54 protein-coding genes (2 of these 54 running past the window's edge) are annotated in these 56,851 nt (G+C 69.6%); 43 read left to right on the top strand and 11 right to left on the bottom strand.

Annotation, left to right across the window (positions count from 1 at the left end; translation table 11 throughout):
• Window positions 1-561 carry the 3' portion of an NAD(P)/FAD-dependent oxidoreductase gene (locus ACW14X_RS05155; protein ID WP_457164926.1) on the top strand. Its footprint begins 828 nt before the window's first position, so 561 of the gene's 1,389 nt are visible here — the last part of the coding sequence; its start codon lies off the left edge, out of view; the stop codon is at window positions 559-561.
• Between the two features lie 626 nt (window positions 562-1,187).
• On the opposite strand, the gene ACW14X_RS05150 is transcribed toward ACW14X_RS05155, so the two are convergent.
• The gene (locus ACW14X_RS05150; protein WP_457164925.1) at window positions 1,188-2,459 is read right to left on the bottom strand and encodes a DUF222 domain-containing protein; all 1,272 of its coding nucleotides are present in this window, start codon (window positions 2,457-2,459) and stop codon (window positions 1,188-1,190) included.
• Window positions 2,460-2,867: 408 nt separating this feature from the next.
• Window positions 2,868-3,047: a hypothetical protein gene (locus ACW14X_RS05145; protein ID WP_457164924.1), complete on the bottom strand. Its 180-nt coding sequence runs from the start codon at window positions 3,045-3,047 to the stop codon at window positions 2,868-2,870.
• Between the two features lie 17 nt (window positions 3,048-3,064).
• On the opposite strand from ACW14X_RS05145, the gene ACW14X_RS05140 reads away from it, so the two are divergent.
• Window positions 3,065-3,679 (top strand): hypothetical protein, encoded by a 615-nt coding sequence (locus tag ACW14X_RS05140; RefSeq protein ID WP_160024452.1) that lies wholly within the window; start codon window positions 3,065-3,067, stop codon window positions 3,677-3,679.
• On the opposite strand, the gene ACW14X_RS05135 is transcribed toward ACW14X_RS05140, so the two are convergent.
• Window positions 3,650-4,294 (bottom strand): TetR/AcrR family transcriptional regulator, encoded by a 645-nt coding sequence (locus ACW14X_RS05135; RefSeq protein WP_457164923.1) that lies wholly within the window; start codon window positions 4,292-4,294, stop codon window positions 3,650-3,652. The two genes, ACW14X_RS05140 and ACW14X_RS05135, sit on opposite strands and share 30 nt — an antisense overlap.
• An 82-nt stretch (window positions 4,295-4,376) precedes the next feature.
• Here ACW14X_RS05135 and ACW14X_RS05130 point away from each other — a divergent pair, with 82 nt between their 5' ends.
• A complete protein-coding gene (locus tag ACW14X_RS05130; RefSeq protein ID WP_457164922.1) occupies window positions 4,377-5,786 on the top strand; it encodes an amidase in 1,410 nt (469 codons plus the stop codon).
• Window positions 5,787-5,792: 6 nt separating this feature from the next.
• Here ACW14X_RS05130 and ACW14X_RS05125 read toward each other — a convergent pair whose 3' ends face one another.
• Window positions 5,793-7,181, bottom strand: coding sequence for an aspartate aminotransferase family protein (locus ACW14X_RS05125; protein WP_350844155.1), 1,389 nt, complete (start codon window positions 7,179-7,181; stop codon window positions 5,793-5,795).
• A gap of 117 nt (window positions 7,182-7,298) precedes the next feature.
• On the opposite strand from ACW14X_RS05125, the gene ACW14X_RS05120 reads away from it, so the two are divergent.
• From ACW14X_RS05120 to ispG, 5 genes are all read left to right on the top strand, one after another.
• Window positions 7,299-8,741 (top strand): gamma-aminobutyraldehyde dehydrogenase, encoded by a 1,443-nt coding sequence (locus tag ACW14X_RS05120; protein WP_457164921.1) that lies wholly within the window; start codon window positions 7,299-7,301, stop codon window positions 8,739-8,741.
• Window positions 8,742-8,884: 143 nt separating this feature from the next.
• The gene (locus ACW14X_RS05115; protein ID WP_457164920.1) at window positions 8,885-10,921 is read left to right on the top strand and encodes an acyltransferase family protein; all 2,037 of its coding nucleotides are present in this window, start codon (window positions 8,885-8,887) and stop codon (window positions 10,919-10,921) included.
• 220 nt (window positions 10,922-11,141) lie between these two features.
• A complete protein-coding gene (gene dxr, locus ACW14X_RS05110) occupies window positions 11,142-12,251 on the top strand; it encodes a 1-deoxy-D-xylulose-5-phosphate reductoisomerase (protein ID WP_457164919.1) in 1,110 nt (369 codons plus the stop codon).
• On the top strand, window positions 12,248-13,606 hold the full coding sequence (locus ACW14X_RS05105) for a M50 family metallopeptidase (protein WP_350844147.1): 1,359 nt from the start codon (window positions 12,248-12,250) through the stop codon (window positions 13,604-13,606). Before dxr ends, ACW14X_RS05105 begins: the two co-directional genes overlap by 4 nt.
• A 22-nt stretch (window positions 13,607-13,628) precedes the next feature.
• A complete protein-coding gene (gene ispG / locus ACW14X_RS05100) occupies window positions 13,629-14,795 on the top strand; it encodes a flavodoxin-dependent (E)-4-hydroxy-3-methylbut-2-enyl-diphosphate synthase (RefSeq protein WP_350844145.1) in 1,167 nt (388 codons plus the stop codon).
• A gap of 205 nt (window positions 14,796-15,000) precedes the next feature.
• Here the strand turns inward: ispG and ACW14X_RS05095 are convergent, their stop codons facing one another.
• Together ACW14X_RS05095 and ACW14X_RS05090 are read right to left on the bottom strand one after the other, a co-directional pair.
• Window positions 15,001-15,414 (bottom strand): hypothetical protein, encoded by a 414-nt coding sequence (locus ACW14X_RS05095; protein ID WP_457164918.1) that lies wholly within the window; start codon window positions 15,412-15,414, stop codon window positions 15,001-15,003.
• On the bottom strand, window positions 15,411-15,566 hold the full coding sequence (locus ACW14X_RS05090) for a hypothetical protein (protein ID WP_160024439.1): 156 nt from the start codon (window positions 15,564-15,566) through the stop codon (window positions 15,411-15,413). Before ACW14X_RS05090 ends, ACW14X_RS05095 begins: the two co-directional genes overlap by 4 nt.
• Before the next feature lie 222 nt (window positions 15,567-15,788).
• Here ACW14X_RS05090 and ACW14X_RS05085 point away from each other — a divergent pair, with 222 nt between their 5' ends.
• The 4 genes from ACW14X_RS05085 (at window position 15,789) to ACW14X_RS05070 (ending at window position 20,233) form a co-directional block, all read left to right on the top strand.
• Complete coding sequence (locus tag ACW14X_RS05085) at window positions 15,789-17,792, top strand: hypothetical protein (RefSeq protein ID WP_457164917.1); 2,004 nt, start codon at window positions 15,789-15,791, stop codon at window positions 17,790-17,792.
• A complete protein-coding gene (locus ACW14X_RS05080; RefSeq protein ID WP_160024437.1) occupies window positions 17,776-18,555 on the top strand; it encodes an SDR family oxidoreductase in 780 nt (259 codons plus the stop codon). Before ACW14X_RS05085 ends, ACW14X_RS05080 begins: the two co-directional genes overlap by 17 nt.
• Window positions 18,556-18,671: 116 nt before the next feature.
• A complete protein-coding gene (locus ACW14X_RS05075) occupies window positions 18,672-19,331 on the top strand; it encodes a hypothetical protein (RefSeq protein WP_457164916.1) in 660 nt (219 codons plus the stop codon).
• 56 nt (window positions 19,332-19,387) lie between these two features.
• Window positions 19,388-20,233 carry a GNAT family N-acetyltransferase gene (locus tag ACW14X_RS05070; protein ID WP_160024435.1) on the top strand — a complete coding sequence of 282 codons (846 nt, stop codon included), beginning with the start codon at window positions 19,388-19,390 and terminating at the stop codon, window positions 20,231-20,233.
• A 3-nt stretch (window positions 20,234-20,236) separates the two neighbouring features.
• Here ACW14X_RS05070 and ACW14X_RS05065 read toward each other — a convergent pair whose 3' ends face one another.
• Window positions 20,237-21,175 (bottom strand): hypothetical protein, encoded by a 939-nt coding sequence (locus ACW14X_RS05065; RefSeq protein ID WP_457164915.1) that lies wholly within the window; start codon window positions 21,173-21,175, stop codon window positions 20,237-20,239.
• A gap of 159 nt (window positions 21,176-21,334) precedes the next feature.
• Between ACW14X_RS05065 and ACW14X_RS05060 the strand changes: the two genes are divergently transcribed.
• The 3 genes from ACW14X_RS05060 to ACW14X_RS05050 all read left to right on the top strand — a co-directional run bounded on the left by ACW14X_RS05060 (window position 21,335) and on the right by ACW14X_RS05050 (window position 25,208).
• The gene (locus ACW14X_RS05060) at window positions 21,335-23,095 is read left to right on the top strand and encodes a proline--tRNA ligase (protein WP_457164914.1); all 1,761 of its coding nucleotides are present in this window, start codon (window positions 21,335-21,337) and stop codon (window positions 23,093-23,095) included.
• Window positions 23,096-23,212: 117 nt separating this feature from the next.
• On the top strand, window positions 23,213-24,457 hold the full coding sequence (locus tag ACW14X_RS05055; RefSeq protein ID WP_457164913.1) for an acetyl-CoA hydrolase/transferase C-terminal domain-containing protein: 1,245 nt from the start codon (window positions 23,213-23,215) through the stop codon (window positions 24,455-24,457).
• Between the two features lie 46 nt (window positions 24,458-24,503).
• Entirely contained in the window at window positions 24,504-25,208 is a 705-nt protein-coding gene (locus ACW14X_RS05050; protein WP_400468003.1) for an HAD family hydrolase, read from the top strand.
• A gap of 215 nt (window positions 25,209-25,423) precedes the next feature.
• Here the strand turns inward: ACW14X_RS05050 and ACW14X_RS05045 are convergent, their stop codons facing one another.
• Window positions 25,424-25,855 carry a DUF4439 domain-containing protein gene (locus tag ACW14X_RS05045; RefSeq protein ID WP_160024430.1) on the bottom strand — a complete coding sequence of 144 codons (432 nt, stop codon included), beginning with the start codon at window positions 25,853-25,855 and terminating at the stop codon, window positions 25,424-25,426.
• Window positions 25,852-26,289 carry a hypothetical protein gene (locus ACW14X_RS05040; protein WP_160024429.1) on the bottom strand — a complete coding sequence of 146 codons (438 nt, stop codon included), beginning with the start codon at window positions 26,287-26,289 and terminating at the stop codon, window positions 25,852-25,854. Before ACW14X_RS05040 ends, ACW14X_RS05045 begins: the two co-directional genes overlap by 4 nt.
• Window positions 26,290-26,456: 167 nt before the next feature.
• Here ACW14X_RS05040 and rimP point away from each other — a divergent pair, with 167 nt between their 5' ends.
• The 17 genes from rimP to ACW14X_RS04955 all read left to right on the top strand — a co-directional run bounded on the left by rimP (window position 26,457) and on the right by ACW14X_RS04955 (window position 46,161).
• On the top strand, window positions 26,457-26,939 hold the full coding sequence (gene rimP, locus ACW14X_RS05035) for a ribosome maturation factor RimP (protein WP_457164912.1): 483 nt from the start codon (window positions 26,457-26,459) through the stop codon (window positions 26,937-26,939).
• A gap of 3 nt (window positions 26,940-26,942) precedes the next feature.
• Window positions 26,943-27,920 carry a transcription termination factor NusA gene (gene nusA / locus ACW14X_RS05030; protein ID WP_160024427.1) on the top strand — a complete coding sequence of 326 codons (978 nt, stop codon included), beginning with the start codon at window positions 26,943-26,945 and terminating at the stop codon, window positions 27,918-27,920.
• A gap of 27 nt (window positions 27,921-27,947) precedes the next feature.
• Complete coding sequence (locus tag ACW14X_RS05025; RefSeq protein WP_457164911.1) at window positions 27,948-28,781, top strand: alpha/beta fold hydrolase; 834 nt, start codon at window positions 27,948-27,950, stop codon at window positions 28,779-28,781.
• Window positions 28,782-28,875: 94 nt separating this feature from the next.
• The gene (locus ACW14X_RS05020; RefSeq protein WP_350844117.1) at window positions 28,876-29,238 is read left to right on the top strand and encodes a YlxR family protein; all 363 of its coding nucleotides are present in this window, start codon (window positions 28,876-28,878) and stop codon (window positions 29,236-29,238) included.
• A 93-nt stretch (window positions 29,239-29,331) separates the two neighbouring features.
• Window positions 29,332-32,265, top strand: coding sequence for a translation initiation factor IF-2 (gene infB / locus ACW14X_RS05015; protein ID WP_160024424.1), 2,934 nt, complete (start codon window positions 29,332-29,334; stop codon window positions 32,263-32,265).
• Window positions 32,266-32,349: 84 nt separating this feature from the next.
• Window positions 32,350-32,802: a 30S ribosome-binding factor RbfA gene (rbfA, locus tag ACW14X_RS05010; RefSeq protein ID WP_160024423.1), complete on the top strand. Its 453-nt coding sequence runs from the start codon at window positions 32,350-32,352 to the stop codon at window positions 32,800-32,802.
• On the top strand, window positions 32,799-33,674 hold the full coding sequence (truB, locus tag ACW14X_RS05005) for a tRNA pseudouridine(55) synthase TruB (protein WP_160024422.1): 876 nt from the start codon (window positions 32,799-32,801) through the stop codon (window positions 33,672-33,674). Before rbfA ends, truB begins: the two co-directional genes overlap by 4 nt.
• Window positions 33,675-33,730: 56 nt before the next feature.
• Complete coding sequence (locus tag ACW14X_RS05000; protein ID WP_350844113.1) at window positions 33,731-34,759, top strand: hypothetical protein; 1,029 nt, start codon at window positions 33,731-33,733, stop codon at window positions 34,757-34,759.
• Window positions 34,760-34,785: 26 nt separating this feature from the next.
• A complete protein-coding gene (locus ACW14X_RS04995; protein ID WP_160029005.1) occupies window positions 34,786-35,718 on the top strand; it encodes a bifunctional riboflavin kinase/FAD synthetase in 933 nt (310 codons plus the stop codon).
• Window positions 35,719-35,766: 48 nt separating this feature from the next.
• On the top strand, window positions 35,767-36,654 hold the full coding sequence (locus ACW14X_RS04990) for a hypothetical protein (RefSeq protein ID WP_457164910.1): 888 nt from the start codon (window positions 35,767-35,769) through the stop codon (window positions 36,652-36,654).
• A gap of 116 nt (window positions 36,655-36,770) precedes the next feature.
• Window positions 36,771-37,097, top strand: a complete 327-nt coding sequence (locus ACW14X_RS04985) for a PadR family transcriptional regulator (RefSeq protein WP_045548854.1) — start codon at window positions 36,771-36,773, stop codon at window positions 37,095-37,097.
• Complete coding sequence (locus ACW14X_RS04980; RefSeq protein WP_457164909.1) at window positions 37,094-38,257, top strand: hypothetical protein; 1,164 nt, start codon at window positions 37,094-37,096, stop codon at window positions 38,255-38,257. The genes ACW14X_RS04985 and ACW14X_RS04980 overlap by 4 nt, the downstream gene beginning before the upstream one ends.
• 299 nt (window positions 38,258-38,556) lie before the next feature.
• The gene (rpsO, locus tag ACW14X_RS04975) at window positions 38,557-38,832 is read left to right on the top strand and encodes a 30S ribosomal protein S15 (protein ID WP_008363208.1); all 276 of its coding nucleotides are present in this window, start codon (window positions 38,557-38,559) and stop codon (window positions 38,830-38,832) included.
• A gap of 138 nt (window positions 38,833-38,970) precedes the next feature.
• Complete coding sequence (locus tag ACW14X_RS04970) at window positions 38,971-41,058, top strand: MMPL family transporter (protein WP_160024418.1); 2,088 nt, start codon at window positions 38,971-38,973, stop codon at window positions 41,056-41,058.
• Between the two features lie 23 nt (window positions 41,059-41,081).
• A complete protein-coding gene (locus ACW14X_RS04965; protein WP_457164908.1) occupies window positions 41,082-42,266 on the top strand; it encodes a molybdopterin-dependent oxidoreductase in 1,185 nt (394 codons plus the stop codon).
• Window positions 42,267-42,532: 266 nt separating this feature from the next.
• Window positions 42,533-44,794 carry a polyribonucleotide nucleotidyltransferase gene (locus ACW14X_RS04960; RefSeq protein WP_160024416.1) on the top strand — a complete coding sequence of 754 codons (2,262 nt, stop codon included), beginning with the start codon at window positions 42,533-42,535 and terminating at the stop codon, window positions 44,792-44,794.
• Window positions 44,791-46,161 carry a M16 family metallopeptidase gene (locus ACW14X_RS04955; RefSeq protein WP_457164907.1) on the top strand — a complete coding sequence of 457 codons (1,371 nt, stop codon included), beginning with the start codon at window positions 44,791-44,793 and terminating at the stop codon, window positions 46,159-46,161. The genes ACW14X_RS04960 and ACW14X_RS04955 overlap by 4 nt, the downstream gene beginning before the upstream one ends.
• Window positions 46,162-46,206: 45 nt before the next feature.
• On the opposite strand, the gene ACW14X_RS04950 is transcribed toward ACW14X_RS04955, so the two are convergent.
• Window positions 46,207-46,674: a class I SAM-dependent methyltransferase gene (locus tag ACW14X_RS04950; protein WP_336738557.1), complete on the bottom strand. Its 468-nt coding sequence runs from the start codon at window positions 46,672-46,674 to the stop codon at window positions 46,207-46,209.
• A 179-nt stretch (window positions 46,675-46,853) separates the two neighbouring features.
• Between ACW14X_RS04950 and dapB the strand changes: the two genes are divergently transcribed.
• Window positions 46,854-47,597, top strand: coding sequence for a 4-hydroxy-tetrahydrodipicolinate reductase (dapB, locus tag ACW14X_RS04945; protein WP_457164906.1), 744 nt, complete (start codon window positions 46,854-46,856; stop codon window positions 47,595-47,597).
• 106 nt (window positions 47,598-47,703) lie between these two features.
• Here the strand turns inward: dapB and ACW14X_RS04940 are convergent, their stop codons facing one another.
• Window positions 47,704-48,288: a DUF3043 domain-containing protein gene (locus ACW14X_RS04940; RefSeq protein ID WP_160024413.1), complete on the bottom strand. Its 585-nt coding sequence runs from the start codon at window positions 48,286-48,288 to the stop codon at window positions 47,704-47,706.
• A 187-nt stretch (window positions 48,289-48,475) separates the two neighbouring features.
• Here ACW14X_RS04940 and ACW14X_RS04935 point away from each other — a divergent pair, with 187 nt between their 5' ends.
• From ACW14X_RS04935 to ACW14X_RS04890, 10 genes are all read left to right on the top strand, one after another.
• Window positions 48,476-49,258: a PspA/IM30 family protein gene (locus ACW14X_RS04935; RefSeq protein ID WP_201451065.1), complete on the top strand. Its 783-nt coding sequence runs from the start codon at window positions 48,476-48,478 to the stop codon at window positions 49,256-49,258.
• Complete coding sequence (pspAA, locus tag ACW14X_RS04930) at window positions 49,255-49,533, top strand: PspA-associated protein PspAA (RefSeq protein ID WP_350843654.1); 279 nt, start codon at window positions 49,255-49,257, stop codon at window positions 49,531-49,533. The genes ACW14X_RS04935 and pspAA overlap by 4 nt, the downstream gene beginning before the upstream one ends.
• A 6-nt stretch (window positions 49,534-49,539) precedes the next feature.
• The gene (gene htpX / locus ACW14X_RS04925) at window positions 49,540-50,448 is read left to right on the top strand and encodes a zinc metalloprotease HtpX (protein ID WP_350843656.1); all 909 of its coding nucleotides are present in this window, start codon (window positions 49,540-49,542) and stop codon (window positions 50,446-50,448) included.
• A gap of 10 nt (window positions 50,449-50,458) precedes the next feature.
• Entirely contained in the window at window positions 50,459-51,058 is a 600-nt protein-coding gene (gene pspAB, locus ACW14X_RS04920; protein ID WP_400468020.1) for a PspA-associated protein PspAB, read from the top strand.
• Between the two features lies 1 nt (window position 51,059).
• Window positions 51,060-51,845: a class I SAM-dependent methyltransferase gene (locus ACW14X_RS04915; RefSeq protein ID WP_457164905.1), complete on the top strand. Its 786-nt coding sequence runs from the start codon at window positions 51,060-51,062 to the stop codon at window positions 51,843-51,845.
• 60 nt (window positions 51,846-51,905) lie between these two features.
• Window positions 51,906-52,631 (top strand): response regulator transcription factor, encoded by a 726-nt coding sequence (locus ACW14X_RS04910; protein ID WP_457164904.1) that lies wholly within the window; start codon window positions 51,906-51,908, stop codon window positions 52,629-52,631.
• The gene (locus tag ACW14X_RS04905) at window positions 52,628-54,055 is read left to right on the top strand and encodes a sensor histidine kinase (protein WP_457164903.1); all 1,428 of its coding nucleotides are present in this window, start codon (window positions 52,628-52,630) and stop codon (window positions 54,053-54,055) included. The genes ACW14X_RS04910 and ACW14X_RS04905 overlap by 4 nt, the downstream gene beginning before the upstream one ends.
• 109 nt (window positions 54,056-54,164) lie before the next feature.
• The gene (locus ACW14X_RS04900; protein WP_350843664.1) at window positions 54,165-54,932 is read left to right on the top strand and encodes an ABC transporter ATP-binding protein; all 768 of its coding nucleotides are present in this window, start codon (window positions 54,165-54,167) and stop codon (window positions 54,930-54,932) included.
• Window positions 54,932-56,281, top strand: a complete 1,350-nt coding sequence (locus ACW14X_RS04895) for an FtsX-like permease family protein (RefSeq protein ID WP_350718923.1) — start codon at window positions 54,932-54,934, stop codon at window positions 56,279-56,281. Before ACW14X_RS04900 ends, ACW14X_RS04895 begins: the two co-directional genes overlap by 1 nt.
• Window positions 56,282-56,298: 17 nt before the next feature.
• A protein-coding gene (locus ACW14X_RS04890) for a histidine kinase (RefSeq protein WP_457164902.1) crosses the window boundary here: on the top strand, window positions 56,299-56,851 show its 5' portion. The gene runs 680 nt beyond the window's last position; 553 of the gene's 1,233 nt are visible here — the first part of the coding sequence; it begins with the start codon at window positions 56,299-56,301; its stop codon lies beyond the right edge, outside the window.

Here is a 56,851-nt window from a genome sequence, read left to right as displayed (position 1 = left end):
GCCATCGGCTGGGCGAACCGGCAAGGCGTCAGCGACTCCGCCAACCACTTCCACTACTACCGCCTGACCAGGGACAACCGGATCCTGTGGGGCGGCTACGACGCGATCTACCACTTCGGCTCGAAGATCTCACCGGAGCTGGAGACCGGCGCCACCCACGACAAGCTCGCGGGCCACTTCTTCGAGACCTTCCCGCAGCTCGAAGGCCTCCGCTTCACCCACCGCTGGGCCGGCATCATCGACACCTGCACCCGCTTCTCGGCATTCTTCGGCAAGGCGTTCGCCGGCCGCGTCGCCTACGCCCTCGGCTACACCGGTCTGGGCGTCGGAGCCACCCGCTTCGGCGCCCAGGTCATGCTCGACCTCCTCAGCGGCGAGCAGACGGAACGTACGTCGCTCGAGATGGTGCGCTCCAAGCCGCTGCCGTTCCCTCCCGAGCCGGCGCGGTATGCGGGCATCTCGATGATGGTCCGCTCGCTCGGGAAGGCTGATGCCAACGGGGGTCGTCGCGACCTGTTCCTGCGGACGATGGATCGGCTGGGGCTCGGGTTCGACTCTTGAGGCTGGCTTCTTGGCGGGCGCTGCGGGCTGGTCGTTCTTCTTAGAGTTGGGGCCGCCGACCCGTTATGGATGGTGTTCTCGCCAGATCCCGGAGTCAAGGACGGCCTGCGGCCGCCGGCTTCGCCGGTCGCCTGCGGCGATCCTTGACACCGGGCTCCGTCGAGAATTTTGGCTGGCTATCGGGTCGGCGGCGGGGTGTGGCGCGGATTCCATGGGTTGGGTCCGGGCTTGGGATCTCGGGCCGGTGACTCCTGGTGGTGGAGGGTTTCCTCGTGCTTTTACAAGACGATGACACCTTGTGAACGCTTCACAAGGTGGCTAGGAGCATGGGTGGCGACGACCGGGCAGGGTGGACGCTGCTGCCTCAACTGGCTACTGGCCATGCCTGTTTCAGGCGGGTCGCCTCGGCGGGCGAGCAGGGTCATCAGGTGGCGATTGATGCGCCGCGGACTCGCAGCGCCGCCAACTGCACGCCGTCCGGATCAGCCCTGCCCGGCGCGGAGCATCGGCAGGTTGGCCACCCGGCAGGAGTGGCACGACAGGACGGTGGGTGAGGACGCAGTTCAGCGATCGCCCGTCGTGGGATCGGACGAGTACGGGCACGGCGGCGCAGGCCAGCCCGGGGATCAGCCTGTTCGGGTGCGCCGAGTGAACCGGATCCGCCCATCCGGGAGCCGCTCATAGGCATAGTCGGGATCGTGGATCCGGCGATGATCACTCGCACACAACAAGACCATGTTCGCCAGATTCGTGAGGCCGCCTTCAGACCACGGTTTCAGGTGATGGGCCTCGGTCCACGCCGCGGGCGCGTCGCAATCTTCGGCCTGGCAACACTTGTCCCGTAGCCGGAGCGCTCGGTGTTGGACCGGATACGCCAACCTCGCGGTGCGGCCGAAGTCGAGGATCTCGGAGTCGGTACCCAACACCACCGGGACGAGGTCGGCGTTGCAGGCCATCCGGCGGGCCTCCGCGGCGGTGATCTTCGCTCCGTCGAAGCCCAGGGCTGCGGTGCCGAGGTCGTTGCGGAGGTCCTCGAGGCTCATGGTGATGAACACCGTGGTCCCGTGCCCACCGTGCCGGGGGAGTTGGTCGACGTCGTAGGTCTCGACCACGCGAGCAAAGGCTTGGCCGAGCAGCCGGTCGTAGGGGGCTTTGCGGCCTTTGTCCTGGGCGGAGAGCTTCCTCGGCTGGGCCAACGAGTCCAACAACGTGCGGAGCCGCACCCCGATCGCACGCGAGACCCTCGCGTGGATGTCGATGGTGCCGTCCCCGTTGTCACGGGAGGAGAAGAAGGCACGCCGTTGGGCGTGCTCTTCCTCTCGCTGCAACGCCTTCGCTTCGGCGGCCTCGAACCGCTCCGGGTCGATCTCAGCGAGGATCCGGCGGCCGACGATCTTCAACTCGTTCGCCGTCAACCGGGTCGCATGCTCGACCAGCAGCTTCTCGGCCAGGATCAGGTCCTCACCGCTGGCGGCGGGATCGGCCTCGATGGCATCGAGGGCGCCTGTGATCACCCGGGCCTTGTCCTGGGACACCACACCCTCGGCCAGGCCCGCGGCCACGAGGTCGTACTTCGCGACTGCCGCCGCGAGCTTCACCTGGGAACGAGCCACGCCCTTGTCGACCAGCAGTTCGGTCCGCATCCACCCCGAGGCGTCTTTCGCACCCGTCTCCTCAGCAATGTCACCAGACGTCGCGAGCACCCGCAGTTTCAACGCGGCCTGCTGGGCTTGGAGCTTCTCCAGCCGCTCGAGGAGGTCTTTCTTCTGGTCCGTGCGCCAGTAGGCGGGGTCGGTCGTCAACAGGTCTTGGAGGGCGGTCTCGATGGCGGCCAGGGCAGCGTCGATCGCATCACCAGGGTTGGTGCCCCAGTGGTCGATCGAGCGGCCGAGACTCATCGCCGTTCCTCTCCTCGGAGGCGTGCTGTGATGTGTCCAATTCTACGCCTTCACACGCCCTGGAGCCACCTATTTCCCCAGGTCAAGCACCATTTTCGCGGTGAGCGAACGACCTCGTATCTGTGGATGGTAAGTGGCCCGAAGGGCCACCCTGGCGTCCCATCAACCTCACCCGTCCCAAGCAAGATTCCGCTGCGCCACACCCGGGCCGCCGCCCCGATAGCCAGCCAAGTTTTTTCTCGATCTGGTCCGGAGTCCAGGACCGCCGAAGGCGGCCGGCGAAGCCGGCGCCCGAAGGGCGTCCTTGACGCCGGTCCAGATCGAGAAGACCCTCAAAGAACGGGTCGGCGGCCCACGCCAACCACAAGAAACAGTCAGCGACAGAGCCCAACCAGAAGAAGCAAAACCCTAAGCCGCCGGATGCTCGTACGCCGCCGCAACCCGCTCGCGGAGCTTCCCGTGGATCTCCTCCGGCGTGCGCTGCGTACGCTGGCGGTGGTTGCGCGCAATGATGACGCCTGTCGCGGTGACACCGGCCAGTCCGGCGAGACCGACGATCTTCCACACGCGTGCACTGCCGAAACTCATAGGACCCCCTGCTCACGATGTCTGATGACACCACTATCTCCCTTGCCGACGCCGTGGACCAGACCCGGACCGGTGATCTGTGGCTCTTCCGCGGGCGTTCGGTCGCCGACCGGGCGATCCGGATGCTCAGCAACGCCCCGGTCAACCATGTCGGGATGGCGGTGGTGCTCGACGACCTGCCGCCGCTGATGTGGCACGCCGAGCTCGGCAAGGGGCTGCTCGATCTCTATACCGGCACCCACCACCGTGGCGTACAGCTCCATGATCTGCGTGCCGCGGTCGAGCAGTGGGCGGGGCGCTATGAGCAGCAGGTCTGGCTGCGCCAGCTGACCGCCGACATCGACCGTCAGCGCGAGGACGCGCTGCTCCGGACGATCGCCCGGCTGGACGGCACCCCGTTCCCCTCGACCGCCGCGCTGGCCGGACGCTGGGCGCGGGGGAGAGTGCGCTCGAAGGCAGGCCTCGAGCAGGTCTTCTGTGCCGAGGTCGTCGCCGCGACCTACCAGGAGATGGGCCTGCTCGACGACGAGCGCCCGACCAACTACTACGACCCGGGTCGATTCTGGTCCGGCGACCACCTGACCCTGCAGGACGGCGCGGTCCTAGGTAGTGAGGTACGCGTCGTCGGCTGAACCACGGCCCGCGAGGCGGAGGGCGACGGAGACCTCGCCGCTCTCGACCAGGGTGCCGATGACGAGCGCACGGAGCCCGCGAAGCAGCGCGTCGGGGTCGACCAGGTCGGGTGCCGCGAGGGCGTGCAGCAGGTACCCGTGCACGAGGGCGAGCACGGAGCCGGGGTCGGTCCGGGTCGCGCCCGCCACGGTCGCCGCGCGGTCCGCGACGGCACGACCGGCGGCGAGCGCCTCGGCCACCACCGGGCGGAACTGCGGTTCGCGGGCGGCGTGGAGCAACCCTTCGAGGAAGGCGAGCGAGTCGGTCGGCGGGGACATCAGCGCCGCGGCGAACGCCTCGGCCATCGCGTCGGTGCCGGACTCCGTCGCGGCGAGCTCGTCGGCGAGCGTACGCAGCCGGGCGACGTCCTCGGCGACGCCCGCGCGCATCGCTTCGGCCGCCAGGTCCGTGATCGAGTCGAAGAAGTAGCCGACGGTGGCCAGCGGTAGCCCGGCGCGCTCGGTCACGGCCCGATGGGTGACCCCGGCGATGCCCTTCTCGGCGGCCACCTCGATCGTGGCGCGGACGAGGGCGTCGCGTCGCTGCCTGGCGCTGTCACCGTGCCGTCGCTTCATGCGCAGAGTGTTTCACGCGAGCCGACAAGAAGTCTGGAAGATCTTCTAGACATTTGCGAGCCGATCCAGCACGCTGTCCGACATGACCGCACCGGCCCGCGTCCACGCCTTCACCGATGACGCCCTCGGAAACCACGACGCCGTCGAGCTCGCCCGCCTCATCCGGGCGGGAGAGCTGAGCGCGGCCGAGGTCGAGGCGGCGGCCGTCACCCGGCTGCGACATGTGGCCCCGGGGCTGCACGCGATGGCGTACGAGGCCTATGACGCGCCGCGTCGTGCGGACGCCGACACCGGCCTGCTCCATGGCGTGCCGACCCTGCTCAAGGACAACACCGACCTGCTCGGGATGCCGACCAACCACGGGTCGGAGGCGTTCCGGGCGCGGCCGGCCACACACGACGGGCGATACGCGACGCAGTTCCTCAGCGCTGGGATGACCGTGCTGGGCAAGAGCCGGATGCCCGAGTTCGGGCTGAACGCCACCACCGAGTTCCGAAGCGGGCCGCCGACGCCCAACCCCTGGAACACGCGCCACTCCGTCGGGGCATCCTCCGGCGGGGCGGCAGCGCTGGTCGCCGCCGGAGCCGTGCCGATCGCGCACGCCAACGACGGCGGCGGGTCGATCCGGATCCCGGCCGCGGCCGCCGGACTCGTCGGGCTCAAGCCGAGCAGGGGAAGGCACATCGACGGCGAGACGGCCCGCACCCTCCCGATCAACATGGTCAGCGAAGGGGTGGTGACCAGGACGGTACGCGACACCGCGACCTTCCACGCCGCGCTCGAGCGGCACTGGCGCAACCCGGCGCTGCCGCCCCTCGGGCTCGTCGAGGGCCCCGCGCGGCGGCGCCTCCGGGTCGCGATGATCATCGAGTCGGTGACCGATGCCGTCGTGGACACGCCGACGAAGGCGGCCGTGGAGCGCACCGCGACCCTGCTGGAGGAGCAGGGCCACAGCGTCGAGCCGGTCCCGATCCCCGTCGACGCGCGCTTCGGCGACGACTTCCTCAGCTACTGGGGTCTGCTCGCCTTCCTCGCCGGCAACCTCGGCCGCCTGACCATCGACCGGACGCTCGACCAAGGCCGCCTCGACGGCCTCACCGACGGCCTGCGTCGCGCCTTCGCCTCCGGCGGCTGGCGCCGTACGCCGGCCGCGCTGCTCCGCCTGCGGGGTGCGGCGGCGGCCTACGCCAAGGTCTTCGACCATCACGACGTGGTCCTGTGCCCGGTCGTCGCCGGCGTCACCCCGCCGCTGGGTCATCTGTCCCCGAACGTGCCGTTCGAGGACCTCGTCGACCGGCTCCGTCGTCACGTCGCGTTCACGCCGCTGCAGAACATCACCGGTGCGCCGGCGATCTCGCTGCCGATGGGGCTCAGCGAGGAGGCGCTGCCGATCGGCGTCCAGCTCTCCGCGGCGTACGGCGACGAGCGGACGCTCCTCGAGCTCGCCTACGCCCTCGAGGAGCAGTCGCCGTGGCCACGCATCCAGCAGTGAGCACGGTCAGAGCATCGTCGAGGCCTTCTCCAGCACCCGGCGCAGGATCTGCTCCATCTCGTCGAACTCGGCCTGGCCCACGGTGAGGGGCGGGGAGAGCTGGATGACCGGCTCGCCGCGGTCGTCGGCGCGGCAGTAGAGGCCCTCGGACCACAGCGCCTTGGAGACGTACCCGTAGAGGATCCGCTCGCACTCCTCCTCGGTGAAGGTCTCCTTGGTCGCGCGGTCCTTGACCAGCTCGATGCCGTAGAAGTAGCCGGTGCCGCGTACGTCGCCTACGACCGGCAGGTCCTTCAGCTTCTCCAGGGTGGAGCGGAATGCGGCCTCGTTGCGGCGTACGTTGCCGAGCAGGTCCTCGGCCTCGAAGAGGTCGAGGTTGGCCATCGCCACCGCGGTGGAGACGGGGTGACCGCCGAAGGTGTAGCCGTGGTAGAAGGTCTCCTCGCCCTCGAGGAAGGGCGCCATCAGCCGGTCGGAGATGATCGTCGCGCCCAGCGGCGCGTATCCCGAGGTCAGCCCCTTGGCGGAGGTGATCATGTCGGGCACGTAGCCGAACCGCTCGCAGCCGAACATCGTGCCCAGCCGCCCGTAGGCGCAGATGACCTCGTCGGAGACGAGCAGCACGTCGTACTCGTCGCAGATCTCCCGCACCCGCTGGAAGTAGCCCGGGGGAGGCGGGAAGCAGCCGCCCGAGTTCTGCACCGGCTCCAGGAAGACCGCGGCCACGGTGTCGGGGCCCTCGGCACGGATCACGACCTCGATCTGGTCGGCGCACCAGCGTCCGAACGCCTCCGGGTCGCTCCCGTCCATCAGCCCACCGGTGATCTCCGAGGCCCGGTAGATGTTGGTGTTCGGCACCCGGAAGGTCGAGGGGACCAGCGGCTCGAACGGCGCCTTGATGTCGGCCAGACCGGTGATCGACAGCGCCCCGTGCGTGGTGCCGTGGTAGGCGATGTTGCGCCCGATCACCTTGTGCTTGCCGGGCTTCCCGCGCAGCTTGAAGTAGTTCTTGGCCAGCTTCCACGCGGTCTCGACGGCCTCGGAGCCGGAGTTGGTGAAGAAGACCCGGTTCAGGTCGCCGGGGGCGAGTGAGGCCAGCCGTGCGGCCAGCTCGATCGCCGGCTGGTGCGCGTAGGACCACAGCGGGTGGAAGGCCAGCTGCTTGGCCTGCTCCGCGCCCGCGTCGGCGAGCTCCGCGCGGCCGTGGCCGACCTGGGAGACGAAGAGCCCCGCGAGACCGTCGAGGTAGCGGTTGCCCTCGATGTCGTAGATGTAGGCGCCCTCACCCCTGGCGATGATCGGCACGTCGGCCTCTGCGTAGCTCGAATGCCGCGTGAAGTGCATCCAGAGATGGTCCTTGGCGTCGCGCTGCAGCTGCTCGTGGTTGCCGGTCATGACCCAATGGTCACCCACCGCCTCTCGCTTTCGCAAGCGAATCAGTAGCAAAGCAGGAATTCCCCTTCGGATTCAGTTGTGACATCCCTGTTACGAGAAGGAGTTAGTCTCTACCGCATGGCTGACCAGACCTTCAGGAACGTGATCGGCGGCGAGCTGCGCGAAGCCGCCGACGCCGCGACGTACGACGTCGTCGACCCCGCCACCGGCGAGGTCTACGCGCAGGCGGCGATGTCGGGGGAGACCGACGTCGACCAGGCGTACGCCGCGGCCGCATCGGCCTTCGAGACCTGGGGCGAGACCACACCCCAGGAGCGCAGCCTGGCTCTGCTCCGGATCGCCGACGCGATGGAGGTCCGGGCCGAGGAGCTGACCTCCGTGGAGGTCAAGGACACCGGCAAGCCGTTCCAGCTGACCCTGGAGGAGGAGCTGCCGCCGACGATCGACCACTTCCGCTTCTTCGCGGGCGCCGCGCGGACCCTGGAGGGGAAGAGTGCCGGCGAGTACCTCCAGGACCACACCTCCTGGATCCGTCGCGAGCCGATCGGTGTGATCGGGCAGGTCACGCCGTGGAACTACCCGCTCGCGATGATGTCGTGGAAGATCGCCCCGGCCCTCGCCGCCGGCAACACGGTCGTCCTCAAGCCCTCCGACACCACCCCGGCCAGCTCGGCGCTGCTGGCCGAGATCGCCCAGGAGTTCCTGCCGCCGGGCGTGCTCAACCTCGTCACCGGCGACCGCGACACCGGCCGCGCGCTGATCCGGCACAAGACGCCCCAGATGGTCGCCATCACCGGCTCGGTGCGTGCCGGCATGGAGGTCGCCGCGACCGCGGCGCAGGACGTCAAGCGGGTCCACCTCGAGCTCGGCGGCAAGGCGCCGGTCATCGTCTTCGACGACGCCGACATCGACAAGGCGGTCGCCGGCATCGCCGCGGCGGGCTACTTCAACGCCGGCCAGGACTGCACGGCCGCGACCCGGGTGCTGGTGCAGGAAGGCATCCACGACGAGTTCGTCGCGGCACTCGCCGAGGCGGCCCGCAACACGACCGTCGGGCTCCCCGGCGACAACACCGACGTCGGCGCGCTCAACAACCCCGGCCAGCTCGCCCGGGTCGCGGGCATGGTCGACCGCCTCCCGGACCACGCCACGATCGCGGCCGGTGGCGCGCCGGCACGGGTCGAGGGCGGTGAGAACGGCTACTTCTACCAGCCCACGGTCCTGGCCGGGCTCCGTCAGGACGACGAGCAGATCCAGCAGGAGATCTTCGGTCCGGTGATCACCGTGCAGCGGTTCGCCGACGAGGCCGAGGCGCTCAGATATGCCAACGACGTCGACTACGGCCTCGGGTCGAGCGTGTGGACCACGGACCACGCCACCGCCCTGCGGGTCAGCAAGCGCCTCGACTTCGGCGTGGTGTGGATCAACACCCACATCCCCTACATCTCCGAGATGCCCCACGGCGGCTTCAAGCACTCCGGCTACGGCAAGGACCTCTCCGTCTACGGGTTCGAGGACTACACCCGGATCAAGCACGTCATGTCCTTCATCGGCGAGTAATCCGCTAGACAAACGTGTGGGCGTGCGACCCTCGATGTGCGGGCCGGTGGCGTCCGTGAAAGCATCGAGCGCCGTTTCGCGTACCTCCGCGACTCGGACCCAGCAATGGAAGCAGCCGAACCCCCACACGAGGTGCACCCCACATGTCAGCCAAGCAGTGGCGGACAGATGTCCAAGGTCTCCGGGCCGTTGCCGTAGGCCTGGTCGTCGCTGCCCACGCGGGCATCCCGCACACCGAGGGCGGGTTCGTCGGCGTCGACGTCTTCTTCGTCCTCTCCGGCTTCCTGATCACCACCCTGTTGCTGCGCGAGGCTGACACATCGGGAACGGTCAGCATCCCGCAGTTCTACGCGCGCCGCGCCCGCCGGATCCTGCCGGCAGCCACTCTCGTGATCCTGGTCGTCCTGGCGTACGCCGCCTGGCAGCTGCCCACCACGAGGCTCACCGACGCGGCCACTGACGGCACCTGGGCGGCGTTCTTCCTGGCCAACGTGCACTTCGCGGCCGAGGGGGTGCAGTACTTCCAGCCCAGCGAGCCCTCGCCCTTCCAGCACTACTGGTCGCTCTCGGTGGAGGAGCAGTTCTACCTCGTCTGGCCGGTGCTGGCGCTCCTGCTCATCCCGCGGCTCGGACGCAAGGGCTTCACCGTCGTCGCCGCGGTGATCGCGGTCGCGAGCCTGGCCTGGTCGATCTACGCCACCGGCGAGAACCCGACCGCCGCCTACTTCTCCACCCCGGCGCGCGCCTACGAGCTCGCCGCCGGCGCGCTGCTGGCCTGCTGGGGCGGCCGGCTCAAGGGCGCCGCGAGCATCGCCGCCGGCCTCGGCGGAGCCGCGGCGATCCTGGTCGCCACCGTCGTGTTCAGCGAGGCCACCCCGTTCCCCGGCTGGCAGGCGCTGGTGCCCACCCTCGGCACGGTCGCGCTGCTCGCCTCCGGCGCCAACGCCCCGACCGCGAAGCTGCTCGCGATCCGCCCGCTGCGGTATGTCGGCGACATCTCCTACTCCCTCTACCTGTGGCACTGGCCGCTGATCGTTCTCGCGCCGGAATTCCTCCACCTCGGCAATGCCGCGCTCGAGATGACGGTCGCGGTCGCTGCGGCGCTGCTCCTCTCCGCCCTGAGCCACCGCTTCATCGAGCTCCCGTTCCAGCGCAAGCAGGTGCCCATGTTGTCCCACGGGCTGCGCTCGTTGGCCCTGTGGCCGGCGGCGCTCGTGCTGGCGGTCGGCAGCGGCTGGCTGACGACCGGCTATGCCGCGTACGCCGAGAAGGAGCGGGCCGACGAGGCGCAGGCGTGGTTCGCGGCCAACGAGGTCCCCGACACCGCTGCCGAGACCGGCGGCCCGCCGCAGGTGCAGCGCGAGCTCCGCGCCGCCCTCGACATCGCCGACCGCGGTGGCCCGATCCCGCCGGCCGTGCTCGGCGAGGAGATCACCGAGGACCGGTGGCAGAAGTCGTACGGCGACTGCTACGCCAACTACGGAGACACCCGCGGCGCCGACTGCACCCTCGGCGACACCGACGCGAAGAAGACCGTCGCCGTCGTCGGCGACTCCCACGCCGGCATGTGGCTGTCCGCCTTCGACGACCTCGGCAAGGAGAACGGCTTCCGGGTCGTGCCGGTCGTGAAGGTCGGCTGCGCCCCCTATCCGGTCCAGCACCGCGGCAAGAAGATGACCCAGGCCGAGTGCGACGACTTCCGCGACTGGTCCGCGGACCGCCTCGAGCGCCTCGACCCCGACACGATCGTCTCGACGGCTCGCGGTCAGCTCTTCATGCCGAAGACGTACGACGGGATGGACCGTGACGAGCAGTGGTCGCGCGCGGTGCGCAGCACCGTGAAGGCCTATCGGGAGATCTCCCGCAAGGTGGTCGTCCTCGGCGACGTGCCCAAGGTCGACCAGAACCCCGCCGACTGCATCAGCGCCCCCGAGGCCGACCAGAGCTCCTGCCTCAGCGACCCGGACTCGCGGGAGACCAGCAGCAACGAGCTCACCGAGGCGGCCCTGAAGGGCACCAAGGCCGCGTACGTCGACACCCAGCGATTCGTGTGCGCTGATGACCGTTGCCCGCTGGTGGTGGGGGAGAAGGTCACCTACTACGACGACTCGCACCTGACCGAGTCCTGGGTCCGCCACGTCACGCCGCGGCTCGGCGTCATCCTGGCGCCGCTGATCTAGCTGGCCCTGGTCTGACGGGGATTTAACTGGGACGCCCGTTTTGGGATTTGCCTTTACGTGCATCTTTGTGGCTTAATTGTGACCAGACGTTGCAAAACGTTTCATGCACAGCCCTGGACCCGTGGGGGAGTCCGGGGCTGCTGCTATTTCACCGGCGTTTTTCCGGTCCGCAGCGGCCGCCGCTTGGCGCCTTCTCAGCCTCTGCTGGGAAGATGGGTGGGTGAATGAGCAGCGACCACGCGACGTGGTGATCCTCGGCTCGACCGGGTCCATCGGCACCCAGGCCCTCGACCTGGTGCGGGACAACCCGGACCGGTTCCGGGTCGTGGCGTTGACCGCGGGCGGGGCCAACAAGGAGCTGTTCGAGGCGCAGGTGGCCGAGTTCGCGCCCAAGGTCTCCGGGCTGGGGGAGGATGCCTCGGTCGAGGCCGCCGCCCTGCCCGCCGACGTGGTGCTCAACGGGATCACCGGCGCCGTCGGCCTGCGCCCGACGCTGGCCGCGCTGGAGGCGGGCAACACGCTCGCCCTGGCCAACAAGGAGTCGCTGATCATCGGCGGTCCGCTGGTCAAGCGGGTCGCTGGGGAGGGGCAGATCGTCCCGGTCGACTCCGAGCACTCCGCGATCGCCCAGTCGCTGCGCGCCGGCCGCGCCGAGGAGGTGCGCAAGCTGGTGCTGACCGCGTCCGGCGGCCCGTTCCGCGGCCGTTCCCGCGACGAGCTCGCCCAGGTCACCCCGGCGCAGGCGCTCAAGCACCCCAACTTCGCGATGGGGCGGGTGATCACGACCAACTCCGCCACCCTGGTCAACAAGGGTCTGGAGGTCATCGAGGCCCATCTGCTCTTCGACGTGCCCTTCGACCGGATCGAGGTCGTCGTCCACCCGCAGCAGTACATCCACTCGATGGTCGAGTTCACCGACGGCGCGGTGGTCGCCCAGCTCGGGCTGCCGACGATGTTGGTGCCGATCTCGATGGGGATGGCATGGCCCGATCGGGTGCCGGACGCCGAGACGCCGATCGACTGGACCAAGGCCGCCGACTGGCGCTTCGAGCCGCTCGACGGCTCCGCCTTTCCTGCCGTACGCCTCGCCCGCGAGGCCGGCACCCGCGGCGGCACCCACCCCGCGGTCTACAACGCCGCCAACGAGGTCTGCGTGGATGCCTTCCACGAGGGCCGGATCCCGTTCACCGGCATCGTGGACACGATTGCGGAGGTGATGGCGAGGCATCACGGCGTACGCTCTGAAAGCACCCTCACCATCGAGGACGTGCTCGCCGCCGACGCCTGGGCGCGCGAGGAGACCACTCGGATCCTGGAGACCCGTCCATGAGCTACTTGCTCTACACGCTGGCCGTGATCGGCTTCATTCTCGCGATCCTGGTCTCGATCGGGCTCCACGAGCTCGGCCACATGATCCCGGCGAAGGCGTTCGGCGGGAAGGTGACCCAGTACTTCATCGGCTTCGGGCCGACGGTGTGGTCCAAGCAGGTCGGCGAGACGGAGTACGGCCTCAAGGCGATCCCGCTCGGTGGGTACGTCAAGATCGTCGGGATGCTGCCGCCCGGTGCCGACCAGCTGGGGGAGCGCACCGAGGACGGCGCGCTCAAGGTGCGCAAGTCCAACACCGGCATGTTCACCCAGCTGATCAGCGACGCGCGCTCGGCCGAGTGGGAGCTGATCCGTCCCGAGGACGAGCCGCGGCTGTTCTACAAGATGTCGTGGTGGAAGAAGGTCATCGTGATGGCCGGCGGGCCCACGGTGAACATCGCGATCGCGTTCTTCGTGCTCTGGGGCGTCTTCGGGATCTACGGGGTCCGCGAGAACGTCGTCGACAAGGGTCATCCGGTGGTCTCGAGCCTGCAGGAGTGCCTGCTGAGCTGGGAGGACCAGGGCCGCGAGTGCCGCGCCAGCGACAAGCCGACCCCGGCCGCCGACGCAGGTCTGAAGCCCGGCGACGAGCTGATCTCGTTCAACGGCACCGAGCTGACCTCGTGGGCGGTCGCCCAGGAGCTGATCCGCGACAACATGGACCGCGAGGCCACCATCGTCATCGAGCGCGACGGCGAACAGATGACGCTGCACACCCAGACCGTTGTGCAGGAGCGGGTCAAGGACCTCGACGACACCAGCGCCGACCCGGAGACCGCGAAGGTCGGCTTCTTCGGGATGTCGCCCGAGTCGCACGTGGTCACGACCAAGGAGGGGCCGGTCTACGCGCTCAAGGAGATGGGTGTGATGGCCGAGAACGCCGTCCACTCGCTGCTGAGGCTGCCGGTCAAGGTCTGGCACGTCGCGCTCGCGATCGTCGGTGTCGAGGAGCGCTCGGCCGACAGCCCGGTCAGCATCGTCGGCGGTGGCCGCATCGCCGGTGAGATCGCGGCCCACGAGGGCCTCGACGTCGGCGAGAAGGTCGCCAGCTTCGCGTTCCTGGTCGGTGGGTTCAACCTGTTCATCGGCATCTTCAACTTCGTCCCGCTGCTGCCCCTCGACGGCGGTCACATCGCGACGGCGCTGTGGGAGGGCATCCGTCGTGCCTTCGCCAAGGTCTTCCGGCGGCCCGAACCGGGACATGCCGACCCGGCGAAGCTGCTGCCGGTGGCGTACGTCGTGGCCTCGGCACTCCTGGTGATGGGTGTTGTCCTGATCGTCGCCGACCTCGTCGTCCCACTTCATCTCCAAGCCTGACCCGCCCGTAAGATTGGTAGACATGACGTCGATCCCCACGCCGACAGACATCGGTATGCCGGAGGCACCCGCCCCGGTGCTCGCTCCTCGCCGCAAGACCCGCCAGATCAAGGTCGGGTCGGTGGGCGTCGGCAGCGAGAGCCCCATCTCCGTGCAGTCGATGACGACCACGCTCACCTCCGACGTCAACTCCACGCTGCAGCAGATCGCCGAGCTCACCGCGTCGGGCTGCGACATCGTCCGGGTGGCCTGCCCGAGCCAGGACGACGCCGACGCGCTGCCCGCGATCGCGAAGAAGTCGCAGATCCCGGTCATCGCCGACATCCACTTCCAGCCGAAGTACGTCTTCGCCGCCATCGAGGCCGGCTGCGCCGCGGTCCGGGTCAACCCGGGCAACATCCGCAAGTTCGACGACCAGGTCAAGGAGATCGCCGCGGCCGCCAAGGACCACGGCACCTCGATCCGGATCGGCGTCAACGCGGGCTCGCTCGACAAGCGATTGCTGGAGAAGTACGGCAAGGCCACCCCCGAGGCGCTGGTCGAGTCGGCCATCTGGGAGGCCTCGCTCTTCGAGGAGCACGGCTTCCAGGACTTCAAGATCTCGGTCAAGCACAACGACCCGGTCGTGATGGTGCGGGCCTACGAGCTGCTCGCCGAGGCCGGTGACTGGCCGCTCCACCTCGGTGTCACCGAGGCCGGTCCGGCCTTCCAGGGCACGATCAAGTCCTCGGTCGCCTTCGGTCATCTGCTCAGCCAGGGCATCGGCGACACCATCCGCGTCTCGCTCTCCGCGCCGCCGGTCGAGGAGGTCAAGGTCGGCATCCAGATCCTGGAGTCGCTCAACCTCAAGCCGCGCCGCCTCGAGATCGTCTCCTGCCCGAGCTGTGGTCGTGCGCAGGTCGACGTCTACACGCTCGCCGAGCAGGTCACCGCGGGTCTCGACGGCCTCGAGGTCCCGCTGCGGGTCGCGGTCATGGGCTGCGTCGTCAACGGCCCCGGTGAGGCCCGCGAGGCCGACCTCGGCGTCGCCTCCGGCAACGGCAAGGGCCAGATCTTCGTCAAGGGCGAGGTCATCAAGACCGTCCCCGAGGCCGCCATCGTCGAGACCCTGATCGAGGAGGCGCTGAAGATCGCCGAGGGCATGGAGCCCGTCGAGGGCGCCGGCGCGCAGGTGTCCGTCAGCGGCTGAGGTGGCTGGATGTTCACCGAGGTAACTCGGTGAACGGTCGCTGCCTTCGTGGAACTCCACGAAGGCAGTGCGCACCCACCGAGTTACCTCGGTCAGCATCCCGCGGCGCAGACGCAAGAAGGCCCGGTCCGAACCGTCGGACCGGGCCTCTTCTTCTGCTTCGCGGCGTCCCCCTCGCGTACGTCGCGAAACGATGTCGGCGGTGTCACCAGTGCATCAGCCTGGAGACCACGCCGAGGAACCCGAGGTGGAGGAGCGCTCCGAGCGGGTCCGTGGTGATCAGATGGCCCCAGGCGAGTGCGGCCTGGCCCATCTGGTTTCCGAGGGCCGTGGCGAATCCGTCCAGTCCGCCGTGAGTCCACAGGTGGACGACGACGAACCGGATGCCCGGCACGACCAGGAACAGGACGAGTGCGGCCTTGACCGGCAGGATCCAGGACAGCGAGCCGCTGCCGGTGGAGGTCAGGTTGCCAGTGCGCACCCAGCGGGTGCCGCCGCTGCCGTTGAAGCGGACCTTGGTGCGGCCGGCGGCGGTGGCGACGACGACACCGCGCTTTCCGGAGCGGGTGCCGCCGCGGGCCCGGACGGTTTCGCCGGGGCGCATGAAGTTGCTGATCATGACAGCACTCCTTCCGTGAGAACGACGGACACGGACGAGGTGCCGGCGGCTGCCTGGCACGTGGGCGGCTCGGCGCTGAGCAGCTGGTTGAAGCCGAACACGACAAGAAGCGTGACGGCGAAGGTGGCGATGCTGAACTTGTGGTTCCTCATGGTCATCATCTCCTTCAGCGGTGGGGCCCGTAGGTGGGGCCGGCGCTGTCCCTGATGGGGACAACTCCACGGTGGCGGAGGCCACATCCGTCTCGCCAGAGGGCGGGTGGGAGTGGGGACGATGTGAAGACAGTCCCAGGTGAGTTGGGACGTTTCTGGGACAGAAGTGGGACGCCTGCGAGATACTCTCAACCGCGAACGCGGGCGAATCGGTGAGGGGAAATGACCGACGAATCTCTCTCACCAGAGCAGTTCAACGGTGAATTGCGCGCCTGGGTCCGGCAGGTGACCGGAAAAGCTGATGGTGGCGCCGGTGTGGCGATGGCCCGGAGCACCTTCTACCGGCGTACGTCCGGCTCGAAGCTGATGCCGCTCGACGAGCTCATCCGCGTGGTCGGCGGCGCGGTGCCCCGCACCCTCGACCCGGCCCATCGGGGCGAGTGGATCCGGAAGAACACCGGCATCTGGCAGGCGAAGTGGTGGAAGGCGTACGCCTGGCGCGGAGAGGACACCGTGGTGCCCGGGCCCGTGCTGGCCCCGGCCACACCGGCGGCCCCGGTTCCTCCCACCAGCTCCCGGCTGACCTTCCCGCGGGCACGGGTGGCGGCGCTGAGCGGACTGACGACGCAGCAGCCCACGATCCCGCTCATCGAGGCGCTGGGCCGCTGGCTGGGCAACACCGAGTCCAACCTCTTCTTCCTCACCGGCCCCTCCGGCTCGGGAAAGACGGTGGAGACCCGGGAGTGGACCGCCTCGCAGGAGCAGGTGCGCTACATCAGCCTGCGCGACGGCGCGGTCGACTACGGCGCCCTGGTCGACGAGGACCGCTCGCCGATCGTGATCGACGACTTCGACCTGATCTCCTCCAGCGCCGAGGAGCACGGTGTCACCCGCCCCGACCTGAGCGAGCTGCGCTCCGCCTTCGGCCGCGGCGGACGGTTCGTGGTGATCAGCAAGCGCAACCTGCAGACCGAGCGCGACGAGCTCGCCGAACAGCTGCGCAGCCCGGCGCGGCTGGAGGATCTCGGGGTCGAGTCGGCGATGGTCGTACGCGTCGAGCCGATCTCGCCGGTCGAGGTGCGCGCCCTCGGCGAGGAGCGCGGCGGTGACGACAGGCTGCGCAACCTGGCCGCGGAGATGGAGCGCGGCGGCGGGTTCTTCCCCGCGACCCCGATGGTCCTCAAGCAGCTCTACGCCTCCCTCGAGGAGGGCGCTCCGGCGCCCCGGACCCAGTGGGACGGCTACACCGTCCATCTCAAGCACGTCTGCGGGCAGCCGTGGGACCGGAAGAGCTCACGCATCCCCAGTCGGGTGCGGTTCCAGACCTACCGCGACATCGCCTGGGACCTGTTCACCGGGATGGACGAGCCGACCTCGCAGGAGCAGGACCTGATCCCGGTCCCGCGCGTCTCGGAGTGGCTCTTCGCCAACCTGCAGCGCGACCTCGACATCACCCGGCAGCGGGACTTCCTGACGTACGAATGGATCGCCGACCTGCTCGACCACTCCGAGGTCTTTGGCGTGACCGGGAGGACCAGGGACGGGGTGGAGTCGGCGGAGTTCGCCCACGAGACCTTCTACCAGTACTTCGTCGCCGAGGGCATCCGCGACCGGCTGCGCGACGGGCACGGGATGGCCCTGGACGGCGCCCGCTTCGCGGACATGCACATGGGGCCGCTGGTGATGACGTTCCTCAAGGCCGGGTTCCAGCCCGGTGACCTGGACGCGGTGGCCCGGCTGAGCGTACGCGAGAGCCTGTCCTGGATGGACCGGCTGATCTGCCTCTATCTGACCGAGGAGCGCGAGGACTACGGCGACCTCCTCGACCAGGCGCCCGAGCGCTACTGGGACGAGCTGGAGTTCGTGCTGGAGGCGTTCCGGTCGCTGTTCCTGCGGAAGGCGGCGATGTTCCAGCTGATCCTGCGCGGCCGGGTTCCGGTCGACGGCTACCTCGAGATCCTGAACCGTGAGGAGGACCCCGGCGCGGTCGCCCGCGAGCGCGACGTGCTCGGCTGGGGCACCGACATCACCGACGCCCTGGTCCATCGGCTGCATCATCCGACCCTCGCCCCGGCGATTCCGATTACCGCGTACCGGCTCGGGCAAATGGGTGATATCACTTGCGTGAGCCATCTCGAGGGTCTCACTGGTCTGCCGCCCGCCCATCAGGACGTGGTGAGGTCGGCGATCCACCGGATCAAGGAGCGCCATGAGCACAGCGTCTGAGTCAGGCACCCCGCCGCGAGCTCCCGTGCTCGTCCTCGGCGCGACCGGCGACCTCGGCAGCGCGGTCGCGCGCCGGCTCAGCGCGGAGGGCACCCCGGTGATCCTGCACGCCTACAGCCGCACCACCGAGCTGGCCTACCTCGCCGACGAGACCGGTGCGGTCGCGCGGGTGGAAGGTGACCTGACCACCGACGACGGCGTGGACGCCCTGGCCGAGACGCTCGCCGGGTTCGAGACGCTGTCGGGGCTCATCAACTGCTCCGGCATCAACCCCAGTCCCGACACGGTCGCCGAGATCGACCGGTCCGAGTGGCAGCTCACCCTCGACCTCAACCTGACCTCGGTGTGGCGCACGGCCTCGCTCGCGCTGCCGAAGCTTCGGGCGGCCAGGTCGGGGGCGGTCGTCCTGGTCAGCTCCGTCTTCGGGATCCGTACGCCGTCGCGACGGGCCGCCTACGGCGTGTCCAAGCACGCGCTGACCGGGCTCGCCCAGGCGATCGCGCAGGAGGAGGAGGGCATCGTCCGGGCCAACGTCGTCGCTCCCGGCCCGATGTGGAGCGAGTCGTCGCGGCAGGTCTTCGTCAAGCACGCCCGCAAGGAGGGGGTGACCGTGGACCAGTACATCGCCTACCGGGCTGCGCGCATCCCCGGACACCGGTTCGTCACCGCCGACGCCGTCGCGAAGGTCTGCGTCTTCCTCGCCTCCGACATGGCCGGCGCCATCAACGGACAGTGTGTCGTCGCAGACGGCGGCGAGTACTGACCGGCGGCGCGCAATCTGCAATTAACCCGAGATGCCACTGATGCGCCGCCGGGCTGTCTAGGCTTCGCCTAGCGCCTCCACACGTCTCTGTTTCCCTCTTCAGACTGGCGACAACGTTGACCAATTTCTGGCTTGCCATCGATCACGCGGACGATGCGCTGTTCCGCACCCCGGACTCCTCCGACATCCGGCCCGACATCCTCGATCTGGTGGCCGACACCCCCGGCTGGGGCATCGTCGTGCGTCCCACGCAGGGCCACGGCGACGTACGCCGCGAGCTCGCCTGCGCCGGGCTCCCGGACATCGAGACCGTCGATGAGCTCGTCGTCCCGCAGAGATCGACGGACGCGGTGAAGGTCGGGTTCGACGACCACCAGACCGAGTGCGCGCGGATGGCCCTCGACATCCTGGAACGTCTCCCCGGCTATGACCGGGTCTTCCTCGAGCCGTACTGCACGACGCCGGGCTGCCTCGAGGATCTGGCCACCCTCGCCACGCGGTCACAGTGTGGCGGCGTCGTGCTCAAGCTCAAGGTCAACGACGAGGGTCTGGAGAACATCGAGCGGGCCGACCTCGGAAGGGCTTCCTGGGTCGCGCGGTCCGACGGGATGGGCTGGGACGACTTCAGCGAGCGGCTGCCGCGGGTCAAGGCGCTCGGCGCCCGCGGCGTGATGGTGGGCCGGGCGGTCTGGGGAGACACCGGCGAGGCCGGCCAGGACGTACGTCTCAAGACCATCCGCGAGCGAATGCACACGATCGAACGCATCTTTGCCTGATCCGGTCCGCGAGCCGCAGGGCGACGTACAACCGGATTGGCCCTAGGCTCGGAGACATGCTGACGACGCGCCAGGGGATCCGCCCGCTGCACGCGGGTGATCTCAGCGCGTTCCTCGACCTGACCGCGCAGGATCCGGTGGTCAACGTGTTCGCGGAGTACCGGGCGCGCACCACCAACCTCGAGCCGCGCTGGCTCGGCGGTGAGATCTGGGGCCGATGGGACGGCGGCGACCTGGTCGCGGCCTGTCACGTCGGCGCCAACCTCGTCCCCATCCAGGCCACCGAGGAGGATGCGTACGCCTTCGGTGAGCGGGCCCGCAGCCGGGTCCGCACCGTCTCGACGATCGTCGGGCGGCAGGCCGCGGTGCGGGCGCTGTGGGGATCGATCGGCGAGTCCTGGGGCACGCCGCGTGACCAGCGCTGGGAGCAGCCGCATCTCGAGCAGCAGCTGCAGAGCCTGGTCGAGCCCGACCCGTTCGTACGCCGCACCGTCCGCGCGGACATGGACGCCCTCTATCCGGCGTGCGTGGCGATGTACACCGAGGAGGTCGGGATCTCGCCGGAGACCGGCGGCGGTCGCGACCTCTACCGTGCCCGGGTGCTGCAGCTGATCTCGCGCGGGTGGTCCTTCGCCCGGATCGAGGACGGCGAGGTCGTGTTCAAGGCGGAGGTCGCCTGCGCGACCCCCGAGGCCGCCCAGATCCAGGGTGTCTGGGTGCCCGAGCACCGCCGCGGCGAGGGCCTCGCTGCCCGCGGCATGGCCGCGGTCTGCGACATCGTCCGCAGCGAGATCGCCCCACGCGTCTCGCTCTACGTCAACGAGTGGAACGCCCCCGCGCGCCGCGCCTACGAGCGGGCCGGCTTCCTCGAGACGGCCCGCTTCTCCACCATCATGTTCTGACCCTCAGGAGTACGCCCGCCAGGCTCGCTCACAGTCAGTGGCCTCGCAGCGCACGAGCCATGGCGTGCCGCTGCTCGGGTGGGACCGCATCAGGATCCGGGTGTTGGTCTCCCAGGCGTACATCCACAGCCCATTGGGGTTGCGATAGGTGGTCAGCAACGTGCCGCGGAGGCTGCGGCGGCGGACCACGTCGGCGTGGTTCTCGTGCTCGATCGCGTTGGTCGCGAAACGGGCGCCGTCGGGTGAGAACGACGCGACCGCCTCCAAGCACCCGCGCCAGAGCGTCGTGGCGGGCGCGGTGACGGTCGAGACCACCGAGCAGGCGTCGAGGTTCGACGGGTCCTTCGTGTACGTCGCCAGCCGGTTGGACGCGAAGCTGCCCGCGTAGGCGCTCCTGGAGACGATCGTCCGGATGGTCCCGCTCTTCCAGTCCCACACCATCGTGCGCGGGGTACTGAAGCCACCCACGAGCACACGCGTGCCGCTCGCGTCGACCGGCTCGGGCCGGGTCGCGGCCCTGAACGTGCGGCCGGCGACCGTGGCCGCGGTCGTGGCGTCGCGCACGACGACGCGTACGCCACCGGTGCTCGGGTAGGACGTGTGCAGCAGATAGCGGCCGTCGGCCGAGAGCCGCGCCTTCGCCGAGTAGTGCAGGTTGGCGAGGGTCTTCTGCGAGACGTTGAGTTGGACGCGGACGATCCGGTCGATGTCCCGGTTGGTGACCCGCAGCACGAAGCCGTTCCCGGACCGACCCAGCAGCTTGAACTCGTCGAGGTCGTCGCCAACGAGAGCGACCGGCGTCTTCATGCCGGTGGTCGGATCGACCACCGACACCGACTCGGCCGAGGGACGATGCAGATACGGCACCGTCGGACTCTCGCCGACGGGCAGGGGAAGGGGACGTACGTCGACGGTCGGGGCCGCCGCAGAAGCCGGTGTCATCAGTGAGACCGGGAGCATGAGAGCAGCAAGGATGGCCAGGGCCAGTGCCAGTGGGCTGATAGTTCTCATACCCCTTCAGACGCTTGCTCTCGCACCCCGGTTGCAACACACCTTTTACCGGTTCGCGGCAGCGGTCCGGTCAGCCGTACGCTTGCCCGCATGATCGCCCGTATGTCGACCCTGTTCGTGCGGACCCTGCGTGAGGATCCCGCCGACGCCGAGGTCGCGAGCCACAAGCTGCTTGTCCGTGCCGGCTACATCCGCCGCGCCGCTCCGGGGATCTACTCGTGGCTGCCGTTGGGCCTGCGCGTGCTCGGCAAGGTCGAGGGGATCATCCGTGAGGAGATGGCCGCGATCGGTGCCCAGGAGGTGCACTTCCCGGCGCTGCTGCCGCGCGAGCCCTACGAGGCGACCGGCCGCTGGACGGAGTACGGCGACGGCATCTTCCGGCTCAAGGACCGCAAGGAGGCCGACTACCTGCTCGGTCCCACGCACGAGGAGATGTTCACGCTCCTGGTCAAGGACCTCTACGGCTCCTACAAGGACCTGCCGCTGGCCATCTACCAGATCCAGACGAAGTACCGCGACGAGGCGCGTCCCCGTGCGGGGCTGCTGCGCGGCCGCGAGTTCATCATGAAGGACTCCTACTCCTTCGACTACACCGACGAGGGGCTGGCTGCGGCCTACGACGCCCACCGCGCGGCGTACGTCAAGGTCTTCGACCGCCTCGGGTTCGAGTACGTCATCGTCAAGGCCACCTCCGGCGCGATGGGCGGCTCGGCCTCCGAGGAGTTCCTGGCCGTCTCCGAGGCCGGCGAGGACACCTTCGTACGCTCGCCCGGCGGCTACGCCGCCAACGTCGAGGCGGTCACGACGCTGGCCCCCGAGCCGCTCTCCTACGAGGGCGTGCCCGCGGCTCACGCCGAGGACACCCCCGACACCCCGACGATCCAGACGCTCGTCGACCACCTCAACGAGGCGTACCCGCGCGAGGACCGTCCCTGGGAGGCCGGCGACACGCTGAAGAACGTGCTGGTGACGCTGCGTCACCCCGACGGCACCGTCGAGCCGCTCGCCATCGGTCTGCCCGGTGACCGCGACGTCGACATCAAGCGCCTCGAGGGCCAGCTGGAGCCGATCGAGGTCGAGCCCATGGACGACGTCGAGCTGAAGAAGCACGCCTCGCTCGTGAAGGGCTACATCGGACCCGAGGCGCTCGGCGAGAAGTCCGAGTCCGGGATCCGCTACCTGGTCGACCCCCGCGTCGTCACCGGCACCCGCTGGGTCACCGGCGCCAACGTCGAGGGCAAGCACGTCATCGACCTGGTCGCCGGCCGCGACTTCACCCCCGACGGCACCATCGAGGCCGCCGAGGTCCGCGAGGGCGACCCGGCTCCCGACGGCTCCGGCCCGCTGACGCTGGCCCGTGGCATCGAGATGGGTCACGTCTTCCAGCTCGGCCGCAAGTACGCCGACGCGCTGGGGCTCCAGGTGCTCGACGAGAACGGCAAGCTCGTCACTGTCACCATGGGCTCCTACGGCATCGGCGTCACCCGCGCCGTGGCCGCCATCGCCGAGGGCACGCTCGACGACATCGGTCTCGCCTGGCCCCGCAACGTCGCTCCGTACGACATCCACCTGGTCGCGACCGGCAAGGACGCCGCCGTCTTCGAGGCTGCAGCGAAGCTGGCCGGTGAGCTCGAGGCCGCCGGCATCGACGTGCTCTACGACGACCGCCCCAAGGTCTCGCCCGGCGTGAAGTTCAAGGACGCCGAGCTCATCGGCGTCCCGACCATCGTCACCGTCGGCAAGGGCCTCGTCGAGGGCAAGGTCGAGGTCAAGGACCGCAAGAGCGGCGAGAAGACCGAGGTCGCTCTCACCGACGCCGTCGCCCACCTCACCGAGGTCGTCCGCGGCTGAACCACCCGCCGAATCTGTAGCTGTGGGCGACGAAACTCGAGTTTCGTCGCCCACAACTACATTCTCGGCCACCACAACTGCGGATTCGGGGTGCGCGGGTGAGGCAAGATCGATCCCATGACGGGGGACAGGATTCTTGACCGTACGCTCGCCTTGCGGGTGGCGAGTGCCGCGGAGGCGGCTGCGGGGATCGGGCCGGGGAAGACGGTGGCCTTCTCGGGATTCGCCGGAATCGGGCGACCGAAGGCCGTGCCCGAGGCACTGGGGCTGGTCCGGGAGTGGCCGGAGGGTGTCGACGTACGTCACTCGCGGGTCGCCCAGCACGCGGCCTCCGGGTTCTACGGCGCTCTCGACGTCGCGGTGGTCGAGGTGGCGGCGATCCTGCCCAACGGGCTGCTCGTCCCGGGGAGCAGCGTCGGCAACAACCAGACGTGGCTCGACGTCGCCGACGCCGTGATCCTCGAGGTCAACAGCTGGCATCCGCGCGGGCTCGAAGGCTTCCACGACATCCATCGCGGCTCCCAGCTGCCGCCGGCGCGGGCGCCGATCCAGCTGACGACGCCGATGCAGAGGATCGGCGACCCCTACCTGCTCGTCGACCCGGCCAAGGTCGTCGCCGTCGTCGAGACCGATCGCCCCGACCGGGGCTCACCGCCGCGCGTGATCGACGAGGAGAGCCGCGCGATAGCCGAGCTCGTCGTGGACTTCCTCCTCCATGAGGTACGCCATGGCCGCCTGCACCACAGCCTGCTCCCGCTCCACGCCGGTGCTGGGCCCGTCGCCGACGCGGTGCTCACCGGGCTCCAGGACGCCGAGCTCGAGCACCTGACGGCCTACACCGACACCGTCCGGGACGGTCTCCTCGACCTGCTCGACTCCGGGAAGCTGATCGGGGTCTCGGCCACGTCCTTCGGCCTCTCCGAGGCGGGAGCTCGCCGGTTCAACGACGACGTCCATCACTACAAGGGCCGAGTCCTGCTGCGCCCGCAGGAGACATCGAACCACCCCGAGGTCATCCGGCGGCTCGGCCTCGTCGCGATCGAGTCGATGGCCGAGTCCGACATCCACGGCAACGTGAACGCCCTCGGCGGCTCGGGTGACTTCGCGAGCAACGCCCACCTCAACATCTTCGCCGCCCCCTCCACCGCCGAGCGAGGCGCCGTCTCGCGCATCGTGCCGTTCGTCGGCCACGTCGACCACACCGCGCACGACGTGCAGGTCATCATCACCGAGCAGGGTGTGGCCGACTTGCGCGGCATCTCTCCCGCCGCCCGAGCGCGGCGGATCATCGATCACTGCGCCCATCCCGACTTCCGCGCGGAGCTCACCGATCTGGTCGACTCGGCGCAGCCGTCCCGCTGAAAAATCACTGTGAGTCGGCCGGTGTCGCACCGCTAGGGTCGTGGCCATGGCGATCGACGCGGTGATCTTCGACTGGGGCGGCACGCTGACGAAGTGGCACGACATCGACTTCCACGCGGAGTCGCTGGCGCTCGCGCAGGCGGTGAGCGGTGCCTGCGACGACGACCACCCGGTCAACGCGACCAGGCTCCACCAGGCGGGAGAGACGATCTGGGCCCGCAGCCGCGACCACCAGCAGAGCTCGACGATCGGCGACCTCTTCGACGAGGCCGGCCTCGAGCACGACCCGGACCTGCTCGACGCCTACTACGAGTTCTGGGAGCCGCACACCCTGACCGACCCCGAGGTCGGGCCGCTGTGGGAGGCGCTCCGCGCCGACGGCGTACGCGTCGGGGTGCTGTCCAACACGATCTGGCCGCGTGCGTGGCACCGCGGGTTCTTCGAGCGCGACGGGGTGCTCGATCTGCTCGACGGGGACGTCTACACCTCCGAGGTTCCCTGGACGAAGCCCGCCGAAGAGGCCTTCCACGCGGCGATGGAGGCCGTGAAGGTCTCGGATCCGTCTCGATGCGTCTACGTGGGCGACAGGCTCTTCGACGATGTGTACGGTGCTCAGAAGGCCGGTCTGCGGGCGATCCACATCCCGCACAGCAACATCCCGAGCAGCCAGGTGGGGCACAGCGAGGGCTCGCCGGACGCCGTCGCGCAACGACTGAGCGACATACACCAGATCGTTCGCTCCTGGGAATGAGGCCGGGAAAAGTTGCAAGTTCTTGCAATGCGCTTTTGCGGGTCTGGGCCATCCTGAGCGGGGATTGCATACTTCTGCAAGAGAGGTTCAGCCCCAGGCGACTTCTCAGGCCTCGTGTCCAGGCCAAAACCTGGCCCGCGAGCCGCCCGGTCTCGGGAGACATCTCGGGAGTCTCCCGCGCCGGACGGTTCGCGGGCCATCTCGGCTTTTGAGGATCAGGTCCCCGGAAACGCCCGCGGTTTCGCGCCCAGGTCGAGCTGGCGCGCGGCCGCCCGGCACAGCAGCTGGATGAGCAGCGTCCGGTCGGTGCCGGTCGCCTTCGGGGCCAATGAGAGATAGGTCGCGGTGGTGTCCTGCTCCAGCCGCAGCGCGGCGGCGCCGATGCCGGCCTCCGAGCCGATCCGGCCGGGCAGGTCGTAGACGGCGGAGGGCGCGACCGGCTCGATCCCGGCGGCCACCACGTGCGCGGCCAGCGCCTCCCGGGCGTTCACGTGGTCGTCGTACGCATCGGTGAGCGCTCGCGCCAGAGCGGGCGAGGACGTCGCCGAGGTGCGCCCGCCCAGGGCGCCCAGGACGTAGATCGCGGAGTGCTCGACCGCGAGCGCCGCCTGGATCGCTTCGGTCGAGGTCGATGTCGCCGTCGTCATGCCAGACCTCGTCCGTGCAGGAGCTGCTGCTGACCGGCAGCGGCTGAGGCGAGCAGTGTGATCAGCTGCGGGTCGGCCGCGCGTCCGGCCGCGGCGGTGAGTGTCGTGACCAGGGCGACCTGGCGCTCCTGCCAGCGCCCCTTGGCCGGCGCCGCGGTGACGCCCTTGGTCGGCGCCAGCGCCTCGATGTGCACCCGATGGAGCTGCACGAACTCGGACGGGGCGCCCTCGTCGGCGCCGAGGATCTTCGCGACCGTGGCGTCGATCACACTCTGGTCGGGGTTGGCGGGGGCCGGGGGAGTGCTCGGTGGAGGGGCTTTGACAGGATCCAGCATCTCCGAGGCCGAACACGCCGAGGCGGCCAGCGGGGCAACCACGGCGACACCCACAGCGGTGCGCCGCGAGAGCATCCGGAGGGCACGTGCGCTGGTCACGTGAGGAACCCTAACCACACCCGGCGGGAGTCGCGTCAGCGGCTTTCCAACACAGCCGCGCGCTGTTCGAGACGCCCGAGGCGTACAGGTATGGTGTGACCAGAAGTGCTGCGTGCTCGGAGGCGCATACAACAGGACCGGACAACAGGATGCAGGGGGAGATCGCGTTGAGTGCTGACCGGAAGGACGCGATCGCGAGTGCCATCGAAAAGGCCCTCGCAGACCCGCTTCAGGCCCTGGGCTTCGACATCGAGGCCGTGGAGATCACGCCGGCCGGCAAGCGCCGGATCCTGCGGATCGCCGTCGACAAGGACGGCGGGATCACCCATGAGGAGGTCACCGAGGCAACCCGTGAGGTCAACCGGGTCCTCGACGAGTCCGACGTCATGGGCGAGCAGCCCTACACGCTCGAGGTGACCTCTCCCGGGGTCGACCGGCCGCTGACCCTGCCGCGCCACTGGCGCCGCAACAAGGGTCGCCTGGTCAAGGTCACCACCGCCGACGGCTCCGCGTTCACCGGACGGGTCAAGGAGTCCGACGAGGAGCGCGCGAGCCTCGAGGTGAGCGGCAAGCGCCGTGACGTGGCGTACGCGGACGTGAAGAAGGCGCTTGTGCAGATCGAGTTCAAGCGGATCGACGAGGGGGAGTAGGCCATGGACATCGATATGAGCATCCTGCGGATGCTGGAGCGGGAGCGGGAGATCTCGCTCGATGTGCTCGTCGAGGCGATCGAGCAGGGACTGCTGACCGCCTACCACAAGACCACCGGCGCCCAGACGAAGGCGCGGGTCGACCTGGACCGCAAGACCGGGCACGTACGCGTGCTGGCCGCCGAGGTCGACGACGAGGGCAACGTCGTCGGGGAGTACGACGACACGCCCGAGGGCTTCGGCCGGATCGCCGCCACCACCGCCAAGCAGATCGTGCTGCAGCGGCTGCGCGACGCCGAGGACGACGTGAAGTTCGGCGAGTTCTCCGGCAAGGAGGGCGACATCCTCTCCGGCGTCATCCAGCAGGGCCGCAACCCCGACGACGTGCTCGTCGACCTGGGCCGGCTCGAGGGCGTCATCCCGCTCTCCGAGCGCGTGCCGGGCGAGGACTACAGCCACGGCACCCGGATCAAGGCTCTCGTGGTCAGCGTGCGCAAGGGCATGCGTGGCCCGCAGATCACCCTCTCCCGCTCCCACCCCAACCTGGTCAAGAAGCTCTTCTCCTTCGAGGTGCCCGAGATCGCCGACGGCACCGTGGAGATCTCCGCGATCGCCCGCGAGGCCGGCCACCGCACCAAGATCGCGGTCAAGTCGACCGTCCCCGGCGTCAACGCCAAGGGCGCCTGCATCGGCCCGATGGGCCAGCGGGTCCGCCAGGTCATGTCCGAGCTGCAGGGCGAGAAGATCGACATCGTCGACTGGTCCGAGGACCCGAAGGTGCTCGTCGCCTCCGCGCTCTCCCCGGCCCGGGTCTCCTCGGTGCAGATCATCGACGAGGCGACCAAGTCGGCCCGTGTCGTGGTGCCGGACTACCAGCTCTCCCTGGCCATCGGCAAGGAGGGGCAGAACGCCCGCCTGGCCGCCCGCCTGACCGGTTGGCGCATCGACATCCGCTCCGACGAGGAGACCCCGGTCGCCTGAGCATCGCGGGTCACTAACCTGTGCGGCATGGCGAGCGTGCGTGAGACCACTCTGACCGACTCCGAGGGCGTCCTGCTGGAACCGGACGGGGCCACCACCGGCGTACTCGTGCTCTCGGGGTCATCGGGACGGATCGAGACCGCCCGTTGCCGGATGCTCGCCTCGCACGGGGTGGCTGCGGCGTCGATCCGATACTTCGGTGGTCCCGGACAGCCGGGCGAGGCTCGGCTGATACCGCTGGAGACGTTCGACGGCGTCCTCGCCGACCTCCACGCCCGCTACCAGCGGCTGGTCGTGCTCGGGACGTCCTGGGGCGCCCAGGCCGCGCTCCTGCTGGGCACCCTGCACCCCGAGATCGACGCCGTGGTCGGGGTCTCCCCGACGTACGTCTCCTGGGCGGGGCTGAGTGATGAGCGACCGCAGCGGTCCTCGTGGACGCTGCGCGGTGAGCAGGTGCCGTTCGTGCCGTTCGACGACGAGGCGATCGAAGAGGCGGTGAAGGAGGCGGACGGGCAGCTTCCGTCGTACTGCGAGGCCTACCTCTCCGCCCTGGAGAAGTACGCCGACCGGGTGCCGGCCGCGACGATCCCGGTCGAGCGCATCGCCGGTGACGTCGTCCTGGTCGCCGGGGGCGGCGACGCGCTGTGGCCCTCCGTCCTCGCCGCCGAGGCGGTCCGGCGGAGGCGTACGGCCCACGACCTGGAGACGATCGTGGTGACCCATCCCGATGCCGGTCACCGGGTCGTGCTGCCCGGTGAGCCCGCGCTGCCGCTCAGCCAGCGGCTCGCGTGGGGTGGTTCGGAGGCGGCCGACCGCGAGCTCGGCCTGCGGGCCTGGCCGGAGATCGCCGCGATCTTGTGATCGCCGCCATCGGGTGAGGATGGGTCACGGAATAAGAACGACCTGTGCCCCGGTTTCGTCTACCGAACCCCGGAAGCGGTAGTGTTAAGGATCGGTGGCACGCCTCGAAGAAACTACGCAGAACGGACCTGTCCGTACGTGCGTTGGTTGCCGGAAGCGAGCCGCCAAGCGCGAGTTGTTGCGGGTGACCGCCGGCTCGGACCGCAACGGCCAGCCGGCCGTGGTGCCCGATCCGACAGCCACCGCACCCGGGCGTGGGGCGCATGTGCACCCCACGCGTGAGTGTTACGAACTCGCGGTGCGCCGGAAGGCGTTCACCCGGGCCCTGTTCCCAAAAGGTAAGGGGCCCACGGGCGGGCTTTCCAGCGCACCGGTGGAGGACTACCTCGACACGCGCCCGACATCCACGACCGTCGCCGACGGTCAACTGACCAGGAACTGGAGCAAAAGCTCATGAGCACTCGATGAGTACTTCGCGATGAGCGTGTTCTACAACCATTAGTGGTCACAGTTTCACCCGGATCTCGGGTCTGTGGCCAGAAGGAGAAACGTGGCTAAGACCCGAGTCCACGAACTCGCCAAAGAGTTCGGAGTCGAGAGCAAGTTCGTTCTCGAGAAGTTCAAGGAGATGGGTGAGTTCGTCAAGTCGGCGAGCTCGACCGTCGAGCTCCCCGCGGAGATGCGTTTCCGCAAGGAGATCGGCCCCGGCCTGAAGGCCGGCGGCAAGGGTGGTTCCGCGTCCTCGGACGAGAAGGCCGCCCCCAAGCCCGGCCCCAAGCCGGCCGCTCCGAGGCCCGCGGCCCCCAAGAAGGCTGCGGACACGGCGCCCGAGAAGCCTGCCGAGGCGCCTGCGGCGTCCAAGCCGGCTGCGCCCAAGCCCGGCCCGAAGCCCCCGGCCAAGAAGGCCGAGGCTCCGCCGGTCGCCCCTGCGGCGTCCGCTGCTCCGGCCGCTCCCAAGCCCAGCCCGAACGCGCCGACCGGCGACCGTCGCTCGGCCGCTCCCAAGCCGGGTGCGCCCCGGCCTGGTGCGCCGAAGCCCGGCGCTCGTCCGCAGACCCCTGCGGCTCGCGGTGGCGCGGGTGGCACCGGCGGCGCCGGTGCCGGTCGTCCCGGACCGCGTCCGGTCGGCAAGCCCGGCGCTCCGCGCCCGGGCAACAACCCGTTCTCCTCCAACCAGGGCATGGGACGTCCGCGTCCCGGCGGCCAGGGTGGAGGCCAGGGTCAAGGTGGCCAGGGCGGTGCCCCGGCCGGCGGCGACCAGCGTCCGCCGCGTCCTGCTGCTGCCCGTGAGGGTGGCCAGGCAGGTGGCCGTCCCGGCATGCCGCGTCCCAACCCGGCGATGATGCCGAAGTCCCCGGCCGCGTTCGGTGCCCGTCCTGGTGGCGGTCCCGGTGGCCGTGCCGGTGCTCCGGGTCGTCCCGGTGGCGGCGGTGGTCGTGCTGGTGCTCCGGGTCGTCCCGGTGGCGGCGGCGGTGCCGGTCGTCCCGGTGGCGGCGGCTTCGGCGGCGGTCCCGGTGGCGGTCGCCCCGGTGCCGGTCGTCCCGGTGGTCGCGGAACGACCCAGGGTGCCTTCGGTCGCCCGGGTGGTCCCTCGCGCCGTGGCCGGAAGTCGAAGCGGGCGCGTCGCCAGGAGTTCGAGGCCATGGAGGCCCCGACCATCGGCGGCATCCGCGTACGCAAGGGCAACGGCGAGACCGTGCGTCTCGCCCGTGGTGCCTCGCTGACCGACTTCGCCGAGAAGATCAACGTCGACCCGGCTCAGCTGGTGCAGATGCTGTTCGGCCTCGGTGAGATGGTCACCGCGACCGAGTCCGTCAACGACGAGACCCTCGAGCTGCTCGGTGAGGAGCTCAACTACATCGTCCAGGTCGTCTCCCCCGAGGACGAGGACCGCGAGCTGCTGGAGTCCTTCGACATCGAGCTCGGCGACGAGGGCGACGAGTCCGACTGGACGGTCCGACCGCCGGTCGTCACCGTCATGGGTCACGTCGACCACGGTAAGACCAAGCTGCTCGACGCCATCCGTGACGCCAACGTCATCGAGGGCGAGGCCGGTGGCATCACCCAGCACATCGGTGCCTACCAGGTCTCGACCGAGGTCGACGGCAACGAGCGCAAGATCACCTTCATCGACACCCCGGGTCACGAGGCGTTCACCGCCATGCGTGCCCGCGGTTCGCAGTCCTCGGACCTCGCGATCCTCGTGGTCGCGGCCGATGACGGTGTGATGCCGCAGACCATCGAGGCGCTCAACCACGCCAAGGCGGCCGGTGTCCCGATCGTGGTCGCGATCAACAAGATCGACAAGCCGGAGGCGGACCCGACCAAGGTCCGTGGCCAGCTGACCGAGTACGGCCTCATCCCCGAGGAGTACGGCGGCGACACGATGTTCGTCGAGATCTCGGCGAAGTCGCGGATCAACATCGAGGGCCTTCTCGAGGCCGTCGTGCTGACCGCCGACGCCTCGCTCGACCTGCAGGCCAACGCCAGCCAGGACGCGCAGGGCATCGTGATCGAGGCTCACCTCGACCGCGGTCGCGGCCCCGTCGCGACCATCCTGGTCCAGCGCGGCACGCTGCGCGTGGGTGAGTCCATCGTCGCCGGCCCGGCCCACGGCCGTGTCCGCGCGATGATCGACGAGTACGGCCACGAGATCACCGAGGCGACCCCGTCGCGTCCGGCGATGGTCCTGGGTCTCTCGGCGGTGCCGGGTGCCGGTCAGAGCTTCCTGGTCGTCGAGGACGACCGCATGGCTCGCCAGATCGCCGAGAAGCGCGAGGCACGCGAGCGTGCCGCGCAGCAGGCCAAGCGCCGCGTACGCCGCACGCTGGAGGACTTCATGGCCTCCATGGAGAAGGGCGAGAGCCAGGAGCTCAACCTCATCCTCAAGGGCGACGTGTCCGGTTCGGTCGAGGCGCTCGAGGACGCACTGGCCAAGATCGACGTGGGTGGCGACGAGGTCTCCATCCGGGTCATCGACCGCGGTGTCGGTGCGATCACCGAGACCAACGTCGACCTGGCTGCTGCCTCCGACGCGATCATCATCGGCTTCAACGTCCGCCCGCAGGGCAAGGCGACGGAGCTGGCCGATCGCGAGGGTGTCGAGATCCGCTACTACTCGGTCATCTACCAGGCGATCGAGGAGATCGAGGCGGCCCTCAAGGGCATGCTCAAGCCGGAGTACGAGGAGAAGGTCCTCGGCAAGGCGGAGATCCGTGCGATCTTCCGCTCGTCGAAGGCCGGAAACATCGCCGGTTGTATGGTCACCGAGGGCCTCATCCGCCGCAACGCCAAGGTTCGCGTCCTGCGCGACGGCGCCGTGGCGGCCGACAACCTCGACCTGGCCTCGCTGCGCCGCGAGAAGGACGACGCCTCCGAGGTCCGCGAGGGCTTTGAGTGCGGTCTGGTCCTGAAGAACTTCCAGGACATCAAGGAAGGCGACATCATCGAAGCCTTCGAGATGGTGGAGATTCCCCGAGGCTGAAGATGAGCCTCTGACGTTGGCCGGGTCGCAGTCGCGGCCCGGCCAACGTCTCGATTTACTTCGATTATTTGAGAGAGTGTGAACATGAGTAGCCCACGGGTTCGCCGGATCGCTGACCGGATCAAGGTCATCGTGGCGCAGATGCTGGAGCGACGGATCAAGGATCCGCGGATCGGGTTCGTCACCGTCACCGACGTACGCGTCACCGGCGACAGTCAGCAGGCCACGATCTTCTACACGGTGCTCGGCGCCGACTCGGAGGCGGAGCTGGCCGGCACGGCCGCCGCGCTGGAGTCGGCCAAGGGGTTGATCCGCTCCGAGGTCGCCAAGCAGCTCGGCACCCGCACCGCGCCGACGCTGGAGTTCATCCACGACGCGCTTCCGGAGACCGCCCGCCACCTCGACGACGTGCTCGCGCGCGCCAAGGCACAGGACGACGCGGTCGCCGCTGCGCGCGGGGAGACCTACGCAGGTGAGCCGGACCCCTACAAGAAGCCTCGTGAGGCCGACGACTGGGACGAGGACGACGAGGAGTGAGCTCTCCTGTCGCCGGGCTGGTCATCGTCGACAAGCCCGCCGGGGTCACCTCCCACGACGTCGTCGCGCGCGTACGCCGCCTGGCCGGCACCCGCAAGGTCGGGCATGCCGGCACCCTGGACCCGATGGCGACCGGCGTACTGGTGCTGGGGGTCGAGCGGGCCACCCGGCTCCTCGGTCACCTGATGCTGACCGAGAAGTCCTATGACGCGACCGTGCGTCTGGGGATCTCGACCACCACCGACGACGCCGAGGGCGAGGTCGTCGCCGAGACGACCGCGACCGGTCTGACCGAGGACGAGGTACGCAGCGCCTTCGCCACCCAGGTCGGCGACATCCTCCAGGTGCCGACCGCGGTGTCGGCGATCAAGGTCGACGGCAAGCGGGCCTACCAACGCGTACGCGACGGGGAGCAGGTCGAGCTGAAGGCACGACCGGTCACGGTGCACGAGCTCACCGTCGGTGAGCTCCGGAGCGAGGGCGACGTGGTCGACGTCGACATCTCCGTGCGCTGCTCCTCGGGCACCTACATCCGGGCGATCGCCCGCGACGTCGGCGCGGCGCTCGGGGTCGGTGGACATCTGACGATGCTGCGTCGCACCGCGGTCGGACCGTACGACCTCGCGTCCGCGAAGACGCTCGACGAGCTCGCCGACGAGTTCGGTGTGCTGGGGCTCAGCGACGCGGCCAGAGCCGCCTTCCCGGCGTACGACCTGTCCGAGGAGCAGGCGCGAGACGTCCGCTACGGGCGCAAGCTCGGGCTCGGGCTCGACGGGCTGACCGCCGTCTTCGCCCCCGACGGGGAGTTCCTGGCGCTCTACGAGCCGGTCGGAGCGCAGAGCGCCAAGGCGGCAGCCGTCTTCGTGGGGTGAGCGACCACGGGCCCGCGAGCCCGGTGGGCGGTAAAGCCTGCGAGGATGCTGCTCTTGTGGAGCAGAACGGATCGGCCGAGACGCTACGGCTCACTGACGCGTGGTTCCGGCGCAACGGGCTCACCTACTTCGTTCCGGAGGAGCGCGATGCGGTGCGCGCGGCGATGCGGCCGCGGCGTACGGTCCGGATCGGTCTGGTGGTCGTGATCGTCGCGGTGGCAGCGGGCGTCGCGCTGGCGTGGGTGACCGGCGACGTCGGGGTCGCGCCGGCGCTGCTGCTGACCCTCGGCGGGGCCGCGGCCGGGTGGTACGCCCTGACCGCGATGCGGTTCCGGCCGATCCTGACCTGGGCGGTGGGACGTACCTTCGGATCGCTGCCACGGCTGCTGCCGATGGCCCTGCGTGCACTGCCCCTGCTGCTGCTCTTCATCACGTTCCTCTTCATCAACGCCGAGGTCTGGGAGATGTCGGCGAACCTCGACGCGGGTGCGTTATGGCTGGTGACGCTGCTGTTCGGTGGGTCAGCGGTGGCGTTCCTCCTGGTCCGGCTGCCCGAGGAGGTCGACCGGATCGACGACGACGTGGATGCCGAGTTCCTTCTCCGCACGTGCGCGCGTACGCCGCTGGAGACCGCATGCGCAGAGCTCGTCGAGGGCGCCCGCGACGGCGAGAGCACCGACCCGGCGGAGTTCGCCCATGTGTCCGGCTACGAGCGCTGGAACCTGGTGCTCGCGCTGCTCGTCATCCAGGCCACCCAGGTGCTGCTGATCGCGTTCGCGGTCTTCGCGTTCTTCCTGGTCTTCGGGGCGATCGTGATGACCGACGGCGTCCAGATGGGCTGGACCGGGCAGGAGTCCCTGCACAACCTGTCCTGGCTGCCCAACGTGTCAGGTGAGCTGGTCAAGGTGGCGCTGTTCCTCTCCGCTTTCTCCTCGCTCTACGTCACGGTCTCGACGGTCACCGACGAGATCTACCGCGAGCAGTTCTTCGGCACGGTGCTGCGCGAGATCGAACGGGCGGTCGGGATGCGCGCGGTCTATCTCGCTCTCCGCGCCCGCCAGTCGGCCCAGGTCCGATCCCAGTGAGCAACCACCGATATTCTGTCCGGGTGTTGTGGCGAAGTCTCAGTGAGGTGCCATCCGGTCTGGGCCGTACGGCCGTCGTGATCGGCAACTTCGACGGCGTCCATCTCGGGCATCAGCATGTGCTGCGCCGGGGGCGCGAGGTGGCGGACGCCAAGGACCTCACCCTGGTGGCGGTCACCTTCGACCCGCACCCGATGGCGGTGCTGCGGCCCGAGCACGCCCCCGGTGTGCTCACCACGATGGAGGAGCGCGCCGAGCTCCTGGTGGCGGCCGGTGCCGACGCCGTGCTCGCGCTGCCGTTCGACATGGAGATGGCCAACTGGTCACCCGACGACTTCGCCCAGCGCGTGCTCGTCGACGCGCTGCACGCAGAGGCGTGCGTGGTCGGCGCCAACTTCCGCTACGGCTGCAAGGCCGCCGGGGACGTGGCCGACCTGGTCGCCTACGGCAAGATCCACGACTTCTCCGCCGAGGGGATCCCGCTCGACGGCGGGCCCCAGGTGTGGTCCTCGACCTATATCCGTACGTGTCTGGCGACCGGTGACGTCACCGGCGCCGCCGAGGCGCTCGGCCGTCCCTACTCGGTCCGCGGCGTCGTCGTGAAGGGCGACCAGCGTGGCCGCGAGCTCGGCTTCCCGACGGCCAACGTGCCCACCGACTCGCTGACCGCGGTGCCGCCCGACGGCATCTACGCGGGCTGGCTGACGAGGCGCGACACCGGCGAGCGGTTCCCCGCCGCCATCTCGGTCGGCACGAACCCCACCTTCGAGGGCGTGGTCGGGCGCCGGGTCGAGTCCTACGTGCTCGACCGCGACGACCTGGAGCTCTACGGCGTCGAGGTCGAGGTCGCCTTCGTCGAGCGGCTGCGCGGCATGGTCGCCTTCGAGGGGATCGAGGCGCTCGTCGAGCAGATGCGCGCCGATGTGGTGCGAGCGCGCCAGATCCTTACCGAGCCGTAGACCCCGCGGCCTGTTCAGCGGGGTCCAGGTGCGGTTGAATTGTTGGCTATGGATCCCCACCCCACCCCAACGTCCGCCTACGAGACCGAGGTCGAGGCCGAGCGTCCCCGCGGCGGCATCCCGGCCTTCCTCAACGCGGTCCTGGTCACCGGTGGCCTCTGGGTCCTGCAGTTCCTCTCCGGCTCCGCGCCGTTCTCGACCTGGATGGAGGAGAACGGCACCGACTCGGCCGGCTGGGTGGCCGCGCTGCTCGGCGACCGGCTCACCTACTTCGGCGACGGCTCCTTCAGCGGGCTCTTCTCCGGCGACGACCTGGTGAACTCCGCCGTCCTCACCGGCACCGTCTTCGTGCTCACCTGGCTGCTGACCCGGCTCGGCACCATCGGCATCTGGCCGCGGGCGTTCTGGCCGGTGTTCCTCGGCTGCTGGTTCGCCGCGATCGTCGCCACCGCCGCCGGACAGGTCGCCGGGAGCCTCTACGCCTACCTCGCCGGCAACTCAGCGTCGTTCGTGGCCACGCTCGGCGAAGCGCTCGAGTCGGGTGCTGCGTACGGACTGACCTACGGGTGGGCGACCGGGTTCCTGATCGCGCTGATCTGGCTCGCGGTGCCGGGCAAGAGCGACGAGGTGGAGGAGTACACGCCGATGTCCTCGCTCATCTCCGGCGGATCCGGGGGCACTGGTGGTCCCGCGGGCCCCGGTGGTCCCGGTGGACCCGGCGGCCCTGGGGGAGCGCCGGGTGGCTACGGCCAGCAGCTGCGCGCCAGCGTCGCGGTGCCGACCGCCCAGACCCGCCTCGCGCCCGCCTCGCCGTCGGGGCGGCCCGTTCAGCCCGTCCAGGTGCGCACCTTCACCGGCCCCGTCCGGGGCTCCGGGCCGGCCGGCGACACGGCCGCCTGGAAGGACTTCGTGCGCGACGTACGCGGCCGGTCCTAGCCGAGCCCGGTCGCGGCCCGGGTTCAGGGCCGGCTCCTCGACGTCGCTGAGCTCTTCGGCGGCGCGCGGTGCAATGCTCTGGCAAGTAGTGCGCACTGCGTAGTAGTGTGCGAAGCATGGATACCACCCAACTGCTCAAAGGGGTGCTCGACCTGACCGTCCTGGCCGTTGTCGACGGCGAGGATGCGTACGGCTATGACATCGTCCGCAAGCTCCGCGACAGCGGGCTCACGGACGTCGGCGACGCTTCGGTCTACGGCACCCTGCGGCGGCTGTACGCCGCGGGCGCCCTGACCTCCTACGTCGTCCCGTCGGAGTCGGGTCCGCACCGCAAGTACTACGGCATCACACCTGCCGGGCAAGGCCAGCTCAAGCAGCAGAGCGAGGACTGGTCCCACTTCTCCACCACCGTCACCGAGATCCTCCGAGGGGCAAGCGCATGACGACCACAGATGCCGAGCCGAACGTCGCGCCGGAGGTGCGGCTCTTCCTGGCTCGCGTACGCCGCGAGCTCGACGACCTCGACCCGGAGGTGCTCAGCGACATCACCGACGGGCTCGAGGCCGACTTCACCGAGCTGGTCGAGGAGCGCGGTCCCGATGCGCTCGGGGACCCGGTCGAGTACGCCAAGGAGCTGCGGGCCGCGGCGGGCATCCCGGTAGGCGTGAAGGCACCTCGGGGGTTCGCGGAGCGGGTCGACGGGCTCCTCGATGCCGGCCACGACCGCTTCGACGCGGTGGTCGCCAAGCTCGGTGAGCTGCTGCGTACGGACCTGGGGCCGGTGGTCGCCTGGCTGCGGCCGCTGTGGTGGATCGTGCGTGCCTGGGCGGCCGTCTGGCTGGTCTCGGCGTTCCTCGGGTGGGAGATGTCGAGCGCCCCGGCGGTGGTACTGGTCATCGTCGCCGTGGCGATCAGCATGTTCGTCGGCGCCGGCCGGGTCTGGCCCGGTGGCGAGCGGGGGACCGCCGCCCGTGTCGTGGTCCTGGGGCTGAACGCCTTGGCAGCCTTCGTGCTCTTCCTGTGCTGGGCATCCTGGGGCGGGGGAGGGAGCGAGTACGACCGCGGCTGGAGCGACGGCTTCAACGAGGCCGGGGCCGGCGGCGGCTACGGCGCGCCGATCGACGAGCAGGCCGGGATCTACTCCGGCGGGAGGTGGGTCAGCAACATCTACCCCTACGACGCCTCGGGGAAGCCGCTGACCGGCGTCCAGCTCTTCGACCAGGAGGGAAAGCCGATCGACGTCGTCACCCAGCCCGACTGCACCTCGACGAGCGCCGCTCCGCTCCCGCCGGTCATCGGCGACGAGCTCGACATGGCCGAGGTCGTCTGCACCGACGAGATGACCGGTGAGCCGCTGCAGCCACGGATCTTCTACCCGTGGTCCAACGGTGCCGCGCAGCTCTACAACGTCTTCCCGCTGCCCAGCCGGGTCCAGCCGGACACCGCGCTCGACCCGAACGCGTTCGCGGACGGGAGCGAGAACGCACCGGCGATCCAGGAGCCGCCGCTGGCGACCGTACCGAAGGTGTCGCTGCCCGGGGTGACGACGAGCTCGCCGAGCGCATCTCCGAGCGCGTCCGCGGGTACCACTGTCAAGCCATGACCCGACCTGATGCAACCGATCCTGGTTCTCCAGCGTCGATCCAGATGGCGGAGAGACGAGGTGAGGGTGATGAAGCTGTGGTGGAGGTTGCGCCGGCTGGTGGCGCGCCTGGTGCTCGTGGCGTGATCCGGCGGCGATTCGGGGCGTACGCCGGCTCGCTGTTAATCTTCTCGGGTTGTCGACCCATGGGGGTCGGCGGCTCAAGCCGTGAAATCGGCCGCGGACCAAGAGTGCCCCGGTGAACAGGCCCGGGCGCGCCGCGCAACGAGTAGGCCTACGGGCCGGAAGGGAGCCTTCGCATGGCAGTTGGAACTGACGCGGAGACCAAGAAGAAGATCATCGCCGAGTACGCCACGACCGAGGGTGACACCGGCTCGCCGGAGGTGCAGATCGCGCTGCTGTCGCACCGCATCTCCCACCTGACCGACCACCTCAAGGAGCACAAGCACGACCACCACAGCCGTCGTGGTCTGCTGCTGCTCGTCGGCCAGCGCCGCCGCCTTCTCAACTACCTTCAGAAGAAGGACATCGAGCGCTACCGCTCGATCATCGAGAAGCTCGGCCTTCGTCGTTGATCTCCTGATCTTCGTAAGCGGCGGGCCGCCCCACACCGGGGCGGCCCGTTCGCCTGTTTTAGGGAAGGTTGGGCCCACAGCGGGGTTCTTGGGGCGATTCTGATCGATCTCGGATGAATCAGGCGCAGTGTTGAGACCGTGCATCGACAGATTGCGGGCAAACTGACCGGGCCGAAGACCAAGTACGTCGTGGTGGTGTTCTGGCTGCTCGCCGTGGTCGCCCTCGGCGGGTTCGCCGGGAAGCTGACCGAGGTGCAGAACAACGAGGCCAGCTCGTGGCTGCCGGAGTCGGCGGAGTCGACCCGCGGCTTCGACAAGATGAGCCCCTTCCAGAACCCCAACGCGATCCCCACCACGCTCGTCTACACCTCGACCACCACCACCGGAGCCGACCTTGCCGCCGTCGCCTCGAGCGACATCGCCGAGCTCAGTGGTCTCGAAGGGGTCGAGGGCGAGATCGAGCCGCCGCTGTTGTCCGAGGACGGCGAGGTCGCCCAGCTCACCGTGACCTTCGACCTCGGTTCGGACGGCTGGAACAAGATGCCCGACCTCGTCGACGAGGTCCGCGGGATCGCCGACCACGACGGCGTACGCCTGCACGTCACCGGCCAGGGTGGCTCCGCGGCAGACGCGGCGGAGGCGTTCGGCGGCATCGACACGACGCTGCTGCTGGCGGCGCTCACCGTGGTCGTGATCATCTTGCTGTTCGTCTATCGCAGCCCGGTGCTCTGGCTCTTCCCGATCGTCTCGGTGGTGGTCGGCCTGGGCGTGACGATGGGCCTGGTCTACTTCCTGGCGAAGGAGGCAGGGCTGACCGTCAACGGCCAGAGCCAGGCCATCTTGAGCATCCTGGCGATCGGTGCCGGCACCGACTACGCCCTGCTGCTGGTCTCGCGCTACCGCGAGGAGCTGCGCAACTTCGAGGACCGTCACGACGCGATGGCGCATGCCCTGCACCGTGCCGCTCCGGCGATCCTCGCCAGCGCCGTGACGGTCGCACTGGCCATGCTCTGCCTGACCTTCGCGGAGATGAACTCGACCTCGGGGATGGGGCCGGTCGTGGCCGTCGGGATCGGGGTGACCTATCTCGTGATGGTCACCCTGCTGCCCGCTCTGCTGGTCATCTGCGGCCGCTGGGTCTTCTGGCCGAAGCGTCCGGCGTACGGGTCGGTGGACCCGACCGATACCGGACTGTGGGCGAGGGTCGGCCGGATGGTCTCGGTCCGGCCGCGCAGGGTCTGGGTGGTGACGACCGGCATCCTGCTCCTCGCCTGCCTCGGCCTGTTCCGGCTCGACGCCAACGGACTGGCATCGGACGAGACCTACACCAAGGAGTTCGACTCGATCACCGGCCAGCAGGTGCTGATCGACCACGAGATGGCCGACCAGTCCAACCAGTTGCTCGTGGTTGCCGACGCGGCGGCGCAGGAGCAGGTGCAGCAGGCGCTCGACGGCGTCGACGGGCTGGTGCCGACCGCGACCCCGGCGGGGGAGATGGTGAGCTTCCCGCTCGGCCCGCCGCAGGACGGCGTCGTCGCGATCGCGGCGGTGGTGGACGCGGACGTGACCTCGCCCGAGGCGTACGACATCGTGGCCGCCGCACGGACGGCGGTGCAGGACGTGGACGGCTCGGGCGCGCTGGTCACCGGGACCTCGGCGATGATGTTCGACACCCTCGAGGCCAGTCAGCGCGACAACCTGGTGATCATCCCGATCGTCCTGCTGGTCGTGCTGCTGGTGTTGATGGTGCTCCTGCGGGCGCTGGTCGCCCCGCTGATCCTGCTCGGCACGGTGATCCTGTCGTTCGGGGCGGCGCTCGGCATCTCGGTCCTGCTCTTCGAGTTCGTCTTCGGCTTCGCCGGCACGGACCCGGGGTTCCCTCTGTTCGCCTTCGTGTTCCTGGTCGCGCTGGGCATCGACTACAACATCTTCCTGATGACCAGGGTGCGTGAGGAGTCGCAGGTCCTCGGCACCCGGGCTGGGGCGCTCGTCGGCCTGACCTCGACCGGTGGCGTGATCACCTCGGCGGGCGTCGTCCTCGCCGCGACCTTCCTGGTGCTCGGCTCGCTGCCGATGGTCTTCCTGGCAGAGATCGGGGTGACCGTCGCGCTGGGGGTCATGCTCGACACGATGATCGTCCGCTCGATCCTGGTCACCGCCATCAACCTCGATGCCGGCGATCGGATCTGGTGGCCGAGCCGTCTGGCGAAACCTAAACAAGAGTAAGTTGGTCATGTTAATATCCCGGCATGACGTCCCCAGGTCTGAACCGACGCACCTTCCTCACCACTGCGGCGCTCGGGGCGGCAGCTGTGGGCGCCACCCAGGTCACTGACTCGGTGACGGCCAGTGCCGCCGCGGGTTCTCCGGCGATCCTCAAGCCGCTGCCCGCCGAACGGTTCATCGACTACGGCACCAACGCCGAGACCCGCTGGGACTCGGTCGACCCGCGCCGCTACCTGACCCCGCAGGCCGACCTCTTCGTGCGCAACCACACCGCGACCCCGCGGATCGACCCGGAGACGTACGAGCTGGAGATCTTCGGCGACGGGCTGCGCGACGCGGCCGGCGTCCGGCTCACTCTCGACGACCTGAAGGCCTTCCGGCACGTCGAGACGACCTCGGTGCACGAGTGCACCGGGAACGGCCGCAGCTTCTTCGTCACCCAGCAGGGCCAAGAGGTCAGCGGCACCCGGTGGACGCTGGGCGCGGTGGGTGCGGTCCGCTGGAAGGGCGTACGCCTGGCCGACGTCCTGACCGCCGTCGGCATCCGTCAGGACGCGGTCTCGGTGCAGGCGAGCGGGCTCGATGCGAACTACGTGGACAAGGGGGTCGACTACGGCAAGGTGCGGCGCCCGTTCCCGATCGAGAAGGCCTTCGACGACGCCCTGCTCGTCTGGGGCGCCAACGGTGAGGACCTGCTGCCCGACCACGGCTTCCCGCTGCGGCTGCTGCTGCCCGGCTGGATCGGCATCGCGAGCATCAAGTGGCTCGGCTCGCTGGAGGTGTCCACGAGCGTGCTGACCTCGCCGTGGGACACGAAGTGGTACAACGTCGACGGCCCGCTCACCGTCAACCCGGTCCGCTCCGCCCTGGAGCTCGAGTGGAACGCCGAGATCCCGGCTGGTGACCGGATCGTGCTGAGCGGCCGCTCCTGGTCCGGCAAGACGCCGATCGCGCGGGTCGAGATCAGCACCGACGGGGGAGAGACCTGGGCGCGGGCGGTTCCGCACGCCCCGGGCCGTCCGACCGGCGGCCACGGCCTCGGCTGGGCGCAGTGGGACCACACCTGGCGCAACCCCGAGCCGGGGGCGTACGAGATTCTCGTCCGGGCCACCGACCGTGCCGGCCGCACCCAGCCCGACGTCGCCGCCCACAATCCCGGCGGCTACCTCTTCGACGCCGTCGTACGCCACCCCGTCACCGTCGTGTGATGCCCCGCCGGGGGCACGCGCGTGCCTCCGTTCCGCATTTCGGGCAGGGGACGGATAGGCTGAGCGATGAGTGCTAGCGCCAGCCGCGCGGGCACTCGGAAAATGGAACACATCACCAGGAGCGGCCCGCCCGTCCGGCTCGGTCCTCGGTAGTGATTCCCAGGTCCGTCGCGGACCTGAGGGTCTCGATCGAAGACCGGCCCCGTGCACAACGAGTGCACACGCCCGGCGCGGGGGCGCTCCGAGACCTAGACAAGGACGAATCCTTGACTGAACCAGTCATCACTGCCGTCGAGACGACCATCGACAACGGCAAGTTCGGCACCCGCACCGTCAAGTTCGAGACCGGGCTGCTCGCCCGGCAGGCCGCGGGTTCCGTGACCGCCTACCTCGACGACGAGACGATGCTGCTCTCGGCGACCACCGCCTCCAAGCAGCCGAAGGACCACTTCGACTTCTTCCCGCTCACCATCGACGTCGAGGAGCGGATGTACGCCGCGGGCAAGATCCCCGGCTCTTTCTTCCGTTCCGAGGGTCGCCCGGGCGAGGACGCGATCCTCACCTGCCGCCTGATCGACCGCCCGCTGCGCCCGACCTTCAAGAAGGGTCTGCGCAACGAGGTCCAGGTCGTCATCACCGTCATGGCGCTCGACCCCGACCAGCCCTACGACGTGCTCGCGATCAACGCCGCGTCGATGTCGACCCAGCTCTCCGGCCTGCCGTTCTCCGGCCCGGTCGGCGGCGTGCGCGTCGCCCTGATCGAGGGCCAGTGGGTCGCCTTCCCGACCCACAGCCAGCTCGAGAACGCCGTCTTCGACATGGTCGTCGCCGGCCGTGTCACCGACACCGGCGACGTCGCGATCATGATGGTCGAGGCCGAGTCCACCGAGAAGACCTGGGACCTGGTCCAGTCCGGCGCCCAGGCGCCCACCGAGCCGATCGTGGCCGGTGGCCTCGACGCCGCCAAGCCGTTCATCAAGCAGCTGGTCGAGGCTCAGGCCGAGCTGGCCAAGCAGGCCGCCAAGCCGGTGCAGGACTACCCGGTCTTCCTGGACTACCAGGACGACGTCTACGAGGCCGTCGAGGCCACCGTGGGTGCTGACGTCACCGACCTCTACAGCGTCAAGGGCTCGCGCGAGCGCGTCCTGACCAAGCTGGAGCGCGAGGAGGAGGGCGACCGGATCAAGCTCGCCCTGCTCGAGAAGCTCGGCGCCCAGTTCGAGGGTCGCGAGGGCGAGATCGGTGCGGCGTACAAGGCCATCACCAAGAAGGCCATCCGCACCCAGGTCCTGCGCGACAAGGTCCGCATCGACGGTCGTGGCCTGGCCGACATCCGTCCGCTGCACTCCGAGGTCGGCGTGATCCCGCGGGTCCACGGCTCGGCGCTCTTCGAGCGCGGCGAGACCCAGATCCTGGGTGTCACCACCCTCGACATGCTCAAGATGGAGCAGCAGCTCGACACGCTCTCCCCGGAGAAGCACCGTCGCTACATGCACAAGTACATCTTCCCGCCGTTCTCCACCGGTGAGACCGGCCGCGTGGGCTCGCCCAAGCGTCGCGAGGTCGGCCACGGTGCGCTCGCCCGCCGCGCGCTCCTGCCGGTGCTCCCGAGCCGCGAGGAGTTCCCCTACGCGATCCGCCAGCTCTCCGAGGCGATGGGCTCCAACGGCTCCACCTCGATGGGCTCGGTCTGCGCCTCGACGATGTCGCTGCTCAACGCCGGTGTCCCGCTCAAGGCTCCGGTCGCCGGCATCGCGATGGGTCTGATCTCCGGCGAGATCGACGGCGAGACGAAGTACGTCGCGCTGACCGACATCCTCGGTGCCGAGGACGCCTTCGGCGACATGGACTTCAAGGTCGCCGGCACCTCGGAGTTCGTGACCGCGCTGCAGCTCGACACCAAGCTCGACGGCATCCCGGCCGAGGTCCTCGCCCAGGCCCTCAACCAGGCCAAGGACGCGCGTACGACCATCCTGGACGTCATGCACGAGGCCATCGGCGGCGTCGAGGAGATGGCTCCGACCGCTCCGCGGATCATCACCGTGAAGGTCCCCGTCGACAAGATCGGCGAGCTGATCGGGCCCAAGGGCAAGGTCATCAACCAGATCCAGGACGACACCGGCGCCCAGATCTCCATCGAGGACGACGGCACGGTGCTCATCGGCGCGACCGACGGCGGCGCCGCCGAGGCCGCCCGTGCCGCGGTCAACGCGATCGCCAACCCGACCATGCCCGAGGTCGGCGAGCGCTACCTCGGCACGGTCGTGAAGACGACCAACTTCGGCGCGTTCGTCGCCCTGCTCCCGGGCAAGGACGGCCTGCTCCACATCACCAAGCTGCGCGCCCTCAACGGCGGCAAGCGGGTCGAGTCGGTGGAGGACGTCGTCGAGGTCGGCCAGAAGATCCAGGTCGAGATCGCCGAGATCGACGACCGCGGCAAGCTCTCGCTGGCCCCGGTGCTCGAGGAGGAGGCTCCTTCCGAGGACGCTCCTGCGGAGACCGCCACCGAGGCCGCAGACGAGGAGTGACCTTGGCGTCACGCACCACCCGGGGGACCGGTCGACACGCAGGTGTCGGCCGGTCCTCCGGCTATAACCAGGAGCCCGGCACCACCGTCACGCTCGAGCAGACCGAGGTCAACGGCGCGGTGACATCGCTCGTACGCCGCACGGTCCATCCCTCGGGCCTGCGGATCGTGACCGAGCAGATGGCCGGGGTCCGCTCGGCCGCCATCGGCGTCTTCATCGGCGTCGGGTCCCGCGACGAGACCGCGCGTCAGCACGGCTGCTCCCACTTCCTCGAGCACCTGCTGTTCAAGGGCACCCCGTCGCGTACGGCCCTGGAGATCTCCTCCTCGATGGACCGCGTCGGCGGGGAGTTCAACGCCTACACCGCCAAGGAGTACACGTGCTTCCACGCGCGGGTGCTCGACGTCGACCTGCCGCTGGCGATCGACGTCGTGGGCGACATGCTGACCTCCTCGCTGATCACGGAGGAGGACGTGGAGGCCGAGCGGGACGTGATCCTCGACGAGATCGCGATGCACGACGACGACCCCGACGACGTGATCCACAACCTCGTCTCTGCGCAGGCGTGGGGCGCCGAGACACCGCTCGGGCGCGGCATCGCCGGCACGGAGTCCTCGATCACCGCGCTGACCCGCGAGGAGATCAACGACTTCTACCAGGCGCACTACGTGGCGCCCAGGATGGTCGTCTCGGTCGCCGGCAACCTCGACCACGACGAGGTCGTGGCGATGGTGGAGAAGGCGTTCTCCGGCTCCGGCTTCCTGCGGGGATCGGCCGCGCCGGTGCCTCCGCGTGAGGGATCGCCGCTCGAGGTCGCCCCCGGCGAGGTCAGCGCCCAGCGGCCGCTGGAGCAGGTCAACGTCATCCTCGCCCGTGAGGGTCTGCAGCGTGGCGACGACCGTCGCTTCGCCTTCGAGGTGGTCAACACCGCCGTCGGCGGCGCGACGTCCTCACGGCTCTTCCAGGAGGTCCGCGAGCACCGGGGCCTGGCCTACTCGGTCTACTCCTACGCCTACAGCCACGCCGAGACGGGTCTCTTCGGGGTCCAGGTCGGCTGCCTGCCGGCCAAGCTCGACGAAGTCCTCGAGGTCGTACGCTCCGAGCTGGCCGCCGTCGCCCGCGACGGCATCACCGCCGAGGAGCTCGAGCTCGGCAAGGGCCAGCTGCGCGGCGGCCTCGTGCTGGGCCTGGAGGACTCCGCCTCCCGGATGTCCCGCATCGGCCGCGCCGAGTTGGTCCACCGCGAGCTCTACTCGATCGACGAGGTGCTGGCACGGATCGACGCGGTCACCCTGGACGAGTGCCGTGACGTGGCCGCCGAGATCCTCACCCGGCCGGAGATCCTGGCGGTAGTGGGACCGGCCTGACGCCGAGTCGGCTCGTCGTGACGAGCCGACTCGGCGAGGTCTGGGTCAGCGCTTGCCGATGATCCCGACGGCGGCGGGGACCTTGGAGTCGACGATGGAGACGCGGAACCCGGCGTCGGCCAGGGCCTTGCTCGACTTCTCGATGATCTCGGGGACCTGCTCGCGCTGGGTGGCCTCGTAGAAGAGGTTGACCGTGCCGCCGGGGAGCACGCGCTCGTGGAGCAGCGCGATCTCGGCGGATGCGTCACGCACCCAGAACAGGTTGACGTTGAACGCGAACACCTTCGTCAGCCGCTTGACCGGGACCCGCAGCGTCGCGAGGTCGATCTGGCGGACCGTGAGGCGTCCTGCCTCCAGGTACTTCGCGCAGCGTCGCTTCGTACGATCGACACCCGACTCCGAGCGATCGATCGCAAATAGCTTTCCGGTCTCCAGCCGGCTACAGATCAGCTCGGCACCAGCCCCCGGGCCACAGCCGATCTCAAGGACATGATCGTTCGGTTGAATGTCCATGAAATCAACGGCCCAACGGATCCGAGCAGGGATCGTCTGCACCACCATGGGTCCAAGACTGCCAGATCCTCCTACGGTTCCGCTCACAGCCCCTTCGACAAGCTCTGAACAAGCCTCGCGATTTGTTCACCGGATGGTGGTGGATCGTTGCTGGAGCGTGATCTATAGGGTGTGGCCTCATGACTAAGGTGGCTGTTCTCGGTGCACGTGGCAAGCTCGGTTCGGCGGTCTGCGAGGCCGTCGAGTCCGCCGATGACCTGGAGCTCGTCGCCAGGATCGGTCGCGACGACGAGCTCTCGGCGATCACCGACGCCGGTGCCGAGGTGGCCGTCGATGTCACCACGCTCGAGGCGGTGATGGGCAATGCGGAGTTCTGCCTCTCCCATGGCGTGCACACGGTGATCGGCACCTCCGGCTTCGGGCCCGACCGCGTCCAGCAGCTCGAGACCTGGCTGGCGAAGAACCCGGGCGTCGGCGCGATGGTGGTGCCCAACTTCTCGGTCGGCGCGGTGCTGATGATGCGGTTCGCCGAGCTCGCCGCGGCCCACTTCCCGTCGGTGGAGATCGTCGAGACCCACCACGAGCGGAAGGCCGACGCTCCTTCGGGTACGGCACGCAGGACCGCCGAGCTCGTCGCTGCGGCGCGCCGCGAGGCCGGGGTGGACCCGGCGCCCGACGCGACCACCTCGGCCCTCGACGGGGCCCGTGGGGCCTCTGTGGAGGGCATCCCGGTCCACTCCCTGCGTATGTCCGGATCGGTCGCCCATCAGGAGGTCATCCTCGGCGGTGTCGGCGAGCTCCTGACCATCCGTCACGACTCGCTCTCGCACGCCTCCTTCGCCCACGGCGTACTCGCCGCGATCCGCGGCATCGGCTCGCGGCCCGGGCTCACGATCGGCCTGGAGGACGTCCTCGGCCTCTGACCACCGAGTCCGCACCTGCGGACGCCGAGAATGCAGTTGTGGCGGACGAAACGGTCGTTTCGTCCGCCACAACTGCATTCTCGGCGTCTGGGGCCGGGCGCTGGGGTCAGCGGTAGTCGTCGGGGAGCTGCGTGCCGATCTTGACCTGCGGCTTGGGCAGGCGCAGGGGGCGGATCTGGATGGCGCGCATGATCGCGTAGTAGGTGGTGCCCTTGAGGTCGTTGTCGGGGAAGCGGCGCTTGAGCTCCTTGCGGAGCAGGAAGCGCAGCGCGACCAGGTTGATGATCACGGTGGCCATCACGACGAGGGTGAAGAGCTGGGAGTACATCGCCAGCTCGAGGCTGATGTAGGGCACCACGAGCGCGATGATCAGCACCGGGAGCACGATCTCGGCGAAGGTGAACCGGGCGTCGATCCAGTCGCGGATGAAGCGCTTGACCGGGCCCTTGTCGCGCAGCGGCAGGTAGCGATCGTCACCGGTCTTCATCGCCTGGCGCATCTTGTCGCCCTGCTCGGCGCGCTGGGCGCGGTTGGCGGCGTTGATCTCCTTGCGGGAGCGCGGCTGCTTGAGACGCGCCTTGCGGGCCGCCTCCGCTTCCTTGCGCGAAGGGGTCGGACGACCCTTACCGGTCTCCTTGACCGGGTTCTCGGGCTCGACGACCTGCGGGGCGGGGGACTTGCGACCGAACAACTTAAGTGACCTCTTACCTGTTGGCTGGGACACATACAGGATATCCCGATCGGCCTTGACAGCGAGTTTTGTGGACCCGGCCTAAGGTGAGAGGCAACACTTGTCCTAGGACGACGAGAGTCCAGCGGCAAGCGACGACGCGGGGCGGCCGGCGGTCGGCCGCATATGAGAGGCGTAAAGGGAACCGATGAGTGTGATGAAGCGGCTGAGCCTGGTCTTCAAGGCGAAGGCAAACAAGGCGCTCGACAAGGCCGAGGACCCACGGGAGGTGCTCGACTACAGCTACCAGAAGCAGCTTCAGATGCTGCAGCAGGTGCGCCGCGGTGTCGCGGACGTCGCGACCAGCCGCAAGCGTGTCGAGCTGCAGATCAACGGGCTCAAGCAGCAGTCCGACAAGCTCACCCAGCAGGCCCAGAAGGCCATCGAGATGAACCGTGAGGATCTTGCCCGCGAGGCCCTCACGCGCAAGAGCGGTCTCACCCAGCAGATGAACGACCTCAACACCCAGCTCGCGACCCTGCAGGGTGAGGAGGAGAAGCTCACCCTCGCCCAGCAGCGGCTGCAGGCCAAGGTGGAGTCCTTCCGCACCAAGAAGGAGACCATCAAGGCGACCTACACCGCCGCCGAGGCGCAGACCCGGATCAACGAGGCGATCTCCGGCATCGGCGAGGAGATGGGCGACGTCGGCATGGCCATGCAGCGTGCCGAGGACAAGACCCTGGAGATGCAGGCTCGCGCCGGTGCCGTCGACGAGCTGCTCGCCTCCGGTGCCCTCGACGACCTCACCGCCGGTCCCTCCGACGACATCACCCGCCAGCTCGACGCGCTCAGCTCGACCAGCGACGTCGAGGCCGAGCTCGCCGCGCTCAAGGGCCTCAACTCCCCGCAGCAGACGCAGGCGCTGCCCGGTGCCGACGCCAACGCGCCGGTCATCGACGTGGAGTCGACCGAGAAGAAGGCCGAGCAGTGATCGTACGCATCCTGGGCGAGGGGCAGTACGACCTCGACGATGCCTCCGTCGACAAGCTCAACGAGCTCGACGCCGCGGTCGAGGCCGCCTGCAAGGGCACCGACGAGGCCGTCTTCGACGCGGCCCTGGCGGCCCTGCTCGATGGCGTACGTTCGATGGGCACCGCCCACCCGGTCGACGCGATCGACTCCTCCGACCTGATCCTTCCCGGACCCGGCTCCACGCTCGCCGAGGTCTCCGAGATGCTCGGCGACGAGGGCCTCATCCCCGGCTGACCAGCAATGTCACGCTTCCAGGGTGATGCCGGGCTGACCGCCCGGATGACCACGGTGATGTTCCTGCTCGGCGCGCTGTTCGTCGGGCTCATCGTGGCGCTGATGTTCGTCATGCCCGCGCAGTGGGCGCCGATCATCGGCATCGTCGGGCTCGGCATCGCCTGGTGGCAGTGGTACGCCTCCGACACCCTCGCGATGCGCGCCATGGGCGCGCGCGAGGTGTCGGCCCAGGAGGCACCGGAGCTGCACGCGATGATCGACCGGTTGTGCACGCTGGCCGACATGCCGAAGCCGCGGGTCGGGATCGCGCACACCGACATGCCCAACGCCTTCGCCACCGGCCGCTCGCCGAAGCGGTCCGCGGTCGTGGTGACCACCGGCATCCTGCAGCGCCTGACCGCCGAGGAGCTGGAGGGCGTGCTCGCCCACGAGCTCTCCCACGTCGCCCACCGCGACGTGCTGGTGATGACGGTCGCCTCCTCGGCCGGCATCGTGGCCGGGATGCTGAGCCGCGGCTCCCAGTACGGTGCGTACGCAGGTGGCGGACGCCGCGACAACAACAACGGTCTCCCGGTGTGGCTGGTGGTGCTGCTGGTCTCGCTGGCGGTCTACGCCGTGTCGTGGCTGCTGCTGCGGATGCTGTCGCGCTACCGCGAGCTGGCCGCCGACCGGGCCGGCGCGCAGCTGACCATGAAGCCGGGCGCGCTCGCCAGCGCGCTGCAGAAGATCACCGGCGAGATCTCCGCGATCCCGAGCCGCGACCTGCGGTCCTCGCAGGCGATGAACGCGTTCTTCATCGCCCCGGCGATCAGCGGCCAGTCGCTGCGTACGCTCACCTCGACGCACCCCTCGCTGGAGCAGCGCCTGGAGCAGCTCGCCCGGATCGAGGCCGAGCTCGGCCGCCCGACCCAGTAGGGTCGGCGACGTGGGCTTCTGGGACGTCATCACGGGTCGTACGCGACCGAAGCAGGCCAACCTCGACGCACTGTTCGCGGTGCCGACCGCCGCGCTCACCATGCAGACCTCGCTCGGGCTGGTCCCGACCGGTGACGGAGCGGTCTGCTACCGGGCGGCGGCCGGTGCGGGGTTCGCCGGCACGCAGAGCGACATCGTCGAGCTGCTCGGCGCCTCCGAGGGCGCGCCGACGGTGACCACGAGCGTCGACGAGTTCGGCTTCACCTGGCTCAGCGTCGACCACGAGCCGCTGGACCCGGACAACCCCGACATCACCGGCCTGGTCACCGACCTCCACGCTGTCAACACCACCCTGGAGATGAACGGCTTCGGCCCCGGACTGCTGTGCTCGCTGATCGCCTTCCGTGACCGCAGCACGGGCACCGACGGGCGCAGCGTCGGCCTGATCTACCTCTACAAGCAGGGCACCTTCTACCCCTTCGTCCCGACCGGCCCGCAGCAGCGCGACAACCTGCTCGAGATCAACGTCCGCAGCGCGATCGAGGGCGATCTACCGGTCGAGAAGGACCTCTCCCGCTGGCTCGCCGTCTGGGGCGCCCCCGGGCTCTGAGATGGAACGTTCACGAAGCTTCGGAGCGGTCGCGGAGGACTACGAGCGCTTCCGTCCTGGCTACCCCGACGATCTGGTCGCGCTGGTGAGCGAGGTCGCCGACGGCCCGGTACGACGGGCGATCGAGATCGGTGCCGGCACCGGGAAGGCGACCCGGACGTTCGCTGCCGCCGGGATCGAGGTGGTCGCGACCGATCCCGACGCCGACATGCTCGGCGTGCTCCGGCGCGAGTGCACGGGCCTGCCGGTGACCACGGTGCATGCCGCTCTGGAGGAGCTCGACCCGGCGGCATACGAGCCGTTCGACCTGCTCTACGCTGCCGCCGCCTGGCACTGGACGGCGCCGGCGACGCGCTGGGACCTCGCCACCGCCCTGGTCCGCGACGGGGGAGCGGTGGCCTTCTTCGGCGGCCCGTTCATGCTGGCCGACGACGAGGTCGCGGCCATCGAGGACGAGATGATCGCGGCGTACGCCCCGGAAGGACGCCACCTGCCGCCGCCGTCCGCGGCTGACGCGTCGATGCTGTTCCCCGGGGACGAGATGCTGGCCGACAGCCGGCTGTGCGACGTACGCCAGCGGGAGGTGCCGCGCCGGTTCACCCTCACCCGCGCGGACTACGTACGCCACCTCGACACCATCTCCGCGATCCGGATCCTGTCGGCCGCCGACCGGTCCGCGCTCTTCGCCGACTTGGCCGCGGTCCTCCCCGAGCGGGTGGAGGTGCGCGCGGACCTGATGGTCCACACCGCCCGCCGCGCCGGGGACGGGACGTTCGCGCGGCGGTGACATCGACACACCACAGTGGCCTCACAGGCACCACACAGCAAACAGCCGCATGATGGAGGCATGAGTGCTGGAGGAAAGGGCCTGACCCGCGCCGACGGCTCGCCCCTGCGGGTGCTGGTCGTGGACGACGAGGTGAACATCGCCGAGCTGATCGCGATGGCGCTGCGGTTCGAGGGCTGGGAGATCACCATGGCCCACTCCGGTTCCAAGGCTGTGGCCGCCGCGAAGGAGACCGCTCCCGACGCGATCGTGCTCGACTGGATGCTGCCCGACTTCGACGGGCTCGAGGTCCTGCGCCGGGTGCGGTCGACCAACCCGGGCGTACCCGTCCTGTTCCTCACCGCCAAGGACGCGGTCGAGGACCGGGTCGCCGGGCTCACCGCGGGCGGTGACGACTACGTGATCAAGCCGTTCTCGCTCGAGGAGCTCGTCGCCCGGCTGCGTGGGCTGATGCGACGGGCCGGAGCGACCCGGGTCGAGGAGCACTCGGTGATCCGAGTCGGCGACCTGACGATGGACGAGGACTCGCGCGAGGTGCACCGTGCCGGGGGGGAGATCACCCTCACCGCGACCGAGTTCGAGCTGCTCCGCTTCCTGATGCGCAACCCGCGCCGGGTGCTGTCCAAGGCCCAGATCCTCGACCGGGTCTGGTCCTACGACTTCGGCGGCCAGGCCAACGTCGTCGAGCTCTACATCTCCTACCTGCGCAAGAAGATCGACGCCGGTCGTGAGCCGATGATCCACACCATGCGCGGCGCGGGCTATGTGCTGAAGGCCGCTGAGTGAGCGTCCGTCTCAAGCGGCTGGTCGCGCCCCTCAGCTCGCGTCTGGTCATCACCGCGGTCTCCCTGGTCCTCGTCGTCTCGCTGCTGATCGCCACCTTCGCCACGATCGCGCTGCGCGAGACGTTGATGGACCGGCTCGACCGCGATGTCCGGGACATGGCGCGCAGTGTCGCGGGTCCCGGCCCTGGGCGCGGTTTGGCCAGCGCGCCGGACTCGATCCTCGCGTACTTCCCGGAGAACGGCGATGCCCAGGGCACCCTCGGTGACTTCGATCCGGACGACGTCAAGAAGCTCAGCGATGCTGACCTGGACCTGCTGGCGGACGTCGACGTCGACGCCCGCCCTCATGACATCGAACTGCCCGACCGCGGCACCTTTCGGGTGATCGCGCAGTCGGGCGTCGTCGCTGAGACGGGTCAGACCGTGATCGTCGTCACCGGCCATTCGACCGCCGAGGTCGAGAACACCATCGAGAGCCTGATCTTCTGGGAGGCCCTGCTGACCCTGCTGGGCGTTCTGGCCGCGGCAGGCGCCGGCTACGTCGTCGTACGCCGCCAGCTCAGCCCGCTGCGCGAGGTCGCCGCCACCGCCCACACCGTGGCCGCGCTGCCGCTCTCCTCCGGCGAGGTCTCGGTGACCGAGCGGGTGCCCGAGCGGCTCACCGACGAGGACACCGAGGTCGGCCAGGTCGGCGCCGCGCTCAACTCGCTGCTGGACCACGTGGAGACCTCGCTGGCCGAGCGTCATCGCAGCGAGCAGCAGGTACGCCAGTTCGTCGCCGACGCCTCCCACGAGCTGCGTACTCCGCTGACCACCATCCGCGGCTACACCGAGCTGGCCCAGCAGCGTCCCGAAGCGGTCCCGACGGCGCTCGGCAAGGTCGAGGAGGAGTCACTGCGGATGACCGCGCTGGTCGAGGACCTGCTCCTGCTCGCGCGCCTCGACCAGGGCCGCCCGCTCGCCCGCGACTCGGTCGACCTGACCCGGCTGCTCCTGGAGGCCGTCGACGATGCTCGCGTCGTCGACCCCTCGCACACCTGGCGGCTCGAGCTGCCGGCCGGCGCCGACTCCGGTGACGCAGAGGTGATCGTCGCCGGCGACGCCCAGCGCCTCCACCAGGTGATCAGCAACCTGCTCACCAACGAGCGCCGGCACACGCCCGCCGGCACCACGGTCACCGTCCGCGTACGTCCTGACGGCTTCGACGTCCACGACGACGGCCCGGGCTTCCCGCCGGCCCTGGTCCCGCACGCGTTCGAGCGCTTCACCCGGGCCGACGAGGCGCGGCAGCGCGACGGCGGCGCCGGCCTCGGCCTCGCCCTCGTCCACGCCATCGTCACCGCTCACGGCGGCACCGTGACCCTCACCAGTGCCCCGGGCGACACCACGATCGCCGTACGTCTGCCGCGCCCGTCCGAGGGATGAGGTGGGGTTTTCCCTACCCGGTTCGGCTCCTTGAGCCCATCGTGGGGGAGCGGCGGGTTCCTTAGCGTCGAAGGGTGACATCAGCCACCCGAAACCGCAGGAGCCACTCATGACCACACCCGCCCTCGAGGTCACCGGCCTCACCAGGACCTACGGCACCGGCGCGGCCGCCGTGGCCGCGCTCAACGGACTCGACCTGGCCTGCGCGCCGGGCACCTTCACCGCCGTGATGGGGCCCTCCGGCTCCGGCAAGTCCACCTTCCTGACCTGCGCCGGAGCGCTGGAGCAGCCGACGGGCGGCCGGGTCGTCATCGCCGGCCAGGACGTCACCGAGCTGACCGAGGCGCGTCGGACCAGACTGCGCCGCGAGCGGATCGGATTCGTCTTCCAGGGCTTCCACCTGCTGCCGTACCTGACCGCCGAGCAGAACGTCGCGCTGCCGCTGCGGCTGGCGGGGGGCCGGATCGACGCGGCTGCCCGCCGCCGGATCCGCGAGCTGCTCGACCGCGTCGGCCTGGGCGATCGCACCGGCCACCTGCCGGCACAGCTCTCCGGTGGCCAGCAGCAGCGGGTCGCGATCGCCCGGGCGCTGGTGACCGGTCCCGACATCGTCCTCGCCGATGAGCCCACCGGAGCCCTCGACTCCCACACGGCGGCCTCGGTGCTGGCCCTGCTCCGGAGCCTCGTGCGCGAGCTCGGTGCGACCGTCGTGATGGTGACGCACGACCCGGTCGCCGCTGCGTACGCGGACAGCGTGGTCTTCCTCGTCGACGGCCGTGCCGTGGGACGGATGGACAACCCCGCCGCCGAGGCCGTCGCCGGCCAGATGGCACATCTCGACGAGCTCACCGCCCGGGCCGAGCGGGAGATGGTGTGATGTTGACCCTGGCACTGCGCTCGCTGCGACACCGCGCCACCGCCATGACCGCGACCTTCGTCGCGATCCTGCTGGGCACGGCGGTGATGGGTTCGTTCACGCCGCTGATCCAGGTCGCCCTCGAACCCGGCACGCCGAGCGCCGAGCGGGAGACCCTGCTCGTCCTCGGGGGAGTGGTCGGCGCCTGGGGCACCGTCATCGCGCTCTTCTCGATCGTCTCGACCGTCGGCATCACCGTCCGGCAGCGCGAGGTCGAGATCGGCCTGCTGCGCACCGTCGGCGCCGAGCCCCGTCAGGTACGCGCCCTGGTGCGGGCGGAGACGCTCGTGGTCGCGCTCGTCGCCGCCGTCCTCGGCGCCGTCGTGGCCAGCCTGACCAGCCGAGCTCTCCTCGACCTGCTGCAGTCCGGTGGCGTCGTCAGCGAGCAGGTCGCCCACTCGGGCGGCTGGATCGCGCTCGCCGCGACCGTCGTGCTGCTCCTGCTCGTCTCCTTGGCCGCCTCCGGCCTGGCCGGGTCACGTGCCTCCCGCGGACCGGCGACAGTCGCCCTCTCCGAGGCCAGGACGGGCACCGGACGCATCGCCTGGTGGCGGTGGGTCGTGGCCCTGGTCGCCGTCGGCCACGCCACGACCATGGTCGTGATGACCATGGCCACGGGCAAGGACGCCGCCGACCCGTACGACGCGATGGCGATGACCGGCTCCCTCGGGCTCCTGGTCGCGGTGGGTCTGGCCGCCCTGGCACCGCTGCTGTTGAGGGCCGGGAGCTGGGTGCTGCGGCCGCTCCTAGGCGGCACGAGCGGGCATCTGGCGGCGTACAACACCTCGCGGAGGTCGCACCTGCTCGCCGGTGTGCTCGCGCCGGTGATGGTGCTCTCCGCGGCCGCGGTCAGCATCCTGATGCTGGTCGGGATCGACGAGCGTACGCTGCCCACCGGTCTGCCCCCGGAGGTCACCGAGGGCTACGAGACGATCAACCTGCTCAACAACGTGGTCACCGCGATGATCTGCGCGTTCGCCGCGATCATGGTGATCAACGCCTTCGCCGCGCTCCTCGCCGACCGGCGCCTGGAGCTGCACCGGCTGCGGCTGCTCGGCGCCACCCCCGGTCAGGTACGCGGCTCCATCCTCGCCGAGGCCGGTGTGGTCGCCGCGGTCGGCACGGTCATCGGCCTGCTCGCCGCCCAGGCGACGATCGTCCCGTTCGCCTACGTCCGGGGCGAGGGTCTGGTGCCCGACGCACAGCTCTGGCTGCCGCCGCTGCTGATCGCCGGTGCCGTGGCGCTCACGCTGGCCTCGGCGGCCGGCGCGACGAGCCGGGCATTGCGCACGACGTCCGGCGCTCGCTGATGTCACACTCACTCCTGATGACCGAGTGGGATGCACCGATCCGGACCGTGCGGCCGGAGCCGTTCAGCGGGCAGGCGCTCGTCGAGCGGCTCCGGCTGACCGGACTGTCGCTGGGCTATGCCCTGATGATGGCTCCGGCCCTGGTGCTGGCGATCCTCACCCTGCTCTCGATCCCGCTCGGGCTGGTGTTCGGGGTCGGCATCGGGATCGCCCTGGGCGCGGTGCCGGCCACCCAGGCCGTCGCCGGTGTGCATCGCCGGGTGAGCGGGATGCTCCTCGGGGAGACCATCCCGGAGACGTACGCGGACCTGAGCGCGCAGCAGGTCCTGAGCCGGCCGTTCCGGTGGCTCCGCGAGAAGGCGCGCTGGCGCGACTTCGCCTTCTGCTGGTTCTCCGCAACCGGGGGCTTCGTGCTCTCCCTGCTGCCCGCGGCGTTCCTGACCGTGCCGGTGACCTGGCTGGTCCTGGCGCTCTCCGGCATCACCTGGGTGGCCTGGCTGCTGATCCTGCTCAGCGGACCGCTGCTGCTGGTGTGGTGGGTGTCGACCCCGGGCCTGGTCCGGGCGCGGG

Source organism: Nocardioides sp. YJ-D4, from assembly GCF_054031495.1.
This window is presented reverse-complemented; position numbering and strand designations above follow the sequence as displayed.

Coding starts and splice junctions, on each gene's coding strand:
- ACW14X_RS05065 (WP_457164915.1), bottom strand. CDS start 21,175: ATGACACCGGCTTCTGCGGCGGCCCCGACCGTCGACGTACGTCCCCTT.
- ACW14X_RS05080 (WP_160024437.1), top strand. CDS start 17,776: ATGAGCACAGCGTCTGAGTCAGGCACCCCGCCGCGAGCTCCCGTGCTC.
- ACW14X_RS05095 (WP_457164918.1), bottom strand. CDS start 15,414: ATGATCAGCAACTTCATGCGCCCCGGCGAAACCGTCCGGGCCCGCGGC.
- ACW14X_RS05120 (WP_457164921.1), top strand. CDS start 7,299: ATGGCTGACCAGACCTTCAGGAACGTGATCGGCGGCGAGCTGCGCGAA.
- rpsO (WP_008363208.1), top strand. CDS start 38,557: ATGGCAGTTGGAACTGACGCGGAGACCAAGAAGAAGATCATCGCCGAG.
- ACW14X_RS05055 (WP_457164913.1), top strand. CDS start 23,213: ATGACGGGGGACAGGATTCTTGACCGTACGCTCGCCTTGCGGGTGGCG.
- htpX (WP_350843656.1), top strand. CDS start 49,540: ATGTCACGCTTCCAGGGTGATGCCGGGCTGACCGCCCGGATGACCACG.
- ACW14X_RS05145 (WP_457164924.1), bottom strand. CDS start 3,047: ATGAGTTTCGGCAGTGCACGCGTGTGGAAGATCGTCGGTCTCGCCGGA.
- ACW14X_RS04895 (WP_350718923.1), top strand. CDS start 54,932: ATGTTGACCCTGGCACTGCGCTCGCTGCGACACCGCGCCACCGCCATG.
- rbfA (WP_160024423.1), top strand. CDS start 32,350: ATGAGTAGCCCACGGGTTCGCCGGATCGCTGACCGGATCAAGGTCATC.
- ACW14X_RS05105 (WP_350844147.1), top strand. CDS start 12,248: ATGAGCTACTTGCTCTACACGCTGGCCGTGATCGGCTTCATTCTCGCG.
- ACW14X_RS05045 (WP_160024430.1), bottom strand. CDS start 25,855: ATGACGACGGCGACATCGACCTCGACCGAAGCGATCCAGGCGGCGCTC.
- ACW14X_RS04985 (WP_045548854.1), top strand. CDS start 36,771: ATGGATACCACCCAACTGCTCAAAGGGGTGCTCGACCTGACCGTCCTG.
- dapB (WP_457164906.1), top strand. CDS start 46,854: ATGACTAAGGTGGCTGTTCTCGGTGCACGTGGCAAGCTCGGTTCGGCG.
- ACW14X_RS05150 (WP_457164925.1), bottom strand. CDS start 2,459: ATGAGTCTCGGCCGCTCGATCGACCACTGGGGCACCAACCCTGGTGAT.
- ACW14X_RS05115 (WP_457164920.1), top strand. CDS start 8,885: ATGTCAGCCAAGCAGTGGCGGACAGATGTCCAAGGTCTCCGGGCCGTT.
- ACW14X_RS04965 (WP_457164908.1), top strand. CDS start 41,082: ATGACGTCCCCAGGTCTGAACCGACGCACCTTCCTCACCACTGCGGCG.
- ACW14X_RS05060 (WP_457164914.1), top strand. CDS start 21,335: ATGATCGCCCGTATGTCGACCCTGTTCGTGCGGACCCTGCGTGAGGAT.
- ACW14X_RS05025 (WP_457164911.1), top strand. CDS start 27,948: ATGGCGAGCGTGCGTGAGACCACTCTGACCGACTCCGAGGGCGTCCTG.
- nusA (WP_160024427.1), top strand. CDS start 26,943: ATGGACATCGATATGAGCATCCTGCGGATGCTGGAGCGGGAGCGGGAG.
- ACW14X_RS05140 (WP_160024452.1), top strand. CDS start 3,065: ATGTCTGATGACACCACTATCTCCCTTGCCGACGCCGTGGACCAGACC.
- ispG (WP_350844145.1), top strand. CDS start 13,629: ATGACGTCGATCCCCACGCCGACAGACATCGGTATGCCGGAGGCACCC.
- ACW14X_RS04990 (WP_457164910.1), top strand. CDS start 35,767: ATGGATCCCCACCCCACCCCAACGTCCGCCTACGAGACCGAGGTCGAG.
- ACW14X_RS04950 (WP_336738557.1), bottom strand. CDS start 46,674: ATGGACATTCAACCGAACGATCATGTCCTTGAGATCGGCTGTGGCCCG.
- ACW14X_RS05130 (WP_457164922.1), top strand. CDS start 4,377: ATGACCGCACCGGCCCGCGTCCACGCCTTCACCGATGACGCCCTCGGA.
- ACW14X_RS04910 (WP_457164904.1), top strand. CDS start 51,906: ATGAGTGCTGGAGGAAAGGGCCTGACCCGCGCCGACGGCTCGCCCCTG.
- ACW14X_RS05050 (WP_400468003.1), top strand. CDS start 24,504: ATGGCGATCGACGCGGTGATCTTCGACTGGGGCGGCACGCTGACGAAG.
- ACW14X_RS04900 (WP_350843664.1), top strand. CDS start 54,165: ATGACCACACCCGCCCTCGAGGTCACCGGCCTCACCAGGACCTACGGC.
- ACW14X_RS05070 (WP_160024435.1), top strand. CDS start 19,388: ATGCTGACGACGCGCCAGGGGATCCGCCCGCTGCACGCGGGTGATCTC.
- ACW14X_RS04915 (WP_457164905.1), top strand. CDS start 51,060: ATGGAACGTTCACGAAGCTTCGGAGCGGTCGCGGAGGACTACGAGCGC.
- ACW14X_RS05125 (WP_350844155.1), bottom strand. CDS start 7,181: ATGACCGGCAACCACGAGCAGCTGCAGCGCGACGCCAAGGACCATCTC.
- ACW14X_RS05085 (WP_457164917.1), top strand. CDS start 15,789: ATGACCGACGAATCTCTCTCACCAGAGCAGTTCAACGGTGAATTGCGC.
- ACW14X_RS05135 (WP_457164923.1), bottom strand. CDS start 4,294: ATGAAGCGACGGCACGGTGACAGCGCCAGGCAGCGACGCGACGCCCTC.
- ACW14X_RS04935 (WP_201451065.1), top strand. CDS start 48,476: ATGAGTGTGATGAAGCGGCTGAGCCTGGTCTTCAAGGCGAAGGCAAAC.
- ACW14X_RS04980 (WP_457164909.1), top strand. CDS start 37,094: ATGACGACCACAGATGCCGAGCCGAACGTCGCGCCGGAGGTGCGGCTC.
- ACW14X_RS05090 (WP_160024439.1), bottom strand. CDS start 15,566: ATGAGGAACCACAAGTTCAGCATCGCCACCTTCGCCGTCACGCTTCTT.